54 protein-coding genes and 1 tRNA gene (2 of these 55 cut by a window edge) are annotated in these 56,396 nt (G+C 63.0%); 18 read left to right on the forward strand and 37 right to left on the reverse strand.

Translation table 11 applies throughout. From position 1 onward, the window contains the following. The 7 genes from GS429_RS18410 to GS429_RS18440 form a co-directional block, all read right to left on the reverse strand. Positions 1-46 carry the 5' portion of a chemotaxis protein CheD gene (locus tag GS429_RS18410; RefSeq protein ID WP_160066911.1) on the reverse strand. It extends 476 nt beyond the left edge of the window, so 46 of the gene's 522 nt are visible here — the first part of the coding sequence; its start codon is at positions 44-46; the stop codon falls past the left edge of the window. Then, positions 43-1,302, reverse strand: coding sequence for a chemotaxis protein CheC (locus tag GS429_RS18415; protein ID WP_160066913.1), 1,260 nt, complete (start codon positions 1,300-1,302; stop codon positions 43-45). Before GS429_RS18415 ends, GS429_RS18410 begins: the two co-directional genes overlap by 4 nt. Continuing rightward, entirely contained in the window at positions 1,299-1,904 is a 606-nt protein-coding gene (locus GS429_RS18420; protein WP_160066915.1) for a chemotaxis protein CheC, read from the reverse strand. Before GS429_RS18420 ends, GS429_RS18415 begins: the two co-directional genes overlap by 4 nt. A 34-nt stretch (positions 1,905-1,938) precedes the next feature. Further along, positions 1,939-5,709, reverse strand: a complete 3,771-nt coding sequence (locus GS429_RS18425; protein WP_160066917.1) for a chemotaxis protein CheA — start codon at positions 5,707-5,709, stop codon at positions 1,939-1,941. Further along, positions 5,702-7,033 carry a chemotaxis-specific protein-glutamate methyltransferase CheB gene (cheB, locus tag GS429_RS18430; protein WP_160066919.1) on the reverse strand — a complete coding sequence of 444 codons (1,332 nt, stop codon included), beginning with the start codon at positions 7,031-7,033 and terminating at the stop codon, positions 5,702-5,704. Before cheB ends, GS429_RS18425 begins: the two co-directional genes overlap by 8 nt. Further along, the gene (gene cheY / locus GS429_RS18435; protein ID WP_160066921.1) at positions 7,030-7,392 is read right to left on the reverse strand and encodes a chemotaxis protein CheY; all 363 of its coding nucleotides are present in this window, start codon (positions 7,390-7,392) and stop codon (positions 7,030-7,032) included. The genes cheB and cheY overlap by 4 nt, the downstream gene beginning before the upstream one ends. Before the next feature lie 134 nt (positions 7,393-7,526). Next, positions 7,527-8,351: a chemotaxis protein CheW gene (locus tag GS429_RS18440; RefSeq protein WP_160066923.1), complete on the reverse strand. Its 825-nt coding sequence runs from the start codon at positions 8,349-8,351 to the stop codon at positions 7,527-7,529. Positions 8,352-8,511: 160 nt separating this feature from the next. Between GS429_RS18440 and GS429_RS18445 the strand changes: the two genes are divergently transcribed. Then, complete coding sequence (locus tag GS429_RS18445; RefSeq protein ID WP_160066925.1) at positions 8,512-8,976, forward strand: chemotaxis protein CheW; 465 nt, start codon at positions 8,512-8,514, stop codon at positions 8,974-8,976. Between the two features lie 17 nt (positions 8,977-8,993). Here the strand turns inward: GS429_RS18445 and GS429_RS18450 are convergent, their stop codons facing one another. Genes GS429_RS18450 through tfe form a run of 3 tightly spaced genes read right to left on the reverse strand, consistent with a single transcriptional unit; the run spans position 8,994 to position 10,973 of the window. After that, on the reverse strand, positions 8,994-9,767 hold the full coding sequence (locus GS429_RS18450) for a DUF5803 family protein (RefSeq protein ID WP_160066927.1): 774 nt from the start codon (positions 9,765-9,767) through the stop codon (positions 8,994-8,996). 1 nt (position 9,768) lies between these two features. Beyond that, on the reverse strand, positions 9,769-10,449 hold the full coding sequence (locus GS429_RS18455) for a DUF2110 family protein (RefSeq protein WP_160066929.1): 681 nt from the start codon (positions 10,447-10,449) through the stop codon (positions 9,769-9,771). Further along, positions 10,449-10,973: a transcription factor E gene (gene tfe / locus GS429_RS18460; RefSeq protein ID WP_160066931.1), complete on the reverse strand. Its 525-nt coding sequence runs from the start codon at positions 10,971-10,973 to the stop codon at positions 10,449-10,451. The genes GS429_RS18455 and tfe overlap by 1 nt, the downstream gene beginning before the upstream one ends. 221 nt (positions 10,974-11,194) lie before the next feature. Between tfe and GS429_RS18465 the strand changes: the two genes are divergently transcribed. After that, positions 11,195-12,187, forward strand: a complete 993-nt coding sequence (locus tag GS429_RS18465; RefSeq protein WP_160066933.1) for an MBL fold metallo-hydrolase — start codon at positions 11,195-11,197, stop codon at positions 12,185-12,187. 34 nt (positions 12,188-12,221) lie between these two features. Here the strand turns inward: GS429_RS18465 and GS429_RS18470 are convergent, their stop codons facing one another. Continuing rightward, positions 12,222-12,449 (reverse strand): hypothetical protein, encoded by a 228-nt coding sequence (locus GS429_RS18470; protein ID WP_160066935.1) that lies wholly within the window; start codon positions 12,447-12,449, stop codon positions 12,222-12,224. A gap of 61 nt (positions 12,450-12,510) precedes the next feature. Further along, a complete protein-coding gene (locus GS429_RS18475) occupies positions 12,511-14,148 on the reverse strand; it encodes a class I adenylate-forming enzyme family protein (RefSeq protein WP_160066937.1) in 1,638 nt (545 codons plus the stop codon). Positions 14,149-14,321: 173 nt separating this feature from the next. Here GS429_RS18475 and GS429_RS18480 point away from each other — a divergent pair, with 173 nt between their 5' ends. Beyond that, positions 14,322-15,104, forward strand: coding sequence for a LolA family protein (locus GS429_RS18480; RefSeq protein ID WP_160066939.1), 783 nt, complete (start codon positions 14,322-14,324; stop codon positions 15,102-15,104). Positions 15,105-15,167: 63 nt separating this feature from the next. On the opposite strand, the gene GS429_RS18485 is transcribed toward GS429_RS18480, so the two are convergent. The 3 genes from GS429_RS18485 to GS429_RS18495 form a co-directional block, all read right to left on the reverse strand. Further along, on the reverse strand, positions 15,168-16,100 hold the full coding sequence (locus tag GS429_RS18485) for a mechanosensitive ion channel family protein (protein WP_160066941.1): 933 nt from the start codon (positions 16,098-16,100) through the stop codon (positions 15,168-15,170). Continuing rightward, the gene (locus tag GS429_RS18490; RefSeq protein WP_160066943.1) at positions 16,097-16,345 is read right to left on the reverse strand and encodes a YhbY family RNA-binding protein; all 249 of its coding nucleotides are present in this window, start codon (positions 16,343-16,345) and stop codon (positions 16,097-16,099) included. The genes GS429_RS18485 and GS429_RS18490 overlap by 4 nt, the downstream gene beginning before the upstream one ends. Positions 16,346-16,507: 162 nt before the next feature. Beyond that, on the reverse strand, positions 16,508-16,792 hold the full coding sequence (locus GS429_RS18495; RefSeq protein WP_160066945.1) for a ribonuclease P protein component 4: 285 nt from the start codon (positions 16,790-16,792) through the stop codon (positions 16,508-16,510). A 658-nt stretch (positions 16,793-17,450) separates the two neighbouring features. Here GS429_RS18495 and GS429_RS18500 point away from each other — a divergent pair. The 4 genes from GS429_RS18500 to GS429_RS18515 all read left to right on the forward strand — a co-directional run bounded on the left by GS429_RS18500 (position 17,451) and on the right by GS429_RS18515 (position 22,920). Beyond that, positions 17,451-19,286: an ABC transporter substrate-binding protein gene (locus tag GS429_RS18500; protein ID WP_160066947.1), complete on the forward strand. Its 1,836-nt coding sequence runs from the start codon at positions 17,451-17,453 to the stop codon at positions 19,284-19,286. Then, positions 19,286-20,140 (forward strand): phosphatase PAP2 family protein, encoded by an 855-nt coding sequence (locus GS429_RS18505; RefSeq protein WP_160066949.1) that lies wholly within the window; start codon positions 19,286-19,288, stop codon positions 20,138-20,140. The genes GS429_RS18500 and GS429_RS18505 overlap by 1 nt, the downstream gene beginning before the upstream one ends. 78 nt (positions 20,141-20,218) lie before the next feature. Continuing rightward, on the forward strand, positions 20,219-22,069 hold the full coding sequence (locus GS429_RS18510; RefSeq protein ID WP_160066951.1) for an ABC transporter substrate-binding protein: 1,851 nt from the start codon (positions 20,219-20,221) through the stop codon (positions 22,067-22,069). Beyond that, on the forward strand, positions 22,069-22,920 hold the full coding sequence (locus tag GS429_RS18515) for a phosphatase PAP2 family protein (RefSeq protein WP_160066953.1): 852 nt from the start codon (positions 22,069-22,071) through the stop codon (positions 22,918-22,920). Before GS429_RS18510 ends, GS429_RS18515 begins: the two co-directional genes overlap by 1 nt. 148 nt (positions 22,921-23,068) lie before the next feature. Here the strand turns inward: GS429_RS18515 and GS429_RS18520 are convergent, their stop codons facing one another. Next, positions 23,069-23,491 (reverse strand): hypothetical protein, encoded by a 423-nt coding sequence (locus GS429_RS18520; RefSeq protein WP_201294052.1) that lies wholly within the window; start codon positions 23,489-23,491, stop codon positions 23,069-23,071. 119 nt (positions 23,492-23,610) lie between these two features. On the opposite strand from GS429_RS18520, the gene GS429_RS18525 reads away from it, so the two are divergent. After that, entirely contained in the window at positions 23,611-23,955 is a 345-nt protein-coding gene (locus GS429_RS18525; protein WP_160066957.1) for a hypothetical protein, read from the forward strand. A gap of 244 nt (positions 23,956-24,199) precedes the next feature. Beyond that, positions 24,200-24,835: a hypothetical protein gene (locus tag GS429_RS18530; protein WP_328821476.1), complete on the forward strand. Its 636-nt coding sequence runs from the start codon at positions 24,200-24,202 to the stop codon at positions 24,833-24,835. A 34-nt stretch (positions 24,836-24,869) separates the two neighbouring features. Here the strand turns inward: GS429_RS18530 and GS429_RS18535 are convergent, their stop codons facing one another. Together GS429_RS18535 and GS429_RS18540 are read right to left on the reverse strand one after the other, a co-directional pair. Then, positions 24,870-26,162 (reverse strand): hypothetical protein, encoded by a 1,293-nt coding sequence (locus GS429_RS18535; RefSeq protein WP_160066959.1) that lies wholly within the window; start codon positions 26,160-26,162, stop codon positions 24,870-24,872. Between the two features lie 319 nt (positions 26,163-26,481). Next, positions 26,482-27,234 carry a DUF2797 domain-containing protein gene (locus GS429_RS18540; RefSeq protein ID WP_328821477.1) on the reverse strand — a complete coding sequence of 251 codons (753 nt, stop codon included), beginning with the start codon at positions 27,232-27,234 and terminating at the stop codon, positions 26,482-26,484. 181 nt (positions 27,235-27,415) lie between these two features. On the opposite strand from GS429_RS18540, the gene GS429_RS18545 reads away from it, so the two are divergent. The 3 genes from GS429_RS18545 (at position 27,416) to GS429_RS18555 (ending at position 29,974) form a co-directional block, all read left to right on the forward strand. Then, complete coding sequence (locus tag GS429_RS18545) at positions 27,416-27,769, forward strand: BsuPI-related putative proteinase inhibitor (RefSeq protein WP_160067284.1); 354 nt, start codon at positions 27,416-27,418, stop codon at positions 27,767-27,769. Between the two features lie 66 nt (positions 27,770-27,835). Next, on the forward strand, positions 27,836-28,801 hold the full coding sequence (locus GS429_RS18550) for a CbiX/SirB N-terminal domain-containing protein (RefSeq protein ID WP_160066961.1): 966 nt from the start codon (positions 27,836-27,838) through the stop codon (positions 28,799-28,801). Positions 28,802-28,804: 3 nt separating this feature from the next. After that, positions 28,805-29,974: a DR2241 family protein gene (locus GS429_RS18555; protein ID WP_328821478.1), complete on the forward strand. Its 1,170-nt coding sequence runs from the start codon at positions 28,805-28,807 to the stop codon at positions 29,972-29,974. 50 nt (positions 29,975-30,024) lie between these two features. On the opposite strand, the gene GS429_RS18560 is transcribed toward GS429_RS18555, so the two are convergent. The 3 genes from GS429_RS18560 to GS429_RS18570 all read right to left on the reverse strand — a co-directional run bounded on the left by GS429_RS18560 (position 30,025) and on the right by GS429_RS18570 (position 32,306). Then, positions 30,025-30,600 (reverse strand): DUF7524 family protein, encoded by a 576-nt coding sequence (locus tag GS429_RS18560; protein ID WP_328821479.1) that lies wholly within the window; start codon positions 30,598-30,600, stop codon positions 30,025-30,027. A gap of 13 nt (positions 30,601-30,613) precedes the next feature. Continuing rightward, entirely contained in the window at positions 30,614-30,817 is a 204-nt protein-coding gene (locus GS429_RS18565) for a methytransferase partner Trm112 (RefSeq protein ID WP_160066963.1), read from the reverse strand. 118 nt (positions 30,818-30,935) lie between these two features. Further along, on the reverse strand, positions 30,936-32,306 hold the full coding sequence (locus GS429_RS18570; protein ID WP_160066965.1) for an adenylosuccinate synthase: 1,371 nt from the start codon (positions 32,304-32,306) through the stop codon (positions 30,936-30,938). A 281-nt stretch (positions 32,307-32,587) separates the two neighbouring features. On the opposite strand from GS429_RS18570, the gene GS429_RS18575 reads away from it, so the two are divergent. Further along, entirely contained in the window at positions 32,588-32,893 is a 306-nt protein-coding gene (locus GS429_RS18575; RefSeq protein WP_076578478.1) for a hypothetical protein, read from the forward strand. A gap of 336 nt (positions 32,894-33,229) precedes the next feature. Here the strand turns inward: GS429_RS18575 and GS429_RS18580 are convergent, their stop codons facing one another. From GS429_RS18580 to GS429_RS18600, 5 genes are all read right to left on the reverse strand, one after another. Further along, entirely contained in the window at positions 33,230-35,908 is a 2,679-nt protein-coding gene (locus tag GS429_RS18580) for a DUF7527 domain-containing protein (RefSeq protein ID WP_160066967.1), read from the reverse strand. A 37-nt stretch (positions 35,909-35,945) separates the two neighbouring features. Beyond that, positions 35,946-36,224: a UPF0058 family protein gene (locus GS429_RS18585; RefSeq protein ID WP_160066969.1), complete on the reverse strand. Its 279-nt coding sequence runs from the start codon at positions 36,222-36,224 to the stop codon at positions 35,946-35,948. A gap of 77 nt (positions 36,225-36,301) precedes the next feature. Continuing rightward, positions 36,302-36,943, reverse strand: coding sequence for a DUF998 domain-containing protein (locus GS429_RS18590; RefSeq protein WP_160066971.1), 642 nt, complete (start codon positions 36,941-36,943; stop codon positions 36,302-36,304). A gap of 253 nt (positions 36,944-37,196) precedes the next feature. Then, on the reverse strand, positions 37,197-38,351 hold the full coding sequence (locus GS429_RS18595; protein WP_160066973.1) for an ABC transporter ATP-binding protein: 1,155 nt from the start codon (positions 38,349-38,351) through the stop codon (positions 37,197-37,199). Positions 38,352-38,527: 176 nt separating this feature from the next. Next, positions 38,528-38,998 (reverse strand): DUF5793 family protein, encoded by a 471-nt coding sequence (locus GS429_RS18600; RefSeq protein WP_160066975.1) that lies wholly within the window; start codon positions 38,996-38,998, stop codon positions 38,528-38,530. A gap of 311 nt (positions 38,999-39,309) precedes the next feature. Here GS429_RS18600 and GS429_RS18605 point away from each other — a divergent pair, with 311 nt between their 5' ends. Next, positions 39,310-40,011 (forward strand): class I SAM-dependent methyltransferase, encoded by a 702-nt coding sequence (locus GS429_RS18605; protein ID WP_160066977.1) that lies wholly within the window; start codon positions 39,310-39,312, stop codon positions 40,009-40,011. Positions 40,012-40,307: 296 nt separating this feature from the next. Continuing rightward, a tRNA-Gly gene (locus GS429_RS18610) sits at positions 40,308-40,378 on the forward strand. A gap of 136 nt (positions 40,379-40,514) precedes the next feature. Here the strand turns inward: GS429_RS18610 and GS429_RS18615 are convergent. The 4 genes from GS429_RS18615 to GS429_RS18630 all read right to left on the reverse strand — a co-directional run bounded on the left by GS429_RS18615 (position 40,515) and on the right by GS429_RS18630 (position 45,611). After that, complete coding sequence (locus tag GS429_RS18615) at positions 40,515-43,526, reverse strand: PAS domain-containing sensor histidine kinase (RefSeq protein WP_160066979.1); 3,012 nt, start codon at positions 43,524-43,526, stop codon at positions 40,515-40,517. A 218-nt stretch (positions 43,527-43,744) separates the two neighbouring features. Continuing rightward, a complete protein-coding gene (gene ddfA, locus GS429_RS18620; RefSeq protein WP_160066981.1) occupies positions 43,745-44,023 on the reverse strand; it encodes a DdfA family disk-determining factor in 279 nt (92 codons plus the stop codon). A gap of 390 nt (positions 44,024-44,413) precedes the next feature. Then, complete coding sequence (locus GS429_RS18625) at positions 44,414-45,136, reverse strand: DICT sensory domain-containing protein (protein WP_160066983.1); 723 nt, start codon at positions 45,134-45,136, stop codon at positions 44,414-44,416. Positions 45,137-45,242: 106 nt separating this feature from the next. Further along, positions 45,243-45,611, reverse strand: coding sequence for a DUF7344 domain-containing protein (locus GS429_RS18630; protein ID WP_160066985.1), 369 nt, complete (start codon positions 45,609-45,611; stop codon positions 45,243-45,245). Between the two features lie 151 nt (positions 45,612-45,762). Here GS429_RS18630 and GS429_RS18635 point away from each other — a divergent pair, with 151 nt between their 5' ends. After that, positions 45,763-46,335, forward strand: a complete 573-nt coding sequence (locus GS429_RS18635; protein WP_328821480.1) for a GNAT family N-acetyltransferase — start codon at positions 45,763-45,765, stop codon at positions 46,333-46,335. A gap of 105 nt (positions 46,336-46,440) precedes the next feature. Then, positions 46,441-47,418, forward strand: a complete 978-nt coding sequence (fen, locus tag GS429_RS18640; protein ID WP_160066988.1) for a flap endonuclease-1 — start codon at positions 46,441-46,443, stop codon at positions 47,416-47,418. Between the two features lie 259 nt (positions 47,419-47,677). Here fen and GS429_RS18645 read toward each other — a convergent pair whose 3' ends face one another. Beyond that, positions 47,678-48,829 (reverse strand): NAD(P)/FAD-dependent oxidoreductase, encoded by a 1,152-nt coding sequence (locus tag GS429_RS18645; RefSeq protein WP_160067290.1) that lies wholly within the window; start codon positions 48,827-48,829, stop codon positions 47,678-47,680. A gap of 112 nt (positions 48,830-48,941) precedes the next feature. Between GS429_RS18645 and GS429_RS18650 the strand changes: the two genes are divergently transcribed. Beyond that, on the forward strand, positions 48,942-49,475 hold the full coding sequence (locus GS429_RS18650) for an Lrp/AsnC family transcriptional regulator (protein ID WP_160066990.1): 534 nt from the start codon (positions 48,942-48,944) through the stop codon (positions 49,473-49,475). Positions 49,476-49,747: 272 nt separating this feature from the next. On the opposite strand, the gene GS429_RS18655 is transcribed toward GS429_RS18650, so the two are convergent. From GS429_RS18655 to GS429_RS18680, 6 genes are all read right to left on the reverse strand, one after another. Continuing rightward, complete coding sequence (locus tag GS429_RS18655; RefSeq protein WP_160066992.1) at positions 49,748-50,791, reverse strand: ABC transporter ATP-binding protein; 1,044 nt, start codon at positions 50,789-50,791, stop codon at positions 49,748-49,750. Then, positions 50,784-51,992 (reverse strand): ABC transporter ATP-binding protein, encoded by a 1,209-nt coding sequence (locus GS429_RS18660; protein WP_160066994.1) that lies wholly within the window; start codon positions 51,990-51,992, stop codon positions 50,784-50,786. Before GS429_RS18660 ends, GS429_RS18655 begins: the two co-directional genes overlap by 8 nt. A 1-nt stretch (position 51,993) precedes the next feature. Next, positions 51,994-52,899: an ABC transporter permease gene (locus GS429_RS18665; RefSeq protein WP_201294053.1), complete on the reverse strand. Its 906-nt coding sequence runs from the start codon at positions 52,897-52,899 to the stop codon at positions 51,994-51,996. Then, complete coding sequence (locus tag GS429_RS18670; RefSeq protein ID WP_160066996.1) at positions 52,896-53,915, reverse strand: ABC transporter permease; 1,020 nt, start codon at positions 53,913-53,915, stop codon at positions 52,896-52,898. The genes GS429_RS18665 and GS429_RS18670 overlap by 4 nt, the downstream gene beginning before the upstream one ends. Before the next feature lie 41 nt (positions 53,916-53,956). Further along, positions 53,957-55,570: an ABC transporter substrate-binding protein gene (locus GS429_RS18675; RefSeq protein WP_160066998.1), complete on the reverse strand. Its 1,614-nt coding sequence runs from the start codon at positions 55,568-55,570 to the stop codon at positions 53,957-53,959. A gap of 123 nt (positions 55,571-55,693) precedes the next feature. Next, positions 55,694-56,396: the 3' portion of an aspartate/glutamate racemase family protein gene (locus GS429_RS18680; protein WP_160067000.1), read on the reverse strand. Its footprint extends 95 nt past the window's final position; only the last 703 of its 798 coding nucleotides appear in the window; its start codon lies off the right edge, out of view — the gene reads right to left on this strand; it ends in the stop codon at positions 55,694-55,696.

The following is a 56,396-nucleotide window of genomic DNA, read 5'->3' on the forward strand; positions in this document are numbered from 1 at the left end:
CCTGGACCGGCGTCGGCGCGCCCGGTTCAGTTCCGTAGGTTTTCATGTAGTATCGACTTCCTGAAATTCGGCTGTCGTCGGGGTGTCCTCGATCCGATCGACGTCGAGGTTGTTCAGCGCACGCTCGAGATCGTCTTCGTCCGGAATCGCGTACACCTCGCAGTCGAACTCCCGCCCGTCGGCCATGACGAGGGTATCGAAGACGAACGCAAAGTCCTGATTTTCCCCGAGTTGGATGATGACGGGGTCGACGGCTGCGGCACCCATGTCGTGGATGAACTCCGGCGTCGAGTGATCGATCGTCGTGTCGAGGACGTTCGCCCAGCCGTCGAGGAAGCCACTCGCCATGATGTTCCCGAGTTCCTTGATCGCGCTCGTTCCCATCTCGCCGAAGCCGTCCTCGTCCTCGTCGATCTCCATGGGGACCATCGCGTCGACGATCTCGTGGGCCGACTCCTCGTCGAACAGGAAGAGGAGGTAGCCACTCGGCATCCCGTCGAACTCGAAGGCGACGCCGACGAGCGTCTCGTCCGCGAGCTGTTCCGGAATCGCCTCGAGTGAGACGAAGTTCAACCGCCGAATCTCGACGCTGGTATCGATACCCGTCAGCGTCGTCGCCGTTTTGGCGACTTCCTCGGCGCCGCGTTCGGCCATCCGATCGAAGCCGTCGAGCTTGTCGTACTCGATGCCGCCGCTGGTCCGCAGGTGACCAAGCAGTCTCGACATGGACTCCCGTTTCGGGAAGAGATAGTGGCTGAATCCGACCTCGGTGCCGACGGTCTCGATTTGACTCTGAAAGAGCAAGGCGAGGTCGTCCTCGTCGGGTGCCTCGTCGATGTCGCCGAAGAAGAGTTCGGCCGATTGGCCCTCGACGAACTCCGGTGTCGAGACGTCGATCGCGGCCTCCAGTACGTCGGCCCAGCCGTCGATAAACCCGCTGTTCATAATGTGGCCGACCTCGGTCGCGGCGCTCTGTGTCATCTCGTCGAACGTGTCGATATCGGCACCGGCACCGGACTCGGACTCCGCGAGCAACGTTTCGACGATCCGGAGCGCGTTCTCGCGGTCGAAAACGATCATCGAATAGCCTTCGATGGCGCCGGTCAGATTGACGCGAATGCCGACCTTCTCCGTCGAATCCTCGAAGTCGCGACGAATTTCACGGCCGCGCATGAAGTTGAGCTTCGTGACGCCGACTTGCGTCTCGACGCCGGTCATATGCGTTAATCGACCGGCGGCGAGTCCGGCCCCTTCTCGGGCCATCTGATAGAACGTCCCGAGTGCGTTGACGTCGAGTTTCATGCAGTCTGGACTTCGATATCGTTGACCATTTCGACGAACTCCTCGAGATCGGGGAACGCGTAAATCTCGGCCTCGATCTGGTAACTCGGGACGGTCAGGTCCGAGTCGAAGAACAGCGCGAGGTCGTCGCCGCCGAGTCCGGCCGTCCGGGTGACGATGTCACCCGTCGGCGCGTAGACGAGCTGTGGGGCCGCGATGTCGATTGCGCGTCCGAGCACGTCGGCCCAGCCGTCGATGAAGCCACTGGCCATCATGTTCCCCATCTCTTCGACGGCGCTTCGGGCCATCTTGCCCGAGACGTCGGACATGTCGTCGACGACGTCGCGAAGCATGATCGCCGTAATCTTCTTCGCGCTCGCTTCGGGGAAGAGGATGAGAATGTGACCGTGTGGCGGATCGAGGAGCCGAACGCGAACGCCGACGCGCTTGCCGCTGTCGAGCTGGGACTCGATATCGTCGACGTCGACGAAGTTCGTCTTCGTCACCTCCATCTGTGCGTTCTCGCCGGTTAGTTTGCTCATGTTGTCGGCGACGCCGTTCGTCCCGACCTTCGCCATTTCGTTGATAAAGCTCAGCTTTCGAATGTCGACCATTAGCGTCATGGGTTCCTCCGTGGGTGTGGGTATTCGTTCATTGTCATAGTGTCGTTACGTCAAGGATGTTGACTACCTCGCCGCGTCCCCGTACTGTCGCACCGCTGAGTCCCGGAATGTCGCTCATAAAGCCCTCGAAGGGTTTGACGACGACTTCCTGCTGGCCGTGGACGTAGTCACAGCGGAGCGCGATCGGCCGGACCTCGTTTCGGATCCGGACGACCATGCCGTTGCCGTTCTCGCCGGCTCGTGGCGTCTCCAGTGCGTCGTCGAGCGGGATGACCGAGTAGTCGCCGTCGCTGCCGGGGAGGACGGGACGACCGTCCGTCGTCGTCACCCTGTCTGCAGGCCCGATATCTTCGACGGCCTTCGTCGGAATGCCGAACTCCTCGCCGCCGCTTTCGACGAAGAGGATATCGTCGATCGCAACCGACACGGGGAGCGTCATCGTCACGCTCGTCCCCTCGCCGACTTCGCTGTCGATCGACACCGTCCCCTCGAGATCCTCGATCGTTCGTTTGACGACGTCCATGCCGACGCCGCGACCGCTGACGTCGGTCACCTCGTCGGCCGTCGAAAGTCCGGAGTGGAAGATGAGGTCGTAAACCTCGTCATCCGACAGTTCGGCGGCTTCGGATTCCACGAGAATGTCGGCCTCGACGGCTTCGTCTCGGAGTCGATCGGGATCGAGTCCGGCGCCATCGTCTTCGACGGTGATCGTCACGCGATCACGCGATCGAGTCGCGTGAACTTCGACGGTTCCCTCGGGGGGTTTCTCCGCCCGTTCGCGCTCCTCGGGTGGTTCGATGCCGTGATCGACGGCGTTTCGAACCAGGTGGATCAGCGGGTCGCCGATCCGGTCCAGAATACTCCGGTCGAGTTCGACGTCCTCGCCGGTCATCTCGAAGGAGACGGTCTTCTCCTGCTCGCGAGCGATGTCGCGGACAACGCGAGGAAGCCGGTTCGTTACCGTCTGTAGCGGGACGAGGCGGACGTCCATCACCGTCTCCTGTAGCTCCGTCGTTAGATCTTCGAGGTCATCGATTTCGTTCTCGAGTGCGGTCGGCTCTTCGCCTTCGGTCACGGCGTGGCGGAGCCGAACGCGGCTCGTGACGAGCCCCTCGACGAGCGTCAGCAGGGAGTCGATCTGATCGACGTCGACTCTGACGGACTGAATTTCGCCGGTCTGTTGATCGGTGTCCGGCTGCTCGGTCGTTTCCGGGACCGTGATATCCGGAATTTCGAACGTCGGTTCGTCGATCCGCCGGATAACGTCCTCGGCGGAGTCGGTGTCGCCGTCCGTGTCGCTCGGCTCGTCGCCGAACGATTCAGTGGTCGTGTCCGCACTCGAGGAACTCGACGAGCTAGCGTCGAAACTCCCGTCGCTGCCGAAATCGTCGCTACCGAAGTCATCACCGAAATCGTCTGCAAACGAGTCGTCGAAATCGCCGCCGAAGACCTCGTCGAACTCGTCGTCGCCGAACGTTCCCGAGCCGTCGGAGCCGTCGGCACTGTCAGCGAATGCGTCGTCCGGCTCCTCGAACATCGTGTCGTCCGAGTTGTCGAACACCGAGTCGTCCGGCTCTCCGAACGACGAGTTATCCGCGTCGTCGAACGCGACGCCGTCTCCGTCGACGGATGCGGGTGCGCCTTCATCCGCAGTGTCGTCCGGCTCCTCGAAGGCCGTCTCGAAGCCGTCGTCGAAGGCGCGTTCGTCGCTCGACTCGCTCGAGTCGACGCTCCCAGTGCTATCATCGGCGTCGTCCGCGTCGGCTGTAACGGGGTCATCGATCGACTCGGGTTGGTCGTCCGAATCGGTTTCTGCAGCGGTGTCGTCGGCCTCGAGTCCATCGTCGCTACCCTCCTTTTCTATTGTCCCGTCTTCGACTTCGTCACCGCTCTCCAGTGGCTCATCTTTAACGCCAATTGCGTCGTCTTCGCCGCCTTCGACTTCAGCTACAGGATCGTCATCCTCTACCCCGTCAGCTCCAGCCGCATCGCCACTGGCGTCAACTGCAACCGGATCGCTGTCGTCGGCTGGCGACGGCGAACCGTCGGACTCGCCCGATTCGACTCCCGTAGCGTCGGTTGGATCTGCCGTCTCGAGCGTGTCGTCCGCGCGAACCTCGTCTTCGACCTTGTCCGCGAGGGCGTCGACATCTGCCGCTGCCGCGGAGAGTTCGTCGACAAACGAGCCGTCGTCCGTCGCCGATTGCGTTTCGGCGGTGGAGTCGTACTCGCCCGTCGACTGCTCGCCGGTCGCGTCCGTATCGACTTCGGCGGTTGCGTCCGTCTCGGAGTCGGAGACGGCCGCTGGCTCCGGTTCAGTCCCGTTCGAAGCGTCCGACGCCGTTGCCGACGTATCAGCTGTCGGTTCGTCGACGTCGTCCGCCGTGACGAGAATATCGTCGACGTCCTCGTCGGACGGCTCTGCGCCATCGAACAGCGACTCGTCCGAATCGACCAGAATGTCATCGACGTCGGCGTCGGATGGTTCCGGGTCCTCGAGGAACGAGTCGTCGTCAACATCGACGTCGTCACCGATGAGTTCGTCCATGTCGACCTCGTCGTCGCTGTCGAATTCGTCGAACTCGAGGTCCTCGAGTTCGTCCTGGAGTTCGTCGAAGCCGACCATCTCGACTTCGTTTTTGAGCTCGTTGAAGACGGCGTCGGCGTCGTCGACGTCGACGTTGTCGTCTGCAGACGCTCCGGCTTCGGTTTCGGTTCCGGTTCCGGTTTCAGTTTCGTGTTCGGACCCGGTAGTCGCCGACCCAGTGTCCGCATCCGTCGGCGTCTCGCCCGTCTCGCCGTCGGCCGCCGCCGGTTCGGCCGTCACCGCGTCCGGATCCAGCTCTTCGTCTTCGAACAGGTCGTCGAACGACCCGGCGTCGCCCATTTCGTCGAACGCGTCGAGGTCGTCGTCGTCGACCTCTTCGACCATCTCGTCTAAGTTGTCGAACTCGTCGAACTCGTCGAGGAGTTCGTCGACCTCGAGATCGCTCGCCTCGTCCGGCGAGAGGTCGTCACCGGCGTCCGCGAGCAGTTCGTCGACTGCGTCCGTCCCGGTCGTGTCCGTTTCTGCGGCGACCGCTTCGAACCGCTCGGAGACGTTGAGAAGTTCGAAGTCGGTCACTTCCTCGACCGGCTCGAGGCCGGACGTGATCGCGGCTTTTCCGACTGCGGTCCCGAAGACGGCGTCGATCCGGCCGCCGTACTCGCCGGCTTCGATGTCGCTTCGGGGCGGCTCGGTACCGATCAGATCGAACGCGTCCACCAGGGCGTTTACGACGAGCGCTCCGTTGGTAACGCCGTCGTCCTCGGGCTCCGCGATCGCGATTCGGGCGAAATAGGCCTCGTGGTTGTCGTCCGGCGGATCGAACCGCCGGATAACGTCGTCGATCTCGTCGGTCGACGGCGTTTCGAGCGGCAACGCCCAGACTTCGCTTTCGAGTTGAGCACGAAGCGCGTCGATCTTCGCCGACGGATCGGTTTCGATTTCGCCGGTGGCTGCAACCTCGTCGAACATCACCTCGAGTTCGTCGACGGCGTCGAAGATGACGTCCATCAGTTCGGGGGTCACGTCGAGCGTGTCGGTTCGGACGCCGTCGAGGACGTCCTCGATCGCGTGTGCGAGATCGCTCGCTGACTCGAACCCCATCGCGCCACAGTTGCTCTTGAGCGTGTGTGCGACGCGGAAGATACTCTCCATCGCTTCGTTGTCCGCAGGATCACGCTCGAGGGTGAGCAACGCGTTGTTCAGCTCCGTAATTCGTTCTTCGTTCTCCTGAACGAAGTCGGTCACATAGTCAGTCATCGTTCTCACCGTCCGTGTTGAACGCGTCGACGATCGTGTCCGCGAGCTCGCCCGCGGGCGTGATATCGTCGACACAACCCGTTTGAATCGCTTGACAGGGGATACCAAAGACCGGGCTCGTGGCTTCGTCCTGTGCGACCGTGTGGCCCCCGGCCGTTTTGATCGCCTCGATCCCCGCCGCACCGTCGCGACCCATACCGGTCAGGACGACGCCACAGAGCGGGTCGGAAACCCGTTCGGCGGCCGTCCGCATCGTCACGTCGATCGCTGGCCGAACGCCGTGGATTCGATCGCCGTCGTCGAGGCCGACCGTGAGGTGGCCGCCGACGTTACCCGTCACCTCGAGGTGAGCGCCGCCGGGGGCGACCAATATCTCGCCCGAACGGACGGTATCGCCGTCAGCCGCTTCGCTGACGTCGTATCGGCTCCGCCGGTCGAGGCGTTCTGCAAACCGCCCGGTAAAGCTGCTCGGCATGTGCTGAACGACGAGCCCTTTCGCGTCGAACTCGAGCGGGAGTCGGTCGAACACCTGTTCGACGATTTTTGGCCCGCCGGTCGACGCGCCGAGGACGATCGTCGGGTCGGCTGCATACTCGCCCTCGAGTTCGATCGCGGCTCGATCGTCCCGCTCGTCGGTTCCGTTCGCACGTCCACCGCCGCTCCGCCGCTTGAGGGTGGAGGAGGGGGTGGGTGCCGGGCGTTCCGGACCCGGGCTGTTCGGCGTCCCCTCGACGCCGGTTTCGGTGGCGGATTCGAATTCGGATCGGACTTTCGGCCCGGAACCGGTTCCGGTGCCAGTTCTAACGCGAGTACCGTTACCGTCTCCCGTTCCCGATCCGACCGCCGCACGACCCGCGGTTACGTTCCCGTCCGATCGGTCAGGTCGAGTCGCGTAGGCGGACGCGGCGGCGCGAGCGAGCGCGATCGACGACACGTTTGCGTTCGCGAGTTCGTCGACTTTCTCGACGACATCGTCACAGAGATCGGCGACGTTTCGCGAATCCGAGCCGTCGGGTTTGTTGAGAAAGTCGATGGCACCGCGCTCGAGGGCGTCGAGCGTCGCCTCCGTTCCACGATCAGTGTGAACACTGAGCATGAGAATAAGCGTCGGATTCGTCGCCATAATTCGCTCGACGGCGTCGATGCCGTCCAGTTCGGGCATCTCGACGTCCATCGTGACGATATCTGGATCGTACGCTGTGGCAGCTTCGATCGCTTCCGAGCCGTTCGTCGCCGTCTCGACATCGTAATCAGCCGCTGTGAGCGCGTTGCCGATGACTGTCCGCATAAACTGCGAGTCATCGACAACGAGTACTCGCGTCATGCCGCGACGACGTCTGAGAGGGCCTTTCTGACGCTGGGTTCCTCGAACGGCTTCGTTACGTAGCCGTCCGCCCCAGCCTTCACGGCGAGTTTCATTTTCTCACGTTGCCCGACACTCGTGCACATGATAACCTGTGCGGCCGGGTCGATCTTTTTGATCGCCGCGGTCGCTTTGATGCCGTTACACTTCGGCATCACGATATCCATCATCACGATGTCGGGGTCGTGTTCTTTGTACAATTTGACTGCTTCGGCGCCGTTGGTCGCCTCTCCAAGAATGCGGTAATCCTGTTCCAGGATTTGACGCAGTAAATTCCGCATAAAATGAGAGTCGTCCACGATGAGCACCCCTGTCGACATTCAGTAGTACACCAACCGCTGATAGAAATACAACTACCATAAATGCTGTCTCTCGATTATCACTCATGATAAATGTCGAATACGGGTCGGAGAACCGTCTGAGAGCGCAACATCGCTCCCTCGGTTGGCAAGCGTTATTCCCGCTGTCCGGACGCCAACAGGAACCTTTCCACGTCGATCAGCGGCGTCGCCTCGATAACGACCTCTCGAGTCGACGCCGTCTCCTCCGATTCCGCCGCTGTCGACTCCCCGTCATCGGCGGCCTCCGCGTCATCTGCACCCAGTTCGAACGTCTCTCCGTCGGCGCTGCCGGAGTCGGCCTGTGACGGTCCCCGCGGTGACGACAGTGTCATGCCCCCGCCGCTACTGGCGTCTCCACCGGAGGCAGTCTCGATCCGTGCCTCGTTCGTGGCTCCGACGTCACCGAACTCGGACTCGAGTTCTGGTTCGGGGTCCCGCTCCTGCTTGATGATCCCGGCCACGAGCGGGTGCTCGAGCGGTTCGGCGCTGAGCGGCTGCTCGTCGAGCGCCGCTTCATCCAGAATATCGCTTTCGGGGACCGACTCGACGCCGATCACGTCGTCGACGCGGAGCGCCGCCGACTGGCGGTCCGCAGGTCGGTCGAGGACGAGCAACTGCTCTCGTCCGTCTCGTCGCCCGGGTTCGGTCACCGGAAAGTGGACGGACGGCTCGATCACGGCGGTGACCTCGCCGCGCAGGTCGACCATCCCCTCGATAGCCGCCGGCGCTCGCGGAACTCGCGTCAACTCGTCGGGACGTTCCGCGAGCGTCCGGACCGCGTCGACCGGCACTGCCAGCCTGTGCTCGCCGACCCCGAAGTAGACGAATCGCTCGAGTTCTTCGTGCTCTTCATCCGCGTCGTCGGCGTCCCGACGCGTTCGGTCGTCGGCTTCGCCGATGTCGATTCCGAGAAGTTTTTCGGAAAGGTCCGGGGCCATGTTCCTGTTCGGGTATCACATTCCAACACTAAAACGTTGACTCCCCGTGTCTGCTCGCCGAAGGCGCTCGGATCGATCCGTTCGCCAACGCCGCTTGTCGGATCGTTGCAACGTCACGTCACGAAACGTTTATGAGATTACTGTGAAAGTATTGCACAGCATGGCATCGGCTGGAAACGACGACGGCTCCACAACTGACGACCGCGTTACCGTTCTGACGTTCGATCTCGACGGCGATCGCTACTGCGTCAGGACGGAATCCGTCGCGTCCGTTCTCGGCGTCACGGACGAGGACGCGATCGCGACTGCGGACGACCCCTGGAACGCAGGGGTCGTTTCGGTGTCCGGGAACCGTATTCGGGTCGTCGACCTTCCGCGGGCGTTCAACTCGACGGCTCGGACGGCCTCCCGAATCGACGCGCCGAAACTACTCGTGTTCTCCCTTACCGACGGCGACGGGGACTACTACGGCTGGCTCGTCGACGACGTCGACGTGACGCGAACGGTCCGTACGAGCAGCGTCGAGCCGACTCGAACGAGTACGCACACTCGACATGTCAAGGGTCGGTTCGACCTCGACGGGGAGACGGTCGTCTGGCTCGACGAGCGAGCGATTCACGGCTAGCGGAGGGGTCTGCGGGGCTACCGCATTCCCGGCGGCGGGCCGTCGTCCGAGTCGTCGTCGAGTTCGACGTCTAACCCCATCTCTTCGCGCTGTTCCTGCAATCGCTTGACCTTTCGGTAGTAGTAGGCGATGCCGGTGCCGCCGACCAGGGCGACGATTCCGACCAGGCCCACGAACAGCGTGATGTCGCGGTTGAGGTAGTACCGCAGCGAGATGGTGCTATCTACCTGGTCCCAGGTCAGCCGCTCCTGATTGTCGACGATTTCCCGGTCGTAGCCGCTCGGATTGACGTCGCCGAACAGGAAGTTCGACGTCCGGTGGCCGTCGGGTGTCATCACCTCGTAGGAGCCCTCGACGTAGGCGGGCAGGCGGAACGTCTTGCTGCCGGCTTCACCCGAGAACGCGAGCGTTCCGTTGCCGTCCGGCACGCGGATCTCGGTACTCGAGCGGCCCTGATCGACGTACAGTTCGGAACCGGTCAGTTCGGTCCCGTTGGGGTACCAGTACCGAACGCTGTGGATATCGAGGGCCTCGTCGCGAAAGAGGTTCGACCGGTACAGCGACAGTTCCTCTCGGTCCTCGAGATCGTAGACCGCGCGGAACTCGCTGCCGCTGATCAGGCTACCACCTTCGATATCGATGGCGACGTCGGCGTCACTGTCCCGAAGGTCGTCGTACTCTTCGTCGCGGTCGAGTTCCTCGTCGGAGATGCCGCCGAAGATCATCGAGCAACCGGCTAAACCGACGAGCAATCCGACCGCGAGCACCGCGAGAACGAGCCGTCGATTCATGTTACGGAACGACACAACGGAGTTCCGCCGGGAGATACTCGCCGACGCTTGCGAGCAGCCCCGGTGGATCGGTGTTCTCGGTGCAGATCACGCTCTGCTCGAGCAGGCCGAGTCGCTCGACGGTGACGTAGTCTTGGGCGTGGCCCGCGCGGTTGAGCGTCGCCCGGACCTCCGCACGCGTCGCGCTGTTGACGTTGAGCCGACCGTTGCCGCGGCTCCACTCGTAGAGGCGGTCCTGTTCTTCCTCGGCGAGTCGCGACGGGTCGTCGTCGCCGCCGTAGACGAACTGTAGCGGGGTGTGCTGGACCAACCCGTACCGTTCGCGGATCTGGGTCGCCGACCCCGGCCCGAGTCCGAGTTCGTCGGTCGGGATTCGGACGCCCTCGCCCTGTCCGGCGTCGAGGATGAACCCGTCGTCGTCCCAGGTTTCGAACGTGCCGGTGTAGGTGGATCCCGCCTCGAGGTCGGGGACGATTTCGCCGAACTCCTCCCGGAGAACGTTTCGCGCGACGGTGGCGTCCTCGCCCTCGATGGTCACGGAGGGGAAATCGTCGTGGCGTATGCCGATGTCGAATTCGACGTCGAGTTCGCCGATTTCGTTGGTGACAAGCGAGCGCAGCGAGTCCAGCGAGCGTTCGCGGGCGTCTCCTTCGACGTAGAGTTTCGTTGCGAGTACGACCATTAGGCGTCCGCGTCGATGTTCAGTTCGTCCTCGAGCGCGTCGAGGCGGTCGTCCATCGAATTGACGAGTCGGTCGTTATCCATTGATTCGAGCGGCGAGCCACACTCCGGACATTCGAAGCCGAAGTCCATCGCTTCGCCGAACTCGAAGCGGATCGAGCAGATCTCACAGAGGTAGAACTCGTGATTGCGCTCGTACTCCTGGCGCTGCTCGAGCGCGTCGTAGAGTCGGTACATCTCCTCTTCTAAGTTCTCGGGAATGTTGTCGTACTCGAACGTCCAGAGATAGGTGAGCCACCCCGAATCCTCGTCGCGCAGCCGTCGGTAGCTGGCGAGGTCGTTTTCGTACAGGATAAACAGCGCGCGTCGCACGTCGTTCAACTCGAGATCGAGTTCTTCCGCGAGCTCCTCGTCGGTCACTTCCCCGTCCGGCGGTGCCGCCGCGACGGGCATCCCCTTGGGACCGACCAGCTCGTGCAAGTACTTTTGGATAACCGGGTCCTCGAGCAGGTCCTCAAAAGCCATTACCTACGTGTAACGGCATGCGGCCATTAAGTCTTGCCAACTGCTTCGCACGCGAGGTCGAGAATTTCGAACCCACCCGGAGGCGATCCGCGTCGACTGACGCGGGCTATTAGGGGCCATTGCCGGTACAACCGCTGTCGTATCGCGGTTGCGCCGGTACCTCATCACGGCAGTCCGGACGGGAGTAACATTCACGGGACTGGACCGCGGGATTCGAGACAATGGATACCGACACCGGCGGCACCTGTCGGAGCGATCGCGGCGTCTCGACGGTTCATCGACTCGAGTTCGACGTGTCGTGGCCCCCGAGAAACGTCGCCGCTTATGTGGTCGACGGCCCCGAACCGATCCTGATCGACGCCGGAACGCCGACGGAGACCGGCGAGTCGGAACTCGAGGCGAGTCTCGAACGGGGCGGCTACGCGCTCGCGGACGTCGATCACGTTCTCGTGACTCACCCTCACAGCGATCATCTGGGACAGGCGTCGACGCTTCGCGAGGCCGGGGCGACGATCCACGCTCCGGCGGCCGCGCTCGAGCGGCTGGAACGCGATCCGGAAACGGTTCGGTCGACCGTCCGCGAAACGGCCGTCGAGGTGGGCTATCGGGGCGACGATGTCGACGGGATCGTCGACGACGCCCTCGAATCGTTTCGGCGGGATCGGCGGCTGCTCGATCCCGACGCCACGCGACCGATCGAGGCGAACGCCACGTTCTCGGTCGGCGACCGGCAGTTTCGCTCCCTCGAAACGCCGGGCCACGAGATCACCCATCTCAGCTTCGAAACGGTACTCGAGGGAGAATCGGCGTTGTTCGCCGGCGACGCCCTCATCAAACCCTTCCGCGCCGGCGCGTTCCACGTCGGCATCGATCACGGTGCCGGCGAGGCGATCGATCAGTACTACGATGCGATGGATCGGCTGCTGGAGACGACGGCCACGCGTGTCTTCCCCGGACACGGACCGACCTTCGAGGACCCCCATCGAATCGTCGGGCTCACGCGTAAGCGCCTCGATAGGCTCCTCGAGGAGACGCGCGCTGCACTCGCCGAGATCGAACCGGCAACGGCGCTTTCGGTCGCCGAGGAACGGGCCGGCAGCAGTCGGTATCTTGCGCCCGTGCTGGATACGATCGGCGCACTCGGAACGCTCGAGCGCCGAGGGGTGGTGACGTCCGAGCGAGAAGGGGGCGTGCGATATTATCGGATCGAGTAGGTGTCGCGACTCAGGCGCTCAAACACTCGGCCGCTCACTTCGTCGATTCCGCATCGGCCGTGTCGTCGGTTCCGCGGAACGAATGCCAGCCGGCGACGACGAGGAGGATGACCAGCGCCATACCGAGGCCGTAAAACAGCCCCATCGCAACGGCGGGCACGATTCCGTGGTCGGTCATCAGCAGGACAAATATGTTACCGACGACGAGCGCAAAGCCGAGCATGTACCACTCGATCGGCGTTCTGGGAAGCGTTGTACCCATACCTGCGCTGTGTTCGCACTCGCTGAAAAACTAGCCCTTCCGCTTCGGCCGCGGTGGTCGACTACGGTCCGGCTTCGGTTCCGCTTCCGCTTCGGTTCTCGTCCGCACTCTCGTCGTCCGCACTCTCGTCGTTCGCCTCGAGTTTGTACTTCTGGATCTTCCCGCTGGTCGTTCGCGGCAGTTGGTCGATGAACTCGATTTCGCGCGGATGTTTGTACTCGGCGACGCGCTCGAGGCAGTACTCCGCGAGCGCCTCGCTCGTCACGTCCGTGCCGGGCTCGACGTCCGCCGCGGGAACGACGAACGCCTTCGGAACCTCGTTACGTCGCTCGTCCGAAATCCCGACGACGGCGGCGTCCGCGATCGCCTCGTGTTCGAGCAGCAGGTTCTCGAGTTCGCTGGGGTAGACGTTGTAGCCGGCGGTGACGATGACGTGTTTCTTCCGGTCGACGATCTCGTAGTAGTTGTTCCGATCGCGGCGAGCGATATCGCCGGTCCGGAAGTAGCCGCGTTCCGTAAAGGCACGCTCGGTCGCCGCGGGCAGGTCGTGATAGCCCGACATCACCTGCGGTCCGCGGACGAGGAGTTCGCCCTCCTCGCCGGGGGCGACTTCGTCGCCGCTCTCGTCGACGATCTTACAGTCGGTCATCCGCAGCGGCTGGCCGATCGTTCCGTGTCGCAGGCCGAACGACGAACCGGACTGCGTGTGGGTCGCCCCGTGGGTCTCCGTCAGCCCGTACCCCTCCGAGATATCGACGCCGGCGGTCGCTTCGAACCGTTCCTGGACGTTCGTCGAGAGCTTCGCGCCGCCTTCGGAGGCCGACTCGAGGCTCGTCATATCGTACTCCCCGAAGCTGTCGCTTTCGACCATGTCGGCGTACATCGTCGTCACGCCGACGAAGTGGGTGATTTCCTCGTCCTCGATGAGCTCCATACACGCCTGTGCATCCCACTCGAGGGCGCTCCGGAAGTACAGACTTCCGCCGCCCGCCAGCGGCTGGAGGGCGGTGTGAGTGAAGCCGGTGATGTGGTACAGCGGCAGCCAGATCAGACTGCGAACGCCCTCGGGATCGATGTCGACGGTCGTGCCTGTGAGCGGCCAGTTCAGCTGGGCCCGCGTGTTCCGGTGGGTGAGTTTGACTCCCTTCGGCTCGCCCGTCGTCCCGGAGGTGTACGGCAACAAGGCGACGTCGTCGTCGGCTCGTTCGACAAGCGTCGGTTCGCCTCGAACGTCCTCGAAGAAGATGTCGTCCGGCTCCCGATCCATGTACTGGCTCTCGACGGTGATCACGTCGATCTCTCGTCCGGTTTCCTCGAGAGCCTGATCGACGACCGGCCGGAGCGACGGATGCGTGACGACGGCTTTCGCGTCCGTGTCTTCGAGCTGATAGGCCACCTCGCGGCGCTTGTACTGCGGGTTGACCGGCGAGATCACGACGCCGGCCCTGAACGCCCCCAGGGAGGCGACGACGAACTCCGGACAGTTTGGCAGGAACAGGAGCAAGTGATCGTCCGGCTCGAGTCCGAGTTCGTGGAGGCCGCCGGCGAACGACGCCGTCCGGTCCCGGAGTTCGGCGTGCGTCGTCCGCTCGCCGTGGTGTTCCATCGCCTGCTCGTCACCATGGAGCGCCGCCGTCTCGTCGAAGAGCTTTACAACGTTTCCTTCTGTAGCCGTCGAGTCGACGTCTGTTAGATCCATGGTAGATGATACCGAACCACAGTTATAAAAATTCGCGTTAGCAATAGCTGCCGGATCGACCGACACCGTCGCCTCCGTCGTCGATCAGGTACCCGTTCGGTAAGCGTATTCATCTATTTAGATGAGAGAAGATATAGGAAAACTTAGGGTCATTCCCTTGCGTGACTGTTCCCATGGCGCCTCGCCGACTCGCGGCCGTTCTCGGGTTGCTCGTACTGGTGGTTCTCGCCAGCGGCTGTATCGCGTTCGAACCGCCGTCCGATGACGACCCCGACGTGGAAGCGGTGTTCGAGGGTGCGTTCGTCCACAACGACGACCTCGAAGACGTTTCCGGGGAGCGCGTTTCGGAGGTGACGGACGGCAACCACACGCACACGTCGGTCGAACAGGTTTACGAACGGCCATACGTTGACTACCGAACTGAATCCCTCGAGACCGAGGGCGAGGAGGAAGCGGAAATTTACGTCTCGAACGCGACGGTGTCGTGGTGGTACTATCCGGACTCGGAGTGGGCGACGTACTTCGAGGACGACGAGTCGTTCGACAGCGATGACGTCCGATCTGCGCGAGCCGAGATGGCCGACAGACAACTCGATCTGTACGACCTCGAGTATCGCGGCACCGAACAGGTCGCCGATCGCGAGGCTCACGTCCTCGACGTCGAGATCAAAGACGAAGCCGTCGAAGAAGGGGTCTCGGTCCTCGTCGGCGATACGGAATACGTCTACGCGCTCGAGACCGTCGATCCGAGCGACGAACTCGAGGCCGTCGAGCAGACGATCTGGATCGACGTGGAGTACGACTATCCGCTGAAAGAACAACTGATCTTCGAGGGGCCGGACGGCGACCGACACAGCTGGACCGAGCGCTTCGAGACGGTCACATTCAATTCCGGACTCGAGGACGAGCGGTTCGCGTTCGAGCCGCCGGAAAACACGACGGTTGACGAGTCGTAGCGGCGTAACAGCGTCGCGGTCGATCGCCCGAAGTCACCCGAGGATCGACCGCAGGTTACCGCCTCACTCCGCCGACTGTCCGATCTGCTGTCTGTTCTCGAGTTCGAGTCCGCCCTCGAGCGTGCGGACGGGGTAGGGCATGTCGATCCCGTCCTCGTCGAAGCGCTCCTTGACGGCGGTCACGTACTCCCCTCGCGTCCGAACGAAGTCGGCGCGGGAAGGGTCGGCGATCCAGAACCGCGACTGGAGGCCGATGTCGGAGTCACCGAGTTCCGTCAGTCTGACGGACGGCGCGGGGTCGTCCATGATGTCGGGGTGACGCTCGGCTTCCTCGACGATGATGTCGGTCGCCTGCTCGATGTCGTCGCCGTAGCCGATCCCGAAGACGAACTTCAGTCGGAGTTTGTCGGCGTCGACGGGGTTTTTGAGCACGCTGTCGGTGAGCGCCGAGTTTGGCACCGTCAGCAGTTCGTTATCGAACGTTCTGACGCGGGTCACGCGCAGGCTGATGTCCTCGACGACGCCCGAGTAGGTGCCCTCGTCCCACTCGATCCAGTCGCCGATCCGGAACGGCTTGTCGGTGTAGATGAACACGCCGGCGACGAAGTTCCGAATGACGTTCTGCATCGCGAGGCCGACCGCGAGCGCCCCCGCCGCGGCGATCCCGGCCATCGAGACGAGGAAGTTACCGTAATCGGCGGCCCCGAACGCGACCGCGACGGCCACGAACAGGATCAGGAACTTCACGATCATCACCAGCGGCTTCTGTGCGTGGCGGTCGAGTTCGCGGCGATCGAACGCGCGTTCGAGCAGCGGGAGCACGACGAACCTGCCGAGCAGGTAGACGAGGACGAACGCGAGGACGAACATGACCAGCCGCTCGGCGCTTCCGGCCTGGGTGGCGGTGAGCCCGGCATCCTCGAGTAGATTGCCGACGAGCCCGAGATCGGCCGCTGACTCCCCGTTCGCCTGCAGCGGGGAGAGCGCTCCGCTCATCGATGCAGCACTGCCGTGTGTCCGCGGGTGTCGATCAGTTCGGCGTTGACGCGGTCGGCGAGATCGGCCGCCTTTTCGTCCGTCGAGCTGCCGGCGCGGGCCGCACGGAGGAACTTGACTTTCACGAGGTTCTCGTTCGACAGTTGATCGTCGAGTTCGTCGACGACCGCTTCGAGGCCGCTTTTGCCGACCCAGACGGTGACGTCGAGATCGTGGGCTCGTTGCTTGAGCTGTTGTTTATCCATAGGGCAGACTAACGAGGCGAGCCGTTTGAATCTTCTCGAATCGGCATCTCATCCCGCAGCGTCGAGCGGGCGTCGAAACGCACCTGGACGACTGCCGTCAGTCGTGTCGGTGCAACCGCTGTCGTCCGGCGGTTGCACGGCGAAATCGGGACCGAAGGCCCGTCAGTCGTCGTAGGGATATCTGGCGTGGGCACCGCAGTCACAGCTGATTACGACGTGACCGTCCTGGAGCCTCACGCGAGCGTTCTGTCCGGGGCGAAGATACGCATCGCAGCGATCGCAGCTGAACCGGCGGAACTCTCGGGGCAGCGTCAACCGGTTGCGTTCCGCGACGCGACGCGCGAGACGGACGTAGTACCGCGCCCGATCGTGGTTTCGATCCGCTGCCGCCGCTCGAGCCAACTCGTGAAGGCGCTCGATCCGCTCGGCGGCGACGTCCGTACCCATACCACGCCTTTCGGCGGTTCGCCTATTGATGTTGTGTTTGTGGACTCGTCTCCGGCAGCGACGGCCGGGACGGGGATGGGGCTGAACAGTTACCTACGAGTTCGTCGGTTCGGGCCGTACGATCGGGGCCGCAGACGAGTCGACCCGTCAACCGCTGGACGACCGATCCGCCCGAGAAGGTCGCGTTCACCGGCTGGATCGACGACAAGCGCGGCGCGTTTGCCGCCGTCGACATCTTCCACGCCTCGACACGGGCCAAAAATTAGTGAATCGCCCTTCTCGAGGCGAGGACCTGTGGCGAACCGATCAGTATCCGTGACAGTCTCGCGTTTGATGAATTTTGCACATCCGACACAGACTGTTTGAAGCGGGAGGGGAAACGAGAGTTTCGACGCGCGCTCGAGCGTCTCGCTGCTGGTCCGAGTCTCAGAACAATACTAAAGAATCAGTCATGTAAGTATTATATCAGAGGCGATCTCGAACGAGTTGGACGGAAACCGATGCGAACTATTGTCGAGTTTCGTGCCAACGGTTCCCATAGATATGGCCTATAGACCGGGTAACGGTGCTGGTTGAAAAGGTTTTTGACAATCTCCCGTAGCCGAATCCGATACACAATATTGTTATATATCAACAGCAAATAGGTGTAATAGACTGAATGAATTGTGATACGAACGGCCCCGTTGACGGCGTCGATCGACGCTCGGTCTTGGCTGCTGGCGCAGCCGGACTATCGCTCTCCCTGAGCGGCTGTATCGACACCGTTCGAAGCGTCGTCAACGACGACGGGGACGATCAACTGTCACTCTCCATCGTCACGGTTCCCGCGGACGGCGACAGGGAAAACGTCCGAATCGCCCGTCACCTCGAGTCGAATCTCGAGGCGGTCGGCGTGGACGTAACCCTCACCATGCGTTCGCGCTCCGAGTTTTTGGAGAAAGTGCTGATCGATCACGACTTCGATCTCTACGTTGGTCGCCACCCCGCCGATTACGACCCCGACTTCCTCTACGAAGCCCTCCACTCCACGTACGCCGACGAAGCCGGATGGCAGAACCCGTTCCGGTACTCCAATCCGACCTTCTTCGACCCCCTGCTCGAGGAGCAACGACGGGCTGAAGGAGAGGAACGACGCGCACGTATCGACTCGGTCCTGGACGGACTCGCAGAAGAGAAACCGTTCGAACCGATCTGTCGGCCCGGCGAGTACCGCGTCGCCAGAACCGATCGGTTCGACGGCTGGGACGACGGCCACCTCGCGACGCGACGTGGCTATCTCGGCCTCGACCCGCTCGACGAGGAGATCGACCGCCTCGACGCGCTCGTGACCGACGCGCGCCCGTCACAGAACGTCAACCCGCTCTCGGCGACGGCCCGCGAACGCGGTCCGATCGTCGATCTGCTGTACGATTCGCTCGGCACGGTTCACAGCAGCGACGACGGCGAACACGAGATCGCCGAGTGGCTCGCCGAATCCTGGGAGTGGGAGACGCCGTCGGACGACGAACCGGGCGAGAAGACGATCGCCACCGTCACGCTCCGAGAGGACTGTACGTTCCACGACGGTGAGCCGGTGACCGCCGCGGACGTCGCCTTCACCTATCGGTTCATCGCCGATACCGCACTCGGTCAGGCCGACTCCCCGTCGCCTGCGCCGCGCTATCGCGGACTGACGAGTCTGATCGACGAACACGGGATCGAGATCGACGACGAGAGCGACTATCGGCTCCGGATCCCTGTCGAAGCGGACAGAGCGGTCGCCGAACGCGCGTTTACCGTTCCGATCCTCCCTCGACATATCTGGCGCGAGGAGCTCCGAGATCGGATCGACACCGCCGGCGACGTTACGGCTCCGCAGGGCCAGTGGGGACTCGTCACCACGAGCTCGGTGGACCCGATCGGCAGCGGGCCCTACCAGTTCGAGAGCCAGTCCGACCGCGATTACCTGGCCCTCGAGCGGTTCGACGATCACTTTACCCGCCGGGAAGACCTCGACGGCGACCACCTCCTTGCACCGATGGTCGAGGAGCTCCGATTCAACGTCGATCCCGGCAGTTCGTCCTCTATCGCACGGGTCGAAAGCGGTGCCGCCGACGTCACGTCGTCGATGCTCGAGACGCACGCGATCAACGAAATCTCCGACGAGCCGGAGATTCAACGGCTCGAGGATCCGTCGTGGACGTTCTATCACCTCGGATTTAACACGCGCGTCCCGCCGTGTAGCAACCCCCACTTCCGGCGAGCGGTATCCCAGCTGATCGATAAAAAATGGGTGGTCGAAGAAATCTTCTACGACCACGCCGAGCCGATTGCGACGCCGGTAGCCGACGAGTGGGTCCCCGACGAGTTGGCGTGGGACGACGACACGTCCGAAGACCCGGTGACCCCGTTCGTCGGTACCGACGGCTCTCTCAACGTCGAAGCGGCACGCGCTGCGTTCGACGCAGCCGGGTATGCCTCCGACAGCGACGGTCGGTTATTGGGGCGGTACTGATGCTGACGGAGGTACTGACGCAGGTCGCACTCGTCGTCGCGATCATGCTGCTCGTCTCGATCCCGCTGTTTATCGGCCGGGAGCGACTCACGCGGCTCCGAACGGACTGGCAGTCCCGACTCCGGACATCTGCGCCAGCGATGCTTATTTTGTCGGTCGTCTTGCTGTTCAACCGGGTCATGCGACAGGACGATCCGGATATCGGTGTTCACATGACCGAGACGATCCGCGGACTCGAGGGCGAGTTCATCCTCATCTTCCAGCAGATCGGGAGCACGGAGCTGACGATGTACTTCTCGTTCATCTACGTCTACGGCTACACGTTCCTGTTGATCTTCCCGGCGGTCGCGTACTTCGCGCTGTCGGACACCAGGATGTTCCGACGCCTGTTGACGTCCTACACGCTCAACTACGCGATCGGGCTCACGCTGTACGCGCTCGTGATCGCCTACGGACCGCGGAACTTCATGCCTGAAGTAGAGACGGTCCTGTACAACGCGAGTCCGGAGTACCAGCATCTCACTCGCGAGGTCAATCGGAACACCAACGTCTTCCCGTCGCTACACACCTCGCTTGCGGCGACGGTCGGCCTGTTCGCCTACCACACCCGGTCGAGCTACCCGAAATGGTATCTTGTCGCCACCGTCCTCGCTGTCAGTGTCATTATTTCGACGATGTACCTCGGGCTCCACTGGGCAACCGACGTCGTCGCAGGGCTCGCCCTCGCGGCCTTCTGCGTCGCCGCGTCCGACCGCATCGTCGGCCGGTGGTCGCTCTCGGCGATCTACACGGATCTCCGCAGTCTTCGCGAGCGACGTGCCGATCGGTCCGACGGAGCCGACGGTGATCCGTGACCGACCCGTGCGCAGCGCCTCGAGCGGCCAGCGCAATACTGTTATACCGCCGGCTGCCAAGTCCCACAAACGATCGGAATGAGTGACAGCGTGGCCGGACGGACGACCACCGAAGCCGCCGAGCGCGAAGCCTCCGGCGACGACGGCGGCGGCGGCAACGGCATCAGCCGCCGAGCGGCGCTAGCGTCGACCGTCGGGCTAACGACGGCCACGAGCGGCTGCGTCCGTCAACTTCGCAGTATCGTCAACCGAGACGATATCGATCCGCTCTCACTGACGATCACGACCCTTCCTGCGGACGGCGACCGAGAAAGCATCCGGCTCGCCAGGGAGATCGCCGCGGCGCTCGAGGCCGCCGGGATCGACACGAGTATCGAGATGCGATCAAACGAGGAGTTCCTGCGCTCGGTACTGATCAATCACGACTACGACGTGTACGTGGGTCAACACCCCGGGGGAACCGACCCGGACTTTCTCTACGAGGCGCTCCACTCGCTGTACGCCGACGAGCGCGGCTGGCAGAACCCGTTCGGGTTTACGAACCTGCTGGTCGACGACTTACTCGAGTCCCAGCGGGATGTCGACGGCGAGCAGCGCCGCGAGGCGGTCACATCACTACTCGAAGCGCTGACGGTCGAACAGCCGTTCGTCCCGATCTGTACGCCGATCGAACACCGACTCGTCAGGGACGATCGGTTCGACGGCTGGGACGACGGCCACCTCGCGACCCGAACGGGCTATCTCGGGCTCGAGCCCCAAACCGACGGCAGCGGCGAGCAGCTGCGAGCCGTCCACATGGACGCACGCCCGTCGCAAAATCTCAACCCGATCAACGCCGAGTATCGCGATCGAGGGACGATCGCCGACCTGCTGTACGACTCGCTCGCCACCGACGTCGTCGATATCGACGGCGCCCACGAACTCGAGCCGTGGCTCGCCGAGGACTGGGTGTGGGACGAGGGCGACGATGAAGCTGAAACCGAAGACCAATCGAGCCTAACCGTCGAACTTCGGCCAGATTGTCGGTTTCACGATGGCGAGCCACTCACCGCCGACGACGTCGCCTTCACCTATCGGTTCCTCGCGGACACCGCACTCGGCGGCAGCGCCACACCTGCGCCGGCACCGCGCTATCGCGGACAGGTCGCCGCGATCGACGACGTCGAGGCCACCGACGACCGTACCCTCGAGTTCACAGTCGCCACAGGCGAAGAAGTCGCTGCTCGTGCACTGACGGTGCCGATCCTCCCCGAACACGTCTGGACCGAGCGCGCCGCAGCCGCCAGCGTTCCCGGCTATCGCGTCGCCCAGGGAACCACCGATGCGGTGGTGACGGACAACGTCCCGCCGATCGGGAGCGGCCCGTTCCAGTTCGGCGATCGAACCGAACGCGAACACGTTACGCTCGAGCGCTTCGAGGATCACTTCACGAGCCGCGACGACGTCGATCTCCCCGAGGCGACGGTCGAGGAACTGCGCGTCCAGATCGATCCGCGGAGCACGTCGGCGATCCAGTTGATCGAAGACGACAGCGCCGATCTCACGAGTTCGACCCTCGAGAACTACGTCATCGCCGATATCGAGGAGACCGAGGACGTTCGGTTGCTCGAGTCGCCGTCGTGGACGTTCTACCACCTCGGATTTAACGCGCGCAAAGCGCCGTTTGGGAACCCCCGGTTCCGACAGTGCGTCGCGCAGCTGATCGACAAGTCGTGGGTGGTCGACGAGGTGTTTCACGGCCACGCCGATCCGATCGCGACGCCGGTAGCCGGCGAGTGGGTCCCCGAGGAGTTGGCGTGGGACGGGGCGGATCCGGAGCTGCCGTTCCTCGGCTCCGACGGCGACGTCGACGTCGACGCGGCACGAACCGCGTTCGAAGCGGCCGGCTTTCGGTACGACGGCGACGGGAACCTCCGGGTGAGACACTGATGCTGGTCAGAGTGTTGTTGCAGTTGACGGTGGTCGTGACGCTCATGATACTCATCTCGACGGCCCTGTTCGTCGGCCGATATCGGCTTCGAGACACGCGAGTGGAGTGGCGAAGTCGGATCCGAGCGGCAGCTCCAATCACGATCGCCCTCGCCGTCGTCTTGCTGTTCAATAGCGTCGCCAGACAGATCGTCCCCGATCTCTCGTGGATGATCGACTGGAACTTCACGGAGCCCATTTACGATATCGAGGGCGAGTTCATCCTCTGGCTGCAGTCGCAGGCGACGCCGGCGGTGACGGCGTACTTCTCGTTTATCTATATCTACGGCTACGTCTTCCTGCTGATCTTCCCCGTCGTCGCCTACTTTGCGCTCTCGAATACGCGCCCCCTTCGGGAACTCTTGACGGCCTACACCCTGAACTACGCACTCGGCCTCCTCCTCTACACGTTCGTCATCGCCTACGGCCCGCGGAACATGATGCCGGACCTCGTGGAAGCGCTACTGTACGATACGTACCCCCAGTACCAGCATCTCACGCGACAGGTCAACCGCAACACCAACGTTTTCCCGTCGCTTCACACTTCCCTCGCCGCGACCGTGTCCTTTCTCGCCTATCGAACCCGCGAGATCTATCCGACGTGGAACCTCCTTGCGGCCGGCCTCGGCGTCTCCGTCGCGATTTCGACGATGTATCTGGGCATTCACTGGGTGATCGACGTCCTTGCCGGGATCGTCCTCGCGTACATCAGCGTCGAACTTGCGGGCGTCCTCGTCGGTCGCTGGTCGCTCTCGGAGTGGCTGGACGGCCACGTGCCGTCGTTGGGAGCGTTTCGGGATAGTAACGAGTAACGAGGAACGAGGAACAGTACACGGACCGAGCAGCCGTTTTCGTCGGCCGGACGCCGAACGAGAGACGAGAGCCGGCGCTGTTCAAAAACGGAAACCGCGAGGCTGCGAAGCTACGAAACCGCGAAAACTGCGCGGACGGGAGCAGTCGTTAGTCGTCCTCGAGCGCGTCGGCGATGCGCTTGAGAGCGCGGGTCTGGTCGCGCATCTCGTCGCGCATCTGGCGGACTTCCTGGACGAGTTCTTCGTTGCCGACCTCTTCGCCGCGACCGCCGGGTCCGCCCGGTGCGCCACCGGGGCCGCCGGGACCGCCGCCCATCATGCCGCCCATCATCTGGGCGAACGGGTTGCCGCCACCGCCCATGCCGCCGGGGCCGCCACCGCCGCCGCCGAACGGACTCTCCGGAGGCTCACCCTCGCCTTCGCCTTCTTCGGCTCGTTTCTCTCGGATCTCTTCGACTCGCTCGCGGAACGATTTCTCCTCGCCGCCCTCGTCTCCTGCGTCTGCGTCGTTGGATTCGTTTTCGTCGGCCATACCTCCGAATTCCGTACCGCCGCGGAAAAGGATTACCATGTGTCGGATGCACTGGGTCAGATCAGAGACCCGTGAACGGATCGGGGCGATGAGACGGCACCACCCGGGGTTTGTCACGCCTGCACAAGACGGAAAGGAATTGGTACGGTACTGGCCGTATGGTCGACGATACCCCTGACCGAAACCCGATCGTCAGCGAAGGCCGGTACGCGATCGTCGACGCGGGCGAGAGCGAGGCAGTTGACTTCTGGCTCGTTGCGGACGGTGAAGACGATGCCAGCGACGCCGAACACCGTGTGCCGCTCGAGCGGACCGAAATCGACGACGCCTACGCCGTCCTCTCGAGGCTTCGGGCCGAGCTGACCGACGCCGACGACGGCCGGGATTCGGTCGAACTGTCCTGTCACAGCTGCGGAAAGACCTGGACCTATACCGGATCGGACGAGCACGTCGCGTGTCCGAACTGCGAGACTGAGGTGCCCATCGAAGGCGTCGGCCCCTGATACGGATTGCTGTAACTATGTACCGCCGATCACCAGGGACGGGGTCGGTGATCGGCGGTCATTGACTACAGTAAACCGTATGAGACCGACGTCGTCACGCCGCTCGGTGTTCCGGCCGTCACGGCCACCACGAGTACACAGGCTGAACCCTTGTTACGGCAATCGCCCAACGGTGAGTATCGATTCGAACTGACGGCGTTCGAGGGCCGACGTCGAACGCGACACACCAGCACGTGAGTACCCCGTGACAGAACACGTAACCAGGCGACAGGCGATCAAGGGAATCGGCAGTACGATAGCAGTCGCAAGTGGAGCGAGTCTCGCGAGCGCGAGCGAGACGCCCGCGGACGCGGTCGTCGACGCGGACCGCGACGACGACGCCGACTATCCGCGCTGTCTGTACAAACCGGACGAGGACGGGGAATGGAATCCCGTCCTCCCCATCAATATCCACGCCCCCGCTCCGGGAGCGGAGTCGGCGCTTGCAGCCGTCGAAAACGACTTTTCGGGACTCGGTAACCTCGAGTGGACACGGGTCTTTCCGGATTCGACGGCCAAGGCCTGGGACAGCGAGCGCGAGGCGCTCGTCGCCCCGGATTACTCCTTCCGTCGGCCGCGGCTGGGCGACGAGTGGAATCACATCCACATCTGGGGCGTCGACGAGAACCGAGTCGGGATCCACGCCCATCTGGATGTCATCGATCTCACCGCGTCACACTTCCACCGCGGCGATCACTACGGCGATGCGGCCCGGGAAGTCACGGATCACCTGACCGGAGACGGCTGGCGGGAACGACGTCCCTACAGTATCGATTACGGCGTCGAACCGGAGCGACTCAAGCGCTGGGGAGAGACGGGCGACGTGAAACTCGAGTACTGAGCGAGGGCTCGTCTCGAGTCGACCGAGGGCGACCTCACAGATATCCGAGCAGCGGCATCGCGAGGCCGACGCCCCATCCCAGGAGCCCCATGCCGAAGAGGACGGCTCCTTCAGCGTCGCTACGGGCGGCACCCGCCGCGAGCAACCCGAGCGCGATTATCAGTCCGAGTCGGTGAAGCAGCAACTCGAGCGGCAGCGTCGTGATTCCGATCCCGACGAAATCCAGGACGAACCCGACGCCGAGTCCGACGGTAGCGAACACGAACGCCGACTGGGGCTGCAGCGGATCCCCCAGCCAGCTCACAACGCGTTGTAACCGGACGAACCTGGTCGCCGCTTCGAGCGGCTGAGTGAGCACGATCGCCGTCACCGGCAAGCCGACCGCCAGTATCGGATAGAGCACGGCGACGAACGCCTGGGGCGTGATCCACGGCACCGCGTCCTCCACGGCGAGACCCGCGACCCGAACGCCGAGGACCAATCCGACGAGCGCCCCGGCGAGGATGAACCCGCGGCTGTTCAGATACGCCCATTTGAGCAGGCGACGCGTCCCACGGACGATACCCCGCGTCGTGTCACCGCCGACGAATCCGAGCAAGCCGAGGACGCTTCCGGCCACGATGGGTCCGATAGCGGCCAACTCGATAACCGAAAGCCAGCCGTCGTTCCAGCCCCCGTGCGTGCCGTGATACTCCCGTCGCACCTCCTCGACGAAGGGCTCGTCGAGAAACTCCGCCTCGAGCGTGTTCTGGGAGTCCTGAATGTCGGTCACCGAGTGTCGAAGCCGGAACCAGTCGAAGTACTCCCGGTGTACCTGGATCGCCGTCCAGTCGTCCTGATCCATCGTGTAGGCGCGGATGTGATACCGGCTTCCGAGATACGTTCCGGTATGGAGCTGGTAGCTTTCCTGGATCCAGACGCCCTCGTCGCCGTGCGGTCCGGTGTCGACGTAGGTGTACCGCGTCGAGCCGTGGGCGTCGTCCCACTGGATCGAATCGTCGGCACCCTCGTAGGCCTCCGGTTCGTCCTCGGCTTCGGGGTCCAGTTCCTCCCACTCGAGTTCCTCCTGAGCGACGAGCGTTCGTTGGACCCGGTCGTCCGGTCCGTGGACGATGAGGTTAATCGCGAGCGTCCGCTCGTCAACCGATCGATCGCGGCTGGTGTACGGCCAGATGTAACTGCCGTTTTCTTCGGGTTGGATCAGCTGGTCTCGCTCGAGGGTCTCGGGCTCGGCGGGGTCGGCCATCGGGTTGAACACCCCGCTGGCAACTAGATAGCTCGCACCGAGGACGAGTACCGCGAGGAGCAAGAGATGGCGACGGTTCATCGGCTGGTCCGAAGTCTCGGCGGTTCTCCGTTGCTAGGCTCGTCCATGCCGTCGTGCTCGAGGTGTTCGGGAGCTTCTCTTTGTAGTCTCGACCGGCGAACGAGCGGCCACCTGCACGGCCGATCGATCCCGATACCGACCGCCGGCGTCTCGTTTATCGTAATAGTTACCCGGTAACTCATCCGCCTCTATTTATGCGGGTGCTTGCATTGTTCGGGGAAAGCTGCCGTCAGAATCCGATCGGGCGTTTCGCGCAGATACGGGTGCAATTCGATCAGTTCGGCCAGTTCGGCCAGTTCGGCCAGTTCGGCCGAAGAACTCAGCCGAACGACCCCAGCGACGACTGGAGGTTCTGATCGGTTTCGCCCTCCGTGACGTCGTATCCCACGAGGTCCCGCATATCGACGGCGTAGGTTGTCCCGCCGTTCTCGAGGACCAGCAGTCGTCCCTTCACACCGACGACGGTCCCGGACGCGATCGTTTCGGGAACCGGCTGGGCCTCGAGCCCGAGCGCGTAATCGAACGCGTATCGATCGATGACGTCGAACGACTCGAGCGCGGTCTCCCAGGCGTCTTCGTCGACGGTCGCCGCGAGCGAGCCGATCTTCGTCGGCGTCCGGACGCGATCGATCAGTCGGTGGGCGATCTCGGCTTCGATTTCGCGGGCGATTCGGCCGTTCGAGACGGTGTGAACGTGGGCCGCCCGGTCGGCACCCTGTTCGCGGAGGCGGGTCTCGAGCCGGCGGTGTTTGGTGACGCCGACTTTGAACGTGTCGGGGGCGAACGCGGCGATGTAGACGGCGTGGTCGTCGTAACAGTCCATCTCCTCTTTCAGACAGGTGCCCGTACAGCGCGCACAGACCCACGTGCTCGTGTGATAGTCGCAGTAGGGCGCTGACGGGCGCTCACAGGAAACGTGGTCCCCGTCGTCGATAGTGCCGGCACAGTGGCGCGAGCCGAGCGAGTAGGAGAGGCTATCGCCGGGTTCGAGGGCGCGCTGCTCGATCGACCCGCCGGTACCGAGCAACAGCGCCGATCCCCGTCCGCTCGGCTGGTACCCGACCAGTTGCACGGCTTCGGGTTCGGGACGACGCTAAATATACCGTTCGTTGTCCGGGACGAATCCTGTCCGACGGACTCCGGTGCGGATGAACGCAGCGGAAACCGACCGTCCATTACCGTCGTCGGGAATAAACCGCACCGATCTCCGGAAGAAGAATTATCCGCGACGACGCTAATTTCGGGGTATGGCTATGACACTCGAGGGACGACTCGACGCGGATGTCTCGTCGGACGGTTCGAAGTCGGCGATGGTCACGTTCGAATTTACCGTTACCAACGCGGGCTCGGAGACCGTCACGCTCCAGTTTACGGACGGCTGCAAGGCGGACTTCGTCGTCCGAGAGGACGGCCGCGAGGTCTGGCGGTTCAGCGAGGGCCGGATGTTCACGCAGGCGCTCAGCTCGGAGACGCTCGAGCCGGACGAAACGGCGACGTACAAGGCCGAATGGACGGCCCCACAACCGGGTGGCTACATCGGCCGCGCCGAGTTGCAAGCGCGGGAGACGGCGTGTGAGGTGCAAACCGACTTCGCGATCACGGAGTGATCCGAGACTGCGGCGATGAAAGCCGCCAGCGAAGTCACTAAACCCGCCCCATCCTAACGGCGAGCCATGCAAGCGCTGGTTATCGCGGCGCACGGCTCACACCTGAATCCGAACGCCTCGGATCCGACCTACGCCCACGCGGATACCGTCCGCGAGACGGGGGCCTTCGACGAGGTCCGCGAGGCGTTCTGGAAGGAAGAACCGCACTTCCGCGAGGTGATTCGCACCCTCGAGTCCGACGAGGTCTTCGTCGTTCCGCTGTTTATCAGCGAGGGGTACTTCACCGAACAGGTCATTCCGCGAGAGCTGCGACTCGAGGGATGGGAGCCGGAAAAGTGGGGCTCGGACGGAACGAACGCCTCGCAGGTGACGCTCGAGGTCGGCGACGCGGCGAAGACGGTCCACTACTGCGGCCCGGTCGGGACCCACGACGCGATGACGGACGTGATCGTCCAGCGGGCCCAGTCGGTCACCGGGGACCCCGACGTGGGCGAGGGGGTCGGCCTCGCGGTCGTCGGCCACGGCACCGAACGCAACGAGAACTCGGCGAAGGCGATCGAGTATCACACCGAGCGCATCCGCCAACGGGGTCGCTTCGAGAAGGTCAAGGCGCTGTTCATGGACGAGGAACCCGAGGTTGACGATGTCACGGAGTTCTTCGGGAACGAGGCGCGTATCGCCTCCGACCGCTCGAACGGACAGCGCCAATGTGATGATATCGTCGTCGTCCCGCTCTTTATCGCCGACGGCTACCACACGCAGGAGGACATTCCCGAAGACATGGGCCTGACCGAGGACTACCGCCTCGGCTGGGAGGTTCCAGCCGACGTCGACGGTCACTGGATCTGGTACGCCGGTGCGGTCGGCACCGAGGGGCTGATGGCCGACGTCATCCTCGAGCGAGCGGCGGATGCGGGTGCCGATATCGGCGGCGCGCTCGAGACGGACGTGACGTCGTCCGACGACCGGGGTCATCGTTCCGAGACCGAGACCGAACCCGGCACGGACACAGGTACAGGGATGGGGGACTGACGCGTGACGATCGCGACGGCGACGTTCGAGTCGCTGCTGGCCGCTGCCGACGCCGAGTCCGGAATCGAATTCGACGGACTCCGCATCGAACAGACGGGCAAAAACGAATACGCCCTCGAGACGCCCGAGACAGAGCGGACCGGACTCGAGGCTGACGCGCTCCGGCAAGCGCTCGAGCCGCTGGCGGCGTACGTCACGAACTGGTGGTACTGGCGGGAGTCGGTCGGCGGCGAGGGCACCGCTCGCCGAGCGTTTCTCCGCTGGTGTGAACGAGCGCCCCTCGCCCTCGAGGAACGAGACGCCGAGACGGGGGCAACCGACGAAGACGCCCTCACAGTCTCCGAACGGTACACCGCACTCCGGGACGGGATCGACCGCAAATGGGGCCAGTTGTGCGTTACCGCTCGTCTCGACGACGACGGCGACGACGGCGACAACGGTGACGAACCCACGGGCGAGCGCGTCTACGACTGCTGGCACGTCGACGACGCGGACACCGATCTCACCGACCTCAAGGTGTACGACGACCCGCGGGACGCCCGGAAGCTCTCGACACACGACGAGGACGGTCGCTACCGGCCGCTGAAGACCGCACCCACGCTGCGGTCGGGTTGGGCCTTTACGGGGCTCTCCGGGGACGAACTCGTCGAGACGGTCGGTTTCTTCTACCCGGCCACGGTCGCCAACTGGCACCGGGAGCGACGGGGAACGCTGGACGTTGACCACTGGCTCGAGACCGCCGAGCGCCAGACCGGGATCTACGACGTGGTCGAGGACCTGCCCCGCGAGGCCGTCGCGTGGATGGCCGACGCCTGCTGTGTGGACTCCCAGTGTCTCCGGCGGCGAGAGTGGCAGTACGAGGAGGGCGACGACCTCGACGTCGACGGCGGCGACGGAGCGTTCACCTGTCGCGAGCCGTGTTCGCTGGTCATCGCGGCCGCTCGCAAGTGGACTATCCTCGAGTCCGAAGCCGAACACACCTACGAACTCGAGTTGACGACGAGCGAGCGAAACCAACTGGAGGAACTGATTGACGCCGTCGCGGAGGGCCGCACCGACGAGATCCGTGAAGCGGACGTCAACGACGGTGCGAACCGCTTTCGAGCGCGCTACCTTCGGGCGAAGCGGTTCGACGAGGACGGGAACCTCGAGGCGACGCGAGTCGACGAGTGATCGGTATCCGGTCGACAGCGGCTCCGTTATCGAACCGCGTCTCCGCTCCGTTAGTGGGTCAGCAAGAACAGCGCCACGGCGAGGCCCACCACGACGATTGCTATTCCGAGCGTGGCGACCGGGCCGCCGATCGTCGCCGCCGTCAGCGCTCCGATCCCGACCGCGAACAGTCCGAGCGCAACGACAGCAAGCGTCCCCGGCTCGAGCCCGGTCGCCGCGAGTCCCCGTTCGACGACGGACGGCTCCGGGCCCGACGCGGCGGGTTCGGCGAGCGATTCGTCGATATCGACCGCAGCCGGAGCCGGGTTGGCGACGACGGGAATCGAGAGCGATTCCGATCCGTAGCCGGTCAACACCTCGAGTTCGCCCTCGATGGGAGCGTCGATCGCCTCGGTGGCGAGGCGGACAGGTACGATCGTTTCGCCGTCCGCTTCGACGTAGTAGTTCGACGTCTCGAGCGTCGCGATTCGTTCGAGGTCGCCGTGAAGCCGACAGTGGACGTGTGCGGGCGCGCCGTGACTCCGGAGAACGAGGGTAAACGAGTCTCGCGTCTCGAGGGTACCGACGGCTGTCTCGAGTGAGTCGGCGGACCCGCGGTTGACGTGGACGGTGACCTCCGGAGACACGGGTATCAGGCGGTTAGGCCGGTGTTCCCTCGCGCATGTCCGGTGGCAGCAGGTTCGGGATGCCGTCTTCGATCGGATACCGTTCGCCACACTCGGTACAGACGAGGGTGCCCCCGACGATCTCCTCGCTATCGTCGTCGGCGTATTCGGCGTCCTCGAGTTCCAGGTCGTGTTTGTCCAGCGGACAACAGAGGATTTCCAGCAACGACTCCTTCATACTACGTAGGCTTGCCGCCTCCAGCAAAAGGTTTCGGGAACGCGCCGGGCCGAGAGTGATCGGGAACGGTTCGGGTCGGCGCGGTGAAAACGCACGAGGGTGCCGCGAGGCCCCCTCGCTACTGCGATTCGTAGGGGTTCTCGGCGATGACGGTCTCCTCGCGGCCCGGACCGACGCCGACCGCGTAGATCGGTGCATCGAGTTCGTCGCTGATGTACTCGAGGTAGGTCCGTGCGTTTTCCGGAATCGCGTCGTAGCCCTCCGCGGCTACGTCGGCCCAGTCGACCTCCGGCCAGCCGTCGAACGTCCGGAAGGTAGCCTCACAGCGGCCCCACTGTTCGGTCGTCGGGGGCATGGTGTAGACCTCGTCACCGTCGAACTCGTAGGAGTGACCGACTTTCACTTCGTCCAGTCCCGCGAGAACGTCGATGTGGTTGATCGCGAGGCCCGTAAAGCCGTTCGCGCGGGCCGCGTGACGCAGCATCGGCATGTCGAGCCAGCCGACGCGTCGCGGACGGCCGGTGACGGTGCCGTACTCGCCGCCCTCGTCGCGGATAGTGGTCGCGAGGGCTTCCTCGTCCCCACCGGCACCCGCATCAGCGTCGTAGTCGGGCGTTTGGCCCTCGACGCCGCCGAGTTCGGTCGGGAGCGGACCGGTGCCGACCCGCGAGAGGTAGGCCTTGACGATGCCGATAACCTCGCCGTCGCCGACGACCGTTGGACCGAGTCCGGTGCCGACGGTCGCGCCACCCGCGGTCGGGTTCGAGGACGTGACGTAGGGGTAGACACCGTGGTCGATGTCGAGTGAAGTCCCCTGTGCACCCTCGAGCATGACGTTGTCGCCGTCGTCGATACGCTCCTGAAGGAACGTGCCGCAGTCGACGGTCATCTCCTCCTCCGCGAGTCGTTCGCCGTACTCGCGGTAGGTTTCGTAGAGGTGATCGATATCGAACTCCTCGCCGGTCTCTTTGCCGAAAACGTCCTCCGCGAGGGCTTTCTTCTGGGGGACGACGTACTCGAGGCGCTCGCGGAGGACCTCGGGATCGAGCAAGTCGCCGATTCGGACGCCGCGGCGGCCCGCCTTGTCCTCGTAGGTCGGTCCGATGCCGCGTTTGGTCGTCCCAGCGGCGAGGTCTTCTTTCTCTTCTTCCTCGATTCCGTCGAGTGCGCGGTGGTAGGGGAGGATAACGTGTGCGCGCTCGGCCACGCGAACGTCCGGCTCCAGCCCGCGCTCTCGAAGCGTGTCGATCTCGTCGAACAGCGTCTCGGGATTGACGACGCAGCCGTTGCCGAGGACGCCGACTTTCCCGCGGACCGCGCCCGACGGAACGAGTGATAGCTTGTACTTCTCACCGTCGTGAACGACGGTATGTCCTGCGTTGTCGCCACCCTGATAGCGGGCGACGACGTCGGCAGCGTCGCCGTACAGATCGACGACGCCACCTTTGCCTTCGTCGCCGAGTTGCGACCCGACGATTGTGACGGTCATAACAGCGGCGGGTTCTTGCCGGGCCGATAAACAGATTACGGTATGAGCGGCTGATCCGCAGTGAAATATACACGGACGTGGATAGTCGCGGGCCAGAAGCGCACGCTAATCGATACTGTTTTTCCCGGGACATTCGTCCGTCTCGAGGTGTGAATTTGTCCTTCAGTCTCTCCGGGAACGGAAACGTTAACTACTGACAGGAACGAGCATCTAGTTGAGAGTGGACGCGTCGGTCTGCGAGAGTAACGTTTAAAAGGTACAAAGACAAGTTAACAAATGCCATGATAGACCGACTTGAGAAAGAAGTCGATATGTTGGAACGACATCTGCAGGTCCTGAAGATGGTTATCGAAAACGAACCGATCGGGATCGTCAAGATGTCGAACGAGACCGGCTACCCACACCACAAGGTCCGCTATTCGCTCCGCGTCCTTGAAGAGGAGAACCTCATCGAGCCCTCCAGTCAGGGTGCGATCAAGACCGAACGAACCGCCGAATTCGTCGACGAACTCGACGGCAAACTCGACGACATCATCGACAAACTCGACGGCATGAAGATCGAAGACGTCGCCGAGATCGAAGGCTAATCTGTCTCCCCACCGGCCGACCTGAAATCCGACATCTGTCTTCAGGCCGCTCGGGTCCCCGGGGAACGGTGTCCTCGACTGCGAGCTGTACCGTCCACTGATCGTCACCGCCTGCCCCGCGCGATACCCGCAGGCCAACGGCGATCGGATGCGATCTCACGCTCCGTTTTCTGACTGTTCTGCCGACCCGTTGAGCGCCGACAGCGACTCGACAGCCATCGCAAAATCGTCCGACTGTAGCGTATCGACCGGGAATCTCTCAGGCGACGACCAACGACCGATGATCGACGACCGACGACACCCGACTCGAGTCGATACGAAACCGCGAACCCCCGATTACAGCTCAGGGACGTTCATGTGGAACCCTTCGGAACGCGACTCGACCAGACAGAGGTGGTACCCCTGTTTCCGCGAGAGGTTGACGTAACTGAGCTTCGAGCCGCGACTGAGGAAGCCGCTACTCGTCGCCTGCTCGGTCACCTCGAGTGCGCCCGGTTCGAAGTAACTGGAGGTGACGGCGATCGCCGCCGCCAGCTCGGGATAGTTCGCTTTGACCGCCGAAGCGGCCTCTTCCATCTCCTCGAGCATCGTCTGTGAGGCGGGCTCTCGCGAGTCGTTCAGGTTCGCAACGACGAGCGGGTCGCCCATCTTGTCGAACGCGACCACGTCGAAGCTCACGTGATCGGGAACCTCGTCGGTGTCGTCGTCCTCGAGCGAGATCGTCGCGTCCAGTTCGGCGCGGTCGATTCGCGGAATCGCATCGTAGAGATCAGTCAGCGCACCGGCGTTTCCGGTATCGCGGATCTCGTAGAGCACCATCTCGGTGAGCCAGTCGACGAATCGGAACTCCATGGTCTCCGTGAGAAACGCATCGTAGGGCTCGCCGTTGACGGCGACGTCGGCCGCGTCGAACCCCGTGTGGTGCTCGAGTCGCAGGTTAGAGGCGACTTCGTTACGGTCGGCCTCGCCGTCGTGGGCCGTCTCGAGCGTCGGCTGGCTCTTCGAGAGGTAGCGCACGAAGAGGTTCGTATCGGCGAGCGCCTGCTGGGGCGAGAGTTGCCTGCTTGCGTCCAGAGTCTGGGACTGCGTACCCGAACCACCGTCGTCACCCGACTCGCGAGCGCGCTCGAGTTCGCGTTCCAACTCTTCGATCCGCGACTGGTACCGATCGACCGTGGCGGTGAGTTCCTCGTTCTCCGAACGAAGCCGATCGCGTTCGGCCTCGAGTTCTTCGGCCGCGGCCACGAGTTCGTCGCGTTGGGTTTCGAGGGTCTCGATTCGCTGTGCGAGTTCGGCGACTCGCTTATCGGACCGCTGACTCGAGTCGGCGTCGTCCGTCGTTGCCGACCCACTCCGAGCGTCCGAATCGGCCTGCTCCGCCTGTCGTGCGTCTTGCTGGCGCTGACTGCGATTGCTGGAGTTGGTCTGTCGCGTTTGGGTGGATCGTTCCTGCGTCGACGTCGACCCCGCAGACGAGTCGGCGGCCGACTCGGTCGCGTTTTTGGAGCGTTGACGACCCTGCTCCGCGGCCACAGCCGAACCGTTTCGTTCCGACTCGACCGTCTCGCTGTGGTCTGGATCGATCGACGGGATACGGCGCGTTTCGCGCCACTGCTCTTCCTCCTGGAATCGCTCTTCGTTTTCGCCCTCGGACTCGTCGGGGTCGGGTTGGGCTGCTCGTTCCGGCCGGTCCGATCCCGTGGCTTGCGAATCCCGTTGTGGCACCGATTCCGCGCTCGCGTCCGGCTTGTCGCTCCGCGAATTGGTTTCGTCCTGCGGGTGTGCACCGTCGGCCGTCCAGGAGATGTCGTTCTGCCCGAGTTGTTCTGCTGCCGCTTCAACTTCGGCCGGATCGGGACCCGACCCCTCGACGTTCTCGGTGTCGGTCTCGTCGGCGGTAATCTCGTCAGCAACCGCCGACTCGGCGGTTGGTTCCGCCGTTTCGTTCGACGTCTCCGGTTTACGTGCAGTCGAATCCGAGTCGGTCACAGCGGTCTCGTCGCCGGTAGCGGGTTCCGACCCATCGGTGGCGGATTCGCCGGTCGCTTCTCCGGCAGTGGCTCGTTCGTCAGCCGACGACGCCGACTCGGTATCGGACTCAGCCGTCGATCCCGCGTCTGTAATGCCGCTCGAGGCGGGCTCCGTCCCGACATCGTCGGTTGTAGTGATTCCGGATTGCCCGTTCCTGTCCTGGCCGTCGGTCTCGGACGACGCCGTCGACTCGATAGTGACGTCTTCGATCGGCGCGTCCGTCGTTACGCCGTCGCCGGAGGGGTCGGGCTCGTCCCCGGAGATATCGATCGACTCGAGTGCCGACTCCGTCGGGTCGACACTCGGCTCGGCTCGTGTACCCGTATCGGTGCTCGTCGAGGGCGACGCCGTCCCCGTTTCGGTCTCGGTCTTGGTCTCGGTCTCCCTCTCGGTTTCGACACCGGAACCGTCGTCCGACTCGGCAGACTGCTCGTCGCTTTCGCCCGTCCCGGGAACGTCCGTCACGTCGATCTCGACGTCGGTGACTTCGTAGATCCCGACCTCGTCGTCGGCTCGCTCGAACGCCTCGTCACCGGTAAGGAGTCGATCGGCATTGCCGATATAGGCAGCCGCCATCCGACGACCGCCGTAGTAGACGGCGTAGTAGTCGCCGCTGAGTACGTTTTCACTCAGTTCGATATAGCCGGTAAACGACCCGTTCTGGAGCGTCCCGTCGACCTCCCGGAGCGGGGTTTCGTTCGTGTAATATTTCGCCCTCGTTTCACCGCCGCGCTCTTCCATCGTACAGAGCAGCGGTAGCGAGGGGTGTGGTGCCTCGTAGACGGTCCCCGAGGCGCTCTCGAAATCCTCGATCGCGCCGTCGATAACGCCGACGATGCGACCGTTAAGCATGAATAGCCACGTCCCAGCGCCGGAGACAGCCCCCGAGAAGTCAGCAGCAGCGAGATCAGCAAGGCCATCGTAACCGCCGCTGAACGGGCGAGAATCCCATTGTTCGACGCGCTCTTGCGTGCGCGGGTCCATAGTTCAACAAGCGGGAACCGCAACAAATACGTTTCGCCTAGATTTTCGATTCTGCGTCGTCCGCGAGTTCTTTCATCCGTTTGCCGATTCGGCCGGCGCTCGAGAACTCGTCTTCGCTCATTCCCTTTGCGAGAGCGTTGCCGAGGACGAAAACAGCGTGTTTGTGTTCACTCTTGGACTTGTGAACGTGTGATGGATCGACGTCGAGCTGGTGGTACGGATCGAAGAGCGCCTCGTCGACATCTTCGCGCTGCGAGAAATACTCCATGATGACGACGAGTTCTTCGTGCAGCTCGAGGAGTTCGTCTTTATGCATGATCGCGTGTAAGGACGGTCTCGGCTTAAGCGTTGTGTGGAAGGGGAATGCAAACCCGATCCCGCGGGAGCAGTCGGTCAGTTCGACGGATCGGGTTCGGTTCGCCGGTCGACGGCCAAGACGAGAATCCAACTCCCGAACGCGAGAGCAGCGACGAATTCGGGAACGGCAAACCACGCCATCGGGTCGGCCGCCACGGTCCGATACAACAACCAGCCCACCCAGGCGAGCGGATGGACGATTCCGAGCCAGATCGAGACGAGGCCCAGACGCGGCTCGTCCGCGAGGACCAGTCCGGAGCCGTAGACCCACTGCGCGAACGGCGCGATACCGAAGTACAGCAACGCGGCCGGCCCGTGCAGACTGGTCTCGAGATACACGGCCGTGTGTCCGAGGAAAAAGACGCCGACGCCGATCAGGCCGATCGTGGCCGCCCACAGGAGGGCGACCCCCAGCCGCTCGAGAGCGGTCCGACTCTCGATCCAGAGTTGCCAGCCGAAGGGGATACCGAGCAGTCCCCCGAGGATCAATCCGCCGTTGAACAGGGGGAAGGTCACCGCGTCGGTACGACCCATATCCGAGAGTGCGCGTCCGCGCCAGGTGAACGTCTCCGGGGCGGCGAGCAGGGTCGCGAGGACGATCGCGCCCAGTGCGACGATCGGTGCGGCGAGCCCGCAGATCGTCGCGCGTCGGTGCCAGTCTCCGTCGGTCGCGGTCATTGCGTTCGCTCGAGCGCGGGAGTCAATCAAACTGTATATTCGTGTCTCCGTTACTCGAGGGAGGGCCGACAGCGAAAACGCGAAGGTCGGAAGCGCCAGGGGGCACGGCGGTGCGGTAGTGTGGCCTGCGGCAGGCTACGGTGGTGTGGAGCTGAGAGAGGGAAGCCACGGTGAGCGAGATGGGGACGGAGTAGAACTGAGAGCGGGATAATAATGAGTACGGAAACGACCATCCGACCATCGAACGGCCGACTCAATCCGCAGCAACCGACGTTTTCCCGTCGCGCTGTTCGGCCGGGAACCACGCGAGGTCGTGATCGGCCGTGACACGAACGGCGACCCGTTCGTCCAGTTCGATCTGATCGGAGTGGTTGTGCATACACTCGATCGTTTCGCCGGAGTCGAGTTCGACGCGGTAAAGCACGGTCGGGCCGAGATACCGGCGGTAGACGACGCGACCGTTGGTTTCGGTTTCGTCGCCGGGGAAGGCCGTCACGTCGTCGGGGCGGACGAGAATATCGATGTTTGTGCCGTCGTACTGGTGGGCGAGACCGTTGACGTCGTCGCGGAGCACGCGCCCGAGGGAGGTGTCGACGCTGTCGCCGTGGACCTCCCCCGAGAGGAAGCTGGCGTGACCGAGAAAGCCCGCGACGAAGCGCGACTCGGGCTGCTGGAACACCTGCTGGGGCGTATCGATCTGCTCGATGTCGCCCTCGTTCATCACGGCGACGCGATCGGAAATCGACAGCGCCTCCTCCTGATCGTGGGTCACCGAGATCGCCGTCACACCGGCCTCTTTGATGATTCGACGGACTTCCTCGCGCATCTCGACGCGCAGGTCGACGTCCAGATTGGAGAACGGTTCGTCGAGCAACAGCATCTCGGGTTCGGGAGCCAGCGACCGGGCGAGGGCGATCCGCTGTTGCTGGCCGCCGGATAGCTCGTCCGGATAGGCCTCGTCCTGGTCCTCGAGTCCGACGAGTTCGAGCAGTTCGTCGACGCGGGCGTCGCGTTCCTCGTCGACCCACTCCTGCAGGCCGAAGGCGACGTTCTCGCGGGCGGTCAGATGAGGAAAGAGCGCGAACTCCTGAAAGACGACGCCGACGCCGCGTTCCTCCGGGGGAACGAAGCGACCGTTGCCCGCAACATCATCGTCTCGAAGTTGAATCCGGCCGTTATTTGGCTTCTCGAGGCCGGCGATCAAACGAAGCGTCGTCGTCTTGCCACAGCCCGATGGACCGAGTAGGGTGAGAATTTCGCCGTCACGAACGGACAGCGAAAGCTCGGGGATAACCTCCTCGGTGCCGTACTGTTTCGCGACACTGTCGAGTTCCAGTACCACGTTCTCCGTGGCGGACTCGGGTGTTGGTTCCGTCGTGGCCGTCGAGAGTAGTTGTCCGTTCGCCATTGATCGACTCCGGCGTCTGCTGCCGTTCGTTTTGTTTAGGCGTGCCTAAAACACTTATAGCTGCCGGTCGATTCCAAGAGCGTAGGAAGACCGATGGCATCCGCGCAGTCGATCGGCACCCACTCCGAGACCCGATTCGCAGGGAAACGGTCACGAATCGGACGGGACGAACGCGGTTAGAGTTCGACGCCGCTCGGGATCAGGCTGTGCTGGCGAAGCAGGTTCCCTTCGTCGTCGTAGACCAGGAACGTCCGTTTGTCGTAGGTGACGAAGTGATCGCCGTCGAGCGTGATTTCGACCTCGTACCGTCCGTCGTCCTCCGTTGCGTCCTCGCCGTAGCTGCGAGCGGCCCGAATAAACGTCAGTACGTCGTCGGCCTCCTCGTTGAGTTCGAGGATGAACTCGCCGGTAACCCGATTCGTCACGCTGACGACGCCCGCCGCGTCGTTACCCAGCGGTTCCTGGAGTCTGAGGGCGACGTCCGTTCCGCCCGCCTCGAGAATGTCTCCGTCGGGTCCGGTAAGGCGCTCGCGGAGCATCGTTTCCGGGCCGGTAAAGTTGATCGATACCGAGGGTTGGCTCGGTTCGCCGTCGGTCTCGACCCAGTCGACATTGTTGACATCTAACGTGAAGTGCTCGCGCCTCATTCCGTATCCGACACTTCGCACTCACACCGTATCAACGTAACGCACGACCTCCCACATTCGATACATATCAACTGGCAGTCTCGGCGCGGACGACAGTGGGACGGTGTGGACTGATCTGTACCGTTCACCGCGACTCGGCCGGACCTGGCAGGCGCGAAGAGAGACGGCACGGGTCGCGGCGAACTGGACCGAATCGCGTCCTCGCCGCAGTTCGGCGGTCCTGGTTCCAGTTCCGATTGGTCGCGCCACTCACGACCGTCGTCTACCGCGTTTGCGAACGCTTTTTGCACATCCCCGGACGAAGGCAGACAATGGCCGAGGAGCAGGACGGGGACCCAGCACGACGAGCCGCCGTTCGCGACACCTACGACCGGATCGCCACCCACTTCGCGTCCACTAGGGAGTACGCCTGGCCCGAAGTCGAAGCGTTCGTCGAAGCGACTGCGAATACACGCCCCACCGACACGACCGCCCGTTCCGTCGGCCTCGATCTCGGCTGTGGCAACTGCCGCCACGCCGAACTGCTCGCCGAGACCTGCGATCCAGTCGTCGGCCTCGACGTGAGTCGGGGGCTGCTCGAGACCGGGCGCGAGCGCGCACGAGAGCGCGCGTTCGACGTCGAACTCTGTCAGGGCGACGCGTCCGAACTGCCGCTCGCCGACGATACCGTCGACGTCGCCGTCTACGTCGCGACGCTACACCATCTGCCGACCCAACGTGCTCGGCGAGACAGCCTCGACGAACTCGCGCGGGTCCTCGCCCCCGGCGGTCGTGCGCTCGTCAGCGCGTGGTCGACCGCCCACGACAACTTCGACGAGACCGACGGGTTCGACACGACGGTCGAGTGGACGCTTCCCGGGGGCGAAGCGGTCGACCGATTCTACCATATCTACGCCCCCGACGAGTTCGAGGCCGCCCTTGAGGCGAGCGACCTCGAGACGCTCGAGTGGGAGCTCTCGAGCGGGAACTGTTACGCCGAGGTGACGGTTCCGGATCGGGAGCCGACTTCGTGAGCCGGTAGTCATACTGTTGGACAGAACGACGTGAAGCCGACCGTGAATTCGGGGTTGTCGCCCACGGTGACGACTCCAGCAGAACGATCGGCTTCGTATTGACCACTGTCCGACAGTATCAATCACTGTTCTCCATCGGGATCGGTTGCGCGCTCGAGTCGCAGTATCGATCCCGCGCTCGAGTTAGTTCGGGTCGAAGTCCGTCTTCCGTCTCTCGGTTCGACGTGAAAAACGACCCGCGGATCGCCGGTCCGAAAAGCAAGAGCCTTAATGGTGGAGTGAAAACCAGAGGATGAGCGCGGATGGTCTAGTGGTAGGACCTGAGCCTTCCAAGCTCATGGCCCGGGTTCAAATCCCGGTCCGCGCATTTCTGCTGCGAACAACACCGTGAGCAGCGGCAATCGCGTACGAACCGCATCAAGTGTCACATTCTCGAGTTCGTCGTCGATCGAGTGCCGGATCGGCGATCACCGGGCGTTCTCCGTGCAATCCCGTTTTCTGGCTCACTCGGCCGCTGGCAAGGTAAACGAGAACGTCGATCCGTTGCCGGGTTCACTCTCGACCCATATTTCACCATCGTGCCGTTCGACGATGCGTTCACAGAGTGCGAGGCCGATGCCCGCCCCTTCGTACTCCTCGTTGCTGTGAAGCCGGTCAAAGACGGTAAATATCCGATCTTGATCTTCGGGAGGGATTCCGATACCGTCGTCGTGAACGGAGAAGACCCATTCTCGGCCCCGTTGCTCCGCATCGATGTGGATGTGCGGTGGATCCTCCCCGCTGTACGTGATCGCGTTTGAGAGCAGATTCTGAAAGACCTGCCGCAACTGACTGTCATCACCTTTCACCGTGGGGAGTTCCGCGTTCGTGATTTCAGCGTTGCTCTCCTGGATCTGTAGCTGCAAGTCCTCAACTGCACTGTTCAGTACCGCATCCATCTCTATCGGTTCGAACGGATCCCCCCGCGTCTCGACGCGGGAGTACTCGAGGAGTCCGTCGATCATCTCGCGCATCCGGTCGGCTCCGTCGACGGCGAACTCGATGAACTCCGTGCCGTCCTCGTCGAGGGCGTCCGCGTACCGGCGTTCGATCAACTGCAGGTAGCTGGTAACCATCCGAAGCGGTTCCTGTAAGTCGTGGCTGGCCGCGTAGGCGAACTGTTCGAGGCGCTCGTTCGACTCTTTGAGTTCGGTCTCCAGGCGCTTTCGTTCGGTGATATCGGAGATGATGCCCTCGAGCGTTACGAGAGTCCCATCGTCAAAGTGACCGCGCCCCTCCGAACGGACCCAACGAAGGTCGCCGTCAGCGGTCTCGATGCGGTAAGTAAGCGAGAACGTCTCCCCGTCGTCGACCGTTCGTTGGATCTCTTCCCACACCTCCTCTCGGTCGTCTTCGACCATGATGTCGCCACCGTAGGAGACCGCTCCAGTCTCCAGGGCGTCGGGTTCGTACCCCGTAATCTCGCGACAGGCGTCGCTAACGAACTCCATCTGCCACTCGCGGTCGTTGTGACACCGATAGACCATGCCGGGGACGTTGTCCATCAGCGTCGAGAGTTGGCGTTCGTACTCGCGGCGTTCGGTGACGTCGCGGTCGGAGACGATGATCGAGACGACATCGCCCTCGTCGTTGGTGACCGGCCTGAAGACGCCGTCGAGCGTGTATTGCTCGCCGTTCGGTCGAGTCAGATCCGTCTCGAACTCGACGTACTCGCCGTCCGCCGCGCGTTGGGTCCATCGCTTCACGTCGGACTGGACGCCGTCGCCCTCGCCCCACCACGGCGTCTCCCAGAAGGGGACGCCGGTGACGTCCTCGAGGTCGGCGTGGATATACTCCATCGCCGTCTGGTTGATATCCAGCGTCGTTCCGTCCGGTTCGAGCAGTCCGACGAGGATGTTCGGATCGTTAAAGATCGCTTCGAACCGTCGCTCTTTTCGCCGGAGTTCCCGCTCGCGCTCCTTGCGCTCGGTGATGTCGCGGAAGTACACCGAGAGGCCCGTCTCCGACGGATAGACGTTGACCTCGAGCCAGGTGTCGATCGGGGGGTAGTACGCTTCGAACGAGTTCGACTCCTGGGTCTCCATCGCTTCCCGATATCGCTTCTCGAACGGAGTCCCCTCGAGTTCGGGGAGGGTCGTCCAGACGCACGTTCCGAGCACTTCCTCCCGTTCGAGGCCGAGAATTTGCTCGGCGCGGTCGTTGACGTGCGTGAACCGACAGTCCTCGTCGAGCGCGTAGAACGCGTCGGAAATCCGGCCAAAAATACGCTGGAGTTCGCTCTCGAGTTCCTGTTCGCGTTCGTACCGATCGGTCATATCACGCGTGACCTTGAGATAGCCACGGTGCGTGCCGTCGTCGTCGAACACTGCGGTTATCGTGACGTTCGCCCAGAATCGAGTGCCGTCGTTTCTAACGCGCCAGCCCTCGTCTTCGACCGATCCGTTTGCAGTAGCCCGCTCGAGGTTTCGTTCGGGAACGCCCGCCGCCCGATCCGAGGACGTATAGAACGTCGAGAAGTGTTCGCCGAGTATTGCTTCGGCGTCGTAGCCTTTGATTTCCCGTGCACCTTCGTTCCAGCTGATAACGTCGCCGTCTGCGTCCAACCGGAAGATTGCATATTCTTCGACGGCGTCAGCCAGGGATCGGAACCGCTCTTCGGTTTCTCGGAGGACGCCCTCGGATCGCTTTCGGTCCGTGATATCGTAGTAGAGTTCGATCCGACCGCCGGCGTACTGACCCGATTCGATGGGCTTGCTGTAGTGTTCGAGCCATCGTTCCTCGTGGTCATCGTCGCCCGGCATCCGGCATTCGAACCGCTCGACGTAGCTGTTGTCCTCGTAGGTGCTCAAAACGGTATCCGCGAACTGGTCCGGGTTATCGAATTTGTGTTTCACCGCTTGGTTCAGTATCTGCCGTTTGTCGCGTCCGATAACCTCGCGCCGGTCGAGGTCGAAATAGTCCCCGATCGTCGCGTCGATCCACGCGACGTCGAACTCCTGATCGAGTACGAAGACGCCGATATTGGCTTCGTCTAACACGTTCGTGATTGAGTCGGTCGATGCCCGTGCCGACTCGAACGTGTCCAGTCGCTGCGTCCGTTCGGATAGCTCTCGAACGACGCCGATCGTCCCCTCGAACTCACCCTCGTCCTCGTTTACGAGAAGGTTGATCCGAAGTTCGCAGGGGGCGATTTCGCCGCCGGCAGTGTGGATTCCAAGTTCGAACCTGACGACATCGTCGGCCCCTGCTTTCAGTTGAGTGCGGATCTCGCGGCGGATTTCAGTGAGATCGTCATCGGCAAGAACGAGTGAGATGTGTTCGCCGAGGAGTTCGTCCCGATCGTATCCGGTCGCCTCGAGGAAACCCTCGTTGACCGCAACGAAGTGTCCGTCGGCATCGAGCTGGTAGATTCCGTCGTCGATCGTCGTAATGAGCGTCTGATATCGCTGTAGTGCCACTTTCTCGTCGGTATTCCCCCAAAATACCTCCCCAGTGGCATCCGCTCTTGAACTCATGTTCTGTGTGTAGCTATTCTAACGGATAAACCCCCCGGCGGTCGCAACAGTTCGTTCGATATTCTGTGGCCGTCGTCTTCCACGAGAATTGCGCGTCCGATCGATGTGCGATACGGATTGCTGTAACTATGTACCGCCGATCACCGACCCCGTCCCTGGTGATCGGCGGTAAGTGACTACAGTAAACCGTATGACACGGACGGAGCGATCGCTCGAGCCTACCGGGGGCCGTCCTCGAGAACGCGGATCGATCCGCTCGAGAAAACGACGATTCGATAGTCGAGCCAGTGGAACTCGACGCGGCCATCGGTCGCTCGGTCGCCGAAGAGCGAATCCAGCGCTTCGGGATTGATCGCGTCGTACAGCGGCGGGTGTAGTGCCGTCGGATCGGCGCCTTCGCGCTCGGCAACGGCACGAACTACTTTTTCGGAAACCGGCTGGTGGCAAGTAGTTACCCCCTCTCCCAGAACGTTAGCAGTTGAGTTGTTGTTGGTCATGTCCCAGCCTCTATATATGCTACTGATCAACAGGCCCTAATTAAAATCTATTGGTTCTCTTTCGACGCGCAAGCACCGAATAACTCGTCATTTTGATAATCAGTACCTTCCGTTTCGGAAGTACGCCCGGGCCTATGTTCGATTTGCCATTCTCGCGCCACTTCATTTGATATGGCAACTACTTACCGCATATCGTGTCGCGAGGACGGGGCTGAGACGGTCTGCCGGAAGCCAGTGCCGGCCGACCGCAAGACGTCTCGCGGTCGCCCTGATACACGGGTACAGCAAACCGCACGGTTGACCGCTCTCATACGGATTGCTGTAACTATGTACCGCCGATCACCAGGGACGGGGTCGGTGATCGGCGGTAAGTGACTACAGTAAACCGTATCAGACGCTCTGCTGGAGGGATCGATCTAACAGGGCGACGAGTCGACTCTCGTCGACCCAGACGCCTTCGAACCCACCACCGTCGTGCTCTTTTGCTAACAGGCCGCCGCTCCAGAGTTCGTCGCCGTCGCCGTCGAAGACGAGAACCCAGACCGAACCGATCTCCGCTCCGGCATCGGCGTGAATCGTGACTCCCGGAATCGATGGCCGGGCCCAGTCGTCGTCGATGTAGACGTGAATGTCGAGGGCCGTCTCCGCCGCGAGGCGGTCGTAGACCGGCGCCATCGCCTCGAGTGCACCCGATCGCTGGAAGCCCACCCGAAGGGTACCGCTGCCGACTTGCCAGGCGCGGTTCTCTATCTCCCGGCTGGCCGCGAGCAGTTGCCGACGGTCGAGCGTGTGCCAGACGGTCGACTCGAAGACGTCGATCACGTGCCGATACGGAACCTCGTCGAGCTCTTCTGCCCACGGGTCATAGATCGGTGGTTCGAGGAACTCTCGGACGGCGTCGAGGCCGATAGCGGCGACGAACTCGCCGCCTTCGTGGACGACGAGAAAGGCCCGACTGGCCGCCGTCATCTCCGGGAGCGAGCGATAGTCGACGGATCTGACGCCCGTCTCCCGCCGCAGTCGATCGACGAGAGCGGGCCGTGGAGCGGGTGCGTAAACGGTAATCGTCCGCGACGCCGACTCGATTCGATCGATGTAATCGGAGAGTGTCATCGGTTTCGATTTGCAGTTCGGTTTCGGTCTCGACTTCGACCCTCGAGTGGTGACCGGTAACTGATGAGGTGGTGGGAGTAGCGGTGAGGCAAACGAGAACGGATACTCACGTCCCCGTTTCCGCCGCACACGCTCGCGTTGCGAATTCTCGAACCGGCGCTGGGCAGGGTGCCAACGAGAGGGTTCCATCGTCCTCGTCGTGACGTACGACGCCAGCCTCTACCAGGTTCGGAATTTGGGTGTGTAAAAGGTTCAGATACTGCGTATTCCGACATCGTGGCTCGATCACGCCACAGTCCGGCGTGTGCAGCCAACCGGTAACGACGTCGGCTACTTCCGACAGCGACGCCGTCTCGTGCTCGAGGAGGAAGTAGACCACGAACCGACGGGTCCGGTCTCGAAGCGCCAGAAACGCAGCGTCGATCGTACTCGGACTCGCGTTCGGCCCGTTCGACGACTGACGTTCCGGATCCATAGTGAAGACCCTAGGGACTACCGGCGTGTTAGTTACCCGCTTACATTTGCCATTAGTGATCACCGAGAGGAGAGCGAACGCAACCGAAATCGATCGCGACGGCGGGCCGGAACCGCACCGCTTAGTGACTCCCGCGCCAACGGGTACGGACGTGAACTACGAAATCCTCGGATGGCCGCCGGACGGGCCCCAGCTCCGGCTCGATCACGAGCGATTCAGTTACGCCGGCAAGTTCGTTATGACGAACACCGGCAAAGCCGTGGCTCGAGACGAGGCCCGCGGCGAGGCTTCCGACGGCGAGCCGGACCCGTCGATCGTCGCCGCGGTGGCGTTCAACGAGGATCGCACCGACGAGGGAACGCTGTGGCTGCGCTACGTCACGGTCGAACGCGGACGACGGGGCGACGGGATCGGTCCGGAACTCCTCACGCTCGTCCGCGATCGCGCGCTCGAGCGAGGGTACGAGCGACTTCGCATCGCGGTCAACAACCCGTTCGCGTACGAGGCGCTGTATCGGGCCGGGTTCGACTACACCGGCGAAACGACGGGGATCGCCGAGTTGGTGCTCGAGCACTCCGGATCCGACGCCGACGGGCGGCCCGACCGCGAGCGGTATCAGGCAGGTCTCGACGAATTTCGCGACCGCGACCTCTCCGACGACGAGGAGGCGTTTCTCGCGGATCGACGGGGCCGAGAGCCGCCCGGGCTCGAGTCGCGAAACTAACGCGTTTAACTGAAATCCTGCCGTTTTGATGGCGAGCAGTGTCGCGGCGAGGTCCGCAACCGGGAAGCCAACAATTCAAATCCCGGACCTCCGAAGGAGTCGGTAATGGGAAACGCTGCACTACGCGATATCGCCGCCATCGAGGAGATTCCCTTCGACGATATCGAGGGCGTCGTCGCCGTCGACGCGCACAACTGGCTGTACCGATATCTGACCACGACGGTCAAGTGGACTAACAGCGGGAAGTACACCACGAGCGACGGCACGGAGGTCGCCAACCTCATCGGCATCGTCCAGGGCCTGCCCAAGTTCTTCGAGAACGACGTCGTTCCGGTGATGGTCTTCGACGGCGGCCCCTCCGAACTCAAAGACGACGAGATCCAATCCCGTCGGGAGCAACGCGAGACCTACGAGGAGCAACTCGAGGTCGCCCGCGAGGAAGGCGACGAGGTTGCGATCGCGCAACTCGAGTCCAGAACCCAGCGACTGACGCCGACGATCCAGGAGACCAGCCGGGAGCTGCTGCGGTTGCTGGACGTGCCGATCGTCGAGGCACCCGCCGAGGGCGAGGCGCAAGCGGCTCACATGGCCCGCCGGGGCGATGCCGACTATGTCGGCTCGGAGGACTACGACGCGCTCCTCTTCGGCGCGCCGCTGACGCTGCGCCAACTGACGAGCAAGGGCAATCCAGAACTGATGGATCTCGAGGCCACGCTCGACCGTCACGACCTCACGCTGGAACAGCTGATCGACGCGGCGATCCTCATCGGGACGGACTTCAACGACGGCGTGACCGGGATCGGCCCCAAGACCGCGCTTTCGGAGATCGCCGAACACGGGGACCTCTGGAGCGTCCTCGAGGCGCGGGGCGATACCATCGAGTACGGCGACCGCGTGCGACAGCTGTTCCGCGACCCGAACGTGACCGACGACTACGAGTTCGACGCGTCGCTGGACCCCGATCTCGTGGCCGCGAAGGCGTACGTCACCGACGAGTGGGCGGTCGACGCGGACGAGGTTGCACGCGGCTTCGAGCGGATCGAAGAGAGCGCGACGCAGACGGGGCTGGATCGCTGGACCTGACGCCGCGGCGATTGAGGTCCGCTCTCCATCATTCTCTCATCGCCGGAGTCGAGGACTCGAGGACTCGAGAGTAAGACAACGGAAAACGACGACAGGGAGGGAGAGGACTGGGCGTCCGTCAAAGCAACCAGAGGCCGATTACCGCTACCAGTATCGCCGCGCCGACGAGCGGTTTCAAGAGAATTTCTGCTGTCCGACTCATCATCGACGCCTTCGGTTTCACAGCGCTAATTAATTCGGACAGTTGCCTCCGACAGGCTCACTGAGACCGGTTCGACGCGAACTCCCGAGAGACGCGTTCGGCGGCGTTGCGAACCGCCCCGACCGACGAGAGGTAGCCGACGCCGACGGTCGACTTCAACGCTTTCGCGGCCCGACCGGTCAGGACCGCCGGCCCGACCTGCGCCACCGCGTCGTCGCCGACGCTGACCAGCCACCCCGGCGACTCGAAGGTAAACGACTCGAGGTGGGGATCGAAGGGGTCGGCACCGTCGCGTTCGGCCTCGACGAGTCGGCCGATGTTCTCGGCGACCGTCCGCGCTTCGCGAACCGCCGACTGCGCACTCGGCGGCACCGCGTCGCCGGTGGCGTCGACGACGCGTGCGGCGTCGCCGAGCGCGAACGCGCGGTCGTCGAGGCGCAGGTCGCTCTTGACCGAGGGCCGGTCGCCGTCGAACGCGTCCGGGCCGCGGATCCCGCCGGTCCAGACGAACTGCTCGTACGGTAGCCGTTCGCCCGACTCGAGGTGGATGTGGGTCTCGTCGGCCGCCGTCACGGCCGTCCCCGTCCGAACGTCGACGCCGGCGTCTTCGAGCGCGCGCTCGACCGCCCGCTGGAAGTTCTCCGGGAACCCCGGCGCGACCGCCTCGAGTTGCTCGAGGATCGTGATCGTAGCCGCGCCTCGTTCCTCGCGGGCGAGCGCGGCGAGTTCGCCCGCGACCTGTACGCCCGAGAGGCCGGCCCCGCCGACGACGATCCGCCCGTTCTCACCTCGAGACTGACACACCTCGAGCGCTCGCGACCGAATTTTGCGAGCGTGTGACAGCCGTTTGAGCGCGGTTCCGTGTTCGGGAACGCCCTCGAGGCCGTAGTAGGCGGTCCGCGCGCCGAGACAGATCGCCGCCAGATCGTACTCGAGTTCGCCGGTCGACAGGGTGACCGTCCGTTCCTCGCGGTTGATCTCTTCGACGCGAGCGACGTGAACCGTCGCTCGATCGAGAACCTCCGGGAGCGACACCCTGATCTCGTCTGCCAGTTCCGGGCGGCGAATCACGCGGTGGAGTTCGTGCTGGACCAGGTGGTCCGGCGACTCGTCGACCACTGTGATGTCGACGTCGGGGGGTAGGTCGGACTCGAGCAAGCGCGTCAGTGTGAGACCCGCATAGCCCGCGCCGAGGACGACGACGTGCATGTACGTCTCTAGTGGCTCGAGTCCCATATACTGCGAGGCAACGTCGGACTCGAACGACCACGACGTACTCATGGGGACTTAAGTCGGGCAGAAATGTACTAGCTACCCGTGTATGTCGGATCATTCGACCGAAGAAAGTAGCGTGGAGGGAGTGCTCGATGACGCCCACATCGGAGATCTGGTTTCGAATCATCTCGATGAAATCGATTACAAAATCTACCGGATTCTGAACGAAGACGGCCGCATTTCGGATACTGACCTCGGTGAGCGGGTCGACCTCTCGCGAACGGCGGTTCGCCGGCGACGAAAGAAGTTGCAGGAGGAGAACATGATCAAAATCATCGGCGTGCTGGTCCTTCAGGAGGCCGAACTGAGTTACGCGGACGTCCGGGTGACGGTCAGTTCCGACGCGACGAGAGACGCCATCGACGAGTTCATCGCCTTTCTCATCGACCAGGAACTCGTCTACGAGGTCGACGAATACCTGGGCCAGTCGGACATCCTCGTTCGGGTCTGGCACGGCTCCTTACAGGACGTCAAGACCTACGTGATCCAACTCATGCAACGCGATATCGTCGAGGACTTCGAGATAACGCCGGTTACCAAGACGCACAAAGCCTGGCACAGTGAGATCGAGGACGACTAAGACGATCTGGTGAAACTTCTCCCCGTTTCCCGGGGCGACTGTGAGCGGTCGTCTTGCGGTCGCGCCGGCACTGACGGACAGCAATCAGTCTACTTGGGGCAGGTCGATCTCCCGGTTTTCTATCCTCTCGTACGAGGGAGTGTCGTCGGAGGCAGTCGCTTACCTCGAGCAGTAACACAGCGGAGCGCCGGTTCGCCGGTGCGTCGAAGAACCGGGTCACCGGAACGACTGTACCGGCCGAAGCTGTCAAATACGGTCGAACTGGCCGACAGCTACATTTCCGACTCGTCTTCGTCGTGGAGGAGACAGCGACTGACGTGATCGGTGCCGACGTCGACGAGTTCGGGTTCGACTCGAGAACAGTCGTCGACGGCTCGGTGACACCGGGGGTGGAACGGACAGCCCGAGGGCGGATCGGACGGATCAGGCGTCTCGCCGCGGATCGAGATTCGCTCCGGCTTGAACGCCGCTTCCGACTCCTCGACGATCGGAATCGCCGACAGTAACTGTTCGGTGTATGGGTTCTGCGGGGCGTCGAACAGCGTCTCCGCGGGCGCTTTCTCCATGAGTTTGCCCAGGTACATTACGCCGATGCGGTCGGCGATGTTTTTCGTGAGGCTCAGATCGTGCGTGATCATGAGATACGAGAGGTCGAGTTCCGCCTGTAACTCCTCGAGGAGCGCGATCACCTTGGCCTGGACGCTCACGTCCAGCGCGCTCGTCGGTTCGTCGAGAACGAGCAACGATGGATTCAGCGTCAACGCGCGAGCGATCGCGACCCGCTGTTTCTGGCCGCCGGAAAGCTCGTTCGGGTACCGGTACAGGAAGTCCTCCGGCAGATCGACGCGCTCGAGCAGTTCCGCGACGCGTTCTCGCCGCTCGGCTTTCGTGCCGATATCGTGGACGACCAGCGGTTCGGCGACGATGTCTTTGATCCGCTTTCGCGGATTCAACGACGAGGTCGGATCCTGATAGACGACCTGAATCTCGCGTCGGACCGGCTTGAGGTCCCGCTCGGACAGCGCCGAAATATCCCGTCCGTCGAACCTGATCGATCCGCCGGTCGGCGCGTGAAGCCGAGCGATCGTCTTCCCGAGTGTCGTTTTACCACAGCCGGACTCGCCGACGATGGCGAACGTTTCCCCGCGTCTGACGTCGAAGGAGACGCCGTCTACGGCCTTCACTTCGCCGATCTGTTTCTTGAGCAGTCCGCCCGTGATCGGGTAGTACTTCTCGAGATCCCGAACTTGAAGAAGCGGTTCGTCGGTGTCGTCGATGCTATCGGTTTCATCGGCTCTGGTGTGGTCGCTACTCATCGGTATCCTCCGCGCTTCGAGGCGTCTGTGCGTCGATCGAAGCCGTTGTTCCGGCACTCTCACCCTTCACGCTCGACCGGTCCTGGGCCGGTTCCGAGGTCGGTCGATCCTCGAACGCGGCCCCGCTGTCGAACTCGATCTCCTCGGCCGCGATTTCCGCCGCTTCCGCTCGGGACAGACCGTCCTCGTAGAGGTGGCAGGCGACTTCCTGGCCCGACGACAGTTCGTACCGCGGCGGTCGTTCGACGTCGCACGTGCCGGACATAGCGGCCGGACAGCGCGGGTGGAATCGACAGCCCGACGGCGGATCGGTGTAGTCCGGGAGGAGCCCCTCGATGCCGTCGCGATCGAACTCGGTGAGCTTCGGCACGCTGTCGACCAGCCCCCGGCTGTAAGGGTGTAAGGGTTCGTCGAGGATCTCGTCTCGAGTGCCGACCTCGGCGATCTCACCGGCGTACATGACGTAGATCCGGTCGGCGATCCGACGGGCGACGCCGAGGTTGTGCGTGATGTACAGCATCGAGAGGTTCTCGCGTTCGATCTGTTCGGTCAGCAGGTCGAGGATCTGATCCTGGACGGTGACGTCGAGCGCCGTCGTCGGCTCGTCCGCGATGAGGAATTCGGGTTCGCCGAGCATCGCCATCGCGATCAGGACCCGCTGGCGCATCCCGCCGGAGAGCTCGATCGGATACCGATCGAGAACGCCTTCCGGATCCGGAATCTGGAGCTGATCGAGCAGTTCGACGCTTCGATCGCGCATCTCCGCCTCGTCTGCGTCGCGTCGGCCGAGCACGTTGCGAACGATCTCGAGCCAGCCGACGTTCGTTTTGCCCTGGTAGGTCAGGACGTCGCGCATCATCTCGCCGACGGTAAACACCGGCGAGAGACTCGTCATCGGATCCTGGAAGATCATCCCCATCGACTCGCTTTTGACCCGTTCGTGGGCTGTCTGATCGCCGAGGAGTTCCTCACCCTTGTAGTAGAGTTCGCCGTCGACGATCTCACCGGGTGGCTGGGGGAGCATCCCCATGATCGTTTCCGCCGTGACGCTCTTGCCGCAGCCGGATTCGCCGACGATGGCGACGGTTTCGCCCTCGTCGACGGTGATATCGACGTCGTTGATGACGCGAGCGCGGCCGTCGAACGTGTCGAAGTGAACTTCGAGGTCACGAAGTTCGAGGATCGGATCGGTCCTACTCATCTTAGTCTACCTCCACGTCGAGGACGTCGCGGAGCCCGTCGCCGAGCAGGTTGAACCCGAGAACGGCGATGAAGATCGCCACGCCGGGGAACGTCGAGTACCACCACTGTGCGGGGAGGTATGCGCGTCCCTCGGCGATCATCGTCCCCCACTCGGGCGTGGGCGGTTGGGCGCCGAGTCCGAGGAAGCCGAGGCTGGCTCCGATCAGGATGGCGTAGCCCATGTCGAGGCTGAACTTGACCGTGATCGGTGCCAACACGTTGGGGAGAATCTCTCGGAACATGATTCGAATTCGACTCGCGCCGATGCCGCGGCTGGCTTCGACGAACTGCTCTTCGCGGACCGAGATCACTTCGCCGTAGACCAGCCTGGCGTACCACGGCCACCAGACGACGGCGATGGCGATCATCGCGTTTCGCAGGCTCGGCTGGAGCGGTACCGCCACCGCGAGCGCGAGCACGAGCGGCGGGACCGACAGGAAGATATCGGTGATTCGCATGAGCACCTGTCCGGTGAATCCGCCGACGTACCCGGCGACGAGGCCGACCGGAACGCCGATCCCGATCGCGAAGGTGAGGACGAACAATCCGAGCGCGAGCGAGTACCGCGTGCCGAATATCACCCGCGAGAGGATGTCCCGCCCGGCCTGGTCCGTCCCGAACGGATGCGCGAGGCTCGGTTCGGCGAACCGGTTCGCGAAATCGACCGCGGGTTCGCCCATGTAGCCGGCGTCTTGGGGATGGCGAGCGATGTACGGAGCGAAGATAGCGATGAAGACGAGTCCGACGATGATTCCGAGTCCCACCAGCGACAGCGGGTTCTGCCGGAACCGGTAGGCGATCCGTCGGGCGCTTTCTTTGCGGTTCTCCATCGACTCCGAGTGGTACCAGTTTTCGATCGCGCTCATTCGCCGTCACCTCCGTATCTGACTCGCGGATCGAAGTAGCCGTAGAGAATGTCGACCACCAGATTCGCGACGATGAACACGATGCCGACGACCAGCGTCACGCCGACGATCGCGTTGATGTCGTTGGCCAGAATCGCGTCGACGCCGTAGCGGGCCATCCCTGGCCAGGCGAAGACGATCTCGATGAGAAACGCCGACCCGATGAGAAAGCCGTAGTCGAGCGCGATGATCGTCAACGTCGCCGCGAACGACGACTTCAGCACGTACTTGTACGCGATGAGCTTTCCGGGAATGCCCGAGGAGTGCAACGCGTGGACGTAGTCCTTGTTCAACTCCTCGATGAAACTCGAGCGGGTCATTCTGGCGATATCGGCCATCGGCGCGAGCGCGAGCGTAAACGCTGGCAGTGCGATGTGGGCGACCGCGCTCCGGAACGCGCGGAAGTCCATCGCGATCAGGCTATCGACGAGCATCATTCCGGTCAACCGGGGCGGCGCTTCTACGCCGATTCGGCCGGTCGCCGGGAGCAGCCCCAGGTGGAACGCGAAGACCAGTTGGAGCAGGATCGCGGCCCAGAAGGCGGGCATCGACACGCCGAAGAACGCAAACAGTCGGCTGGCGTTGTCCTCGGCCTCGTCCTTGTTTCGGCCGGCGATAATGCCGAGCGGAACACCGATCGCGATGGCGATCAGCATCCCGACCGTGATCAGCTCGAACGTCGCCGGGAAGAAGTAAACGAGATCCGCCGCGACGTTCCGGTTCGTAATGAGCGAGATCCCCATATCGCCTTGCAACAACCCGGCCATGTAATCGAAATACTGAACGACGACTGGATCGTCGAGTCCCATCTCGTCTCGGAGCGATTGAACGGCTTCGTCCGTCGCCCGCGGGCCGAGCGCGAGCCGTGCCGGATCACCGGGAAGCACACGGGCGAGCGTGAAGATGAGAATCGAGAGCCCGATGAAAACGGGAATGCCGGCTAGCGTCCGTCGTATCACGTAGCTTTTGAAGCCCATATAGTGTTAATCGTAATCGTAATATCGCGCGAGACGTGCGATCAGCGATCTTCGTAGAGGCGCCAGAACGCCTTCGAGTACCCGACGAGACCGTTATCGACGTAGCCGCCGACGCGTTCGTTGACCCCGTACAGCTCCGCCTCGTTGACGACGAACAGCGCCGGTGCGTCGTCGGCGATGATCTCCTGTACCTCCTCGTAGTACTCGGTTCGCTGGTCAACGTCGATCTCGGTTCGGGCGTCGTCCAGTAACTGATCGACCTCCTCGTTCTCGTACCAGGCCGGACTCTCCCAACTGCCGTGGGAATCCGAGTGCCACGCGGGGTAGAGGAACGTGTCCGGGTCAACGTAGGAAAACGAGAGGTAGATGGCGTGCATGTCCGAGGTCGTGTCCTGGCTCGTTACCATATCCGTGATGCGAGTCCACGGCGCCCCCTCGAGTTCGAGATCGATGCCCAGTTCGTTGAGGTTCGTCTGCAGCAACAGCCCGATATTCTCGGTGACCGTCAGGCCGGTCACGTAGGTGTAGGTGAGTTCGATGTCTTCGGCGTCGTAATCGGACTCGTCGAGGTACTCCTGAGCGCGCTCGAGGTCCTGTTCGTACTGGATCACGTCGTCGTTGTGCCCCCACATCTCCGAGGGGAGCGGCCCCTGCATCTGGTCGGCGTTCCCGAGCAGGATGTCGTCGACGATCTGCTGGTAGTCGACGGCGTAGGAGATGGCCCTGCGGACGTTGACGTCGTCCAGCGGCTCGCGCTGGGTGTGCATGAAGACGTACAGCGGCGAGAACGTGACCTCGTCGCTGACGAACACGTGATCGAGGTCGGCCAGTTCCTGGTAGGATTCAACGGACAGCCACTCGTCGGTGATGTCCGCGGACTCGTCACCCATCATCCCCGTGACCGTCCCTTCTTCGGGAACGATCTCGAGGACGACTTCGTCGAAGAGGTCGTCGCTGGGCCAGTCGCCCCACCAGTCCTCGGAACGCTGCAGGACGAGTCGTTCTTCGCGCTCGTGTTCGACGAGTTCGTAGGGGCCGCTGCCGGCGTCGTTCTGTTCGAGCCAGTCCTCGTCGTTGGCGTCGATCTCCGATTCGTTGACGATCGGCATGTAGGGCAGCGTAAAGAGGAACGGTGCGAACGTCCGTTCGGTTTCGATTTCGACGGTGGTTTCGTCCGCGGCGGTGACGCTGTCGGGTCCGATCGTATCCGCCCACATCCAGGAGAGTCCGTCCTGTAGCTCGAGCATCCGTTCGAACGAGTAAACGACGTCGTCGGCGGTCACGGGATCGCCGTTGTGGAACGTCGCGTCGTCGCGCAGGAAGAACTCGTAGGTCTGGTCGTCGTCGCCCACCTCCCAGTCTTCCGCAAGCCCCGGTGCAAGTTCCGGCGGCGATTCGTCGGTGTAGTTGAGCAACGAATCGTAGACGTTGACGGTGTAAATGTTCTCGAAGTTATCCGACGCTCGCATCGGATCGATCGTCGACGGGGAAATCGTCGTTGCGTACACGAGCGACTCGTCTTCGTCGGTCTCTTCGGGCTCCTCGCCCGCACAGCCTGCGAGTACGGTGGTCAGTCCGCCGGCGCCGACACACTGCAGCAGCCGTCGCCGTCCGATCTGGTGTGGAGTTACGTGGTCTTTGCCATCGAGACTCATGGTATGGGTACCCGAGGCAAGAGTAATATACCTTTCGCATGATGTCATCTTCTGTGCCCGAATTGGCTCCTTATAGAATATATACTCCACAAAACGTGAACAAATTAGTTCGAAACGTGATTACTAGTTCTCGGACGACGAGTGGTCCCAGACGCCTCGCGTCGAGAAGTCCTCGGGGACGTCCCAGTCGTGAATCTCTGCGGGGCGGGGCGATTCGTACCCGCCGATGTTGCTGTGTGACCAGCCGAGCGAGGCCAGTTCCGCCTGGAGTTCGGCGAACTTGAACGGGGCGACGACGGCGTCGAGGACGGGGCCCCCGAGTTCGTCCTGCAGCGTTTCGTGGAAGCCGTATTCTGCGGTACAGCCGAGAATGATCACCTCGGCGTGATCCTCCTCGATCGCGCTCTGTGCGGCCGTCGTGAGCCGTTCTCGCGTTCGCTCGGGATCGGCCTGAAAGTCGAGTACGCCCAGATCGACGGGACGGAACGACGCCAGGCGGTCGTCGAACCCGTATCGTGCGATCGTCGAGCGCATCTGGGGGACCCACTTCCGACGGCCAACGATCACCGAGAACGTATCCCCCATCGTCGACGCGAGATGTGTCGTCGCCTGTGCCGGCCCCATCACCGGCATCGAGTCGGAGACCTCGCGAGCCTCCTCGAGTCCGAGATCGTAGAAGCAGCCGATGACGGTGGCGTCGACACCGTCGTTTTCGGCTTCCTTGACGCGGTGAAGAACGTCCGGTAACACCAGCGATTCGTAGTAGTGAAACTCGACGTGGTGTGGGCCGCGGTCGAGGCTTACGACCTCGACCTCCGTCGTTTCA

It is taken from the genome of Natronorubrum halalkaliphilum, assembly GCF_009834785.1.
GTDB classification, from domain to species: domain Archaea; phylum Halobacteriota; class Halobacteria; order Halobacteriales; family Natrialbaceae; genus Natronorubrum; species Natronorubrum halalkaliphilum.

Excerpts from the sequence above, each read along its gene's own strand:
- GS429_RS18570 (WP_160066965.1), bottom strand. The coding sequence starts at position 32,306 with ATGACCGTCACAATCGTCGGGTCGCAACTCGGCGACGAAGGCAAAGGT.
- GS429_RS18480 (WP_160066939.1), top strand. The coding sequence starts at position 14,322 with ATGGCGCCTCGCCGACTCGCGGCCGTTCTCGGGTTGCTCGTACTGGTG.
- GS429_RS18525 (WP_160066957.1), top strand. The coding sequence starts at position 23,611 with ATGGTCGACGATACCCCTGACCGAAACCCGATCGTCAGCGAAGGCCGG.
- GS429_RS18575 (WP_076578478.1), top strand. The coding sequence starts at position 32,588 with ATGATAGACCGACTTGAGAAAGAAGTCGATATGTTGGAACGACATCTG.
- GS429_RS18515 (WP_160066953.1), top strand. The coding sequence starts at position 22,069 with ATGCTGGTCAGAGTGTTGTTGCAGTTGACGGTGGTCGTGACGCTCATG.
- GS429_RS18475 (WP_160066937.1), bottom strand. The coding sequence starts at position 14,148 with ATGGATCTAACAGACGTCGACTCGACGGCTACAGAAGGAAACGTTGTA.
- GS429_RS18650 (WP_160066990.1), top strand. The coding sequence starts at position 48,942 with ATGTCGGATCATTCGACCGAAGAAAGTAGCGTGGAGGGAGTGCTCGAT.
- GS429_RS18520 (WP_201294052.1), bottom strand. The coding sequence starts at position 23,491 with ATGGTAATCCTTTTCCGCGGCGGTACGGAATTCGGAGGTATGGCCGAC.
- GS429_RS18655 (WP_160066992.1), bottom strand. The coding sequence starts at position 50,791 with ATGAGTAGCGACCACACCAGAGCCGATGAAACCGATAGCATCGACGAC.
- GS429_RS18670 (WP_160066996.1), bottom strand. The coding sequence starts at position 53,915 with ATGGGCTTCAAAAGCTACGTGATACGACGGACGCTAGCCGGCATTCCC.
- GS429_RS18550 (WP_160066961.1), top strand. The coding sequence starts at position 27,836 with ATGCAAGCGCTGGTTATCGCGGCGCACGGCTCACACCTGAATCCGAAC.
- ddfA (WP_160066981.1), bottom strand. The coding sequence starts at position 44,023 with ATGACCAACAACAACTCAACTGCTAACGTTCTGGGAGAGGGGGTAACT.
- GS429_RS18615 (WP_160066979.1), bottom strand. The coding sequence starts at position 43,526 with ATGAGTTCAAGAGCGGATGCCACTGGGGAGGTATTTTGGGGGAATACC.
- GS429_RS18450 (WP_160066927.1), bottom strand. The coding sequence starts at position 9,767 with ATGAATCGACGGCTCGTTCTCGCGGTGCTCGCGGTCGGATTGCTCGTC.
- GS429_RS18470 (WP_160066935.1), bottom strand. The coding sequence starts at position 12,449 with ATGGGTACAACGCTTCCCAGAACGCCGATCGAGTGGTACATGCTCGGC.
- GS429_RS18605 (WP_160066977.1), top strand. The coding sequence starts at position 39,310 with ATGGCCGAGGAGCAGGACGGGGACCCAGCACGACGAGCCGCCGTTCGC.
- cheB (WP_160066919.1), bottom strand. The coding sequence starts at position 7,033 with ATGACGCGAGTACTCGTTGTCGATGACTCGCAGTTTATGCGGACAGTC.
- GS429_RS18495 (WP_160066945.1), bottom strand. The coding sequence starts at position 16,792 with ATGGGTACGGACGTCGCCGCCGAGCGGATCGAGCGCCTTCACGAGTTG.
- GS429_RS18505 (WP_160066949.1), top strand. The coding sequence starts at position 19,286 with ATGCTGACGGAGGTACTGACGCAGGTCGCACTCGTCGTCGCGATCATG.
- GS429_RS18660 (WP_160066994.1), bottom strand. The coding sequence starts at position 51,992 with ATGAGTAGGACCGATCCGATCCTCGAACTTCGTGACCTCGAAGTTCAC.
- GS429_RS18510 (WP_160066951.1), top strand. The coding sequence starts at position 20,219 with ATGAGTGACAGCGTGGCCGGACGGACGACCACCGAAGCCGCCGAGCGC.
- GS429_RS18675 (WP_160066998.1), bottom strand. The coding sequence starts at position 55,570 with ATGAGTCTCGATGGCAAAGACCACGTAACTCCACACCAGATCGGACGG.
- GS429_RS18645 (WP_160067290.1), bottom strand. The coding sequence starts at position 48,829 with ATGCACGTCGTCGTCCTCGGCGCGGGCTATGCGGGTCTCACACTGACG.
- GS429_RS18440 (WP_160066923.1), bottom strand. The coding sequence starts at position 8,351 with ATGGCCCCGGACCTTTCCGAAAAACTTCTCGGAATCGACATCGGCGAA.
- GS429_RS18590 (WP_160066971.1), bottom strand. The coding sequence starts at position 36,943 with ATGACCGCGACCGACGGAGACTGGCACCGACGCGCGACGATCTGCGGG.
- GS429_RS18415 (WP_160066913.1), bottom strand. The coding sequence starts at position 1,302 with ATGAAACTCGACGTCAACGCACTCGGGACGTTCTATCAGATGGCCCGA.
- GS429_RS18630 (WP_160066985.1), bottom strand. The coding sequence starts at position 45,611 with ATGGATCCGGAACGTCAGTCGTCGAACGGGCCGAACGCGAGTCCGAGT.
- GS429_RS18600 (WP_160066975.1), bottom strand. The coding sequence starts at position 38,998 with ATGAGGCGCGAGCACTTCACGTTAGATGTCAACAATGTCGACTGGGTC.
- GS429_RS18455 (WP_160066929.1), bottom strand. The coding sequence starts at position 10,449 with ATGGTCGTACTCGCAACGAAACTCTACGTCGAAGGAGACGCCCGCGAA.
- fen (WP_160066988.1), top strand. The coding sequence starts at position 46,441 with ATGGGAAACGCTGCACTACGCGATATCGCCGCCATCGAGGAGATTCCC.
- GS429_RS18625 (WP_160066983.1), bottom strand. The coding sequence starts at position 45,136 with ATGACACTCTCCGATTACATCGATCGAATCGAGTCGGCGTCGCGGACG.
- GS429_RS18580 (WP_160066967.1), bottom strand. The coding sequence starts at position 35,908 with ATGGACCCGCGCACGCAAGAGCGCGTCGAACAATGGGATTCTCGCCCG.
- GS429_RS18490 (WP_160066943.1), bottom strand. The coding sequence starts at position 16,345 with ATGGATAAACAACAGCTCAAGCAACGAGCCCACGATCTCGACGTCACC.
- GS429_RS18585 (WP_160066969.1), bottom strand. The coding sequence starts at position 36,224 with ATGCATAAAGACGAACTCCTCGAGCTGCACGAAGAACTCGTCGTCATC.
- GS429_RS18445 (WP_160066925.1), top strand. The coding sequence starts at position 8,512 with ATGGCATCGGCTGGAAACGACGACGGCTCCACAACTGACGACCGCGTT.
- GS429_RS18420 (WP_160066915.1), bottom strand. The coding sequence starts at position 1,904 with ATGACGCTAATGGTCGACATTCGAAAGCTGAGCTTTATCAACGAAATG.
- GS429_RS18535 (WP_160066959.1), bottom strand. The coding sequence starts at position 26,162 with ATGAACCGTCGCCATCTCTTGCTCCTCGCGGTACTCGTCCTCGGTGCG.
- GS429_RS18565 (WP_160066963.1), bottom strand. The coding sequence starts at position 30,817 with ATGAAGGAGTCGTTGCTGGAAATCCTCTGTTGTCCGCTGGACAAACAC.
- GS429_RS18545 (WP_160067284.1), top strand. The coding sequence starts at position 27,416 with ATGACACTCGAGGGACGACTCGACGCGGATGTCTCGTCGGACGGTTCG.
- tfe (WP_160066931.1), bottom strand. The coding sequence starts at position 10,973 with ATGGCTTTTGAGGACCTGCTCGAGGACCCGGTTATCCAAAAGTACTTG.
- GS429_RS18425 (WP_160066917.1), bottom strand. The coding sequence starts at position 5,709 with ATGACTGACTATGTGACCGACTTCGTTCAGGAGAACGAAGAACGAATT.
- GS429_RS18665 (WP_201294053.1), bottom strand. The coding sequence starts at position 52,899 with ATGAGCGCGATCGAAAACTGGTACCACTCGGAGTCGATGGAGAACCGC.
- GS429_RS18465 (WP_160066933.1), top strand. The coding sequence starts at position 11,195 with ATGGATACCGACACCGGCGGCACCTGTCGGAGCGATCGCGGCGTCTCG.
- GS429_RS18500 (WP_160066947.1), top strand. The coding sequence starts at position 17,451 with ATGAATTGTGATACGAACGGCCCCGTTGACGGCGTCGATCGACGCTCG.
- GS429_RS18595 (WP_160066973.1), bottom strand. The coding sequence starts at position 38,351 with ATGGCGAACGGACAACTACTCTCGACGGCCACGACGGAACCAACACCC.
- cheY (WP_160066921.1), bottom strand. The coding sequence starts at position 7,392 with ATGTCGACAGGGGTGCTCATCGTGGACGACTCTCATTTTATGCGGAAT.
- GS429_RS18485 (WP_160066941.1), bottom strand. The coding sequence starts at position 16,100 with ATGAGCGGAGCGCTCTCCCCGCTGCAGGCGAACGGGGAGTCAGCGGCC.